The sequence below is a fragment of the Paraburkholderia sp. BL17N1 genome (genome assembly GCF_003634175.1).
Taxonomy (GTDB): Bacteria; Pseudomonadota; Gammaproteobacteria; order Burkholderiales; family Burkholderiaceae; genus Paraburkholderia.
In genome coordinates, this window is the sequence record NZ_RBIW01000002.1 from 3,340,220 (window position 1) to 3,396,784 (window position 56,565).

At 63.9% G+C, this 56,565-nt stretch carries 53 protein-coding genes and 1 pseudogene (2 of these 54 only partly in view); 24 read left to right on the top strand and 30 right to left on the bottom strand.

Annotation, left to right across the window (positions count from 1 at the left end; genetic code table 11):
• Positions 1-380, top strand: the end of a protein-coding gene (locus B0G82_RS34885) for an ABC transporter substrate-binding protein (RefSeq protein WP_121310557.1). 697 nt of this gene lie to the left of the window's left edge; only the last 380 of its 1,077 coding nucleotides appear in the window; its start codon lies off the left edge, out of view; the stop codon is at positions 378-380.
• Between the two features lie 157 nt (positions 381-537).
• Entirely contained in the window at positions 538-1,581 is a 1,044-nt protein-coding gene (locus tag B0G82_RS34890) for a rod shape-determining protein (protein WP_106278011.1), read from the top strand.
• Between the two features lie 36 nt (positions 1,582-1,617).
• Here B0G82_RS34890 and B0G82_RS34895 read toward each other — a convergent pair whose 3' ends face one another.
• From B0G82_RS34895 to atzF, 9 genes are all read right to left on the bottom strand, one after another.
• Complete coding sequence (locus tag B0G82_RS34895; RefSeq protein WP_121310558.1) at positions 1,618-2,349, bottom strand: GntR family transcriptional regulator; 732 nt, start codon at positions 2,347-2,349, stop codon at positions 1,618-1,620.
• Between the two features lie 35 nt (positions 2,350-2,384).
• Positions 2,385-2,780 (bottom strand): oxalurate catabolism protein HpxZ, encoded by a 396-nt coding sequence (gene hpxZ / locus B0G82_RS34900; protein ID WP_121310559.1) that lies wholly within the window; start codon positions 2,778-2,780, stop codon positions 2,385-2,387.
• A complete protein-coding gene (locus B0G82_RS34905; protein WP_121310560.1) occupies positions 2,771-3,466 on the bottom strand; it encodes a cysteine hydrolase in 696 nt (231 codons plus the stop codon). The genes hpxZ and B0G82_RS34905 overlap by 10 nt, the downstream gene beginning before the upstream one ends.
• A complete protein-coding gene (locus tag B0G82_RS34910) occupies positions 3,463-5,073 on the bottom strand; it encodes an ABC transporter ATP-binding protein (RefSeq protein WP_199730204.1) in 1,611 nt (536 codons plus the stop codon). Before B0G82_RS34910 ends, B0G82_RS34905 begins: the two co-directional genes overlap by 4 nt.
• A 2-nt stretch (positions 5,074-5,075) precedes the next feature.
• A complete protein-coding gene (locus B0G82_RS34915; protein ID WP_121310561.1) occupies positions 5,076-5,768 on the bottom strand; it encodes an isochorismatase family cysteine hydrolase in 693 nt (230 codons plus the stop codon).
• Positions 5,769-5,829: 61 nt separating this feature from the next.
• Positions 5,830-6,756 (bottom strand): ABC transporter permease, encoded by a 927-nt coding sequence (locus B0G82_RS34920; RefSeq protein ID WP_121310562.1) that lies wholly within the window; start codon positions 6,754-6,756, stop codon positions 5,830-5,832.
• Complete coding sequence (locus tag B0G82_RS34925; protein WP_116144896.1) at positions 6,749-7,864, bottom strand: ABC transporter permease; 1,116 nt, start codon at positions 7,862-7,864, stop codon at positions 6,749-6,751. Before B0G82_RS34925 ends, B0G82_RS34920 begins: the two co-directional genes overlap by 8 nt.
• A 40-nt stretch (positions 7,865-7,904) precedes the next feature.
• Entirely contained in the window at positions 7,905-9,002 is a 1,098-nt protein-coding gene (locus B0G82_RS34930) for a BMP family ABC transporter substrate-binding protein (RefSeq protein ID WP_012427110.1), read from the bottom strand.
• A gap of 23 nt (positions 9,003-9,025) precedes the next feature.
• On the bottom strand, positions 9,026-10,870 hold the full coding sequence (atzF, locus tag B0G82_RS34935) for an allophanate hydrolase (protein WP_121310563.1): 1,845 nt from the start codon (positions 10,868-10,870) through the stop codon (positions 9,026-9,028).
• A 417-nt stretch (positions 10,871-11,287) separates the two neighbouring features.
• Here atzF and B0G82_RS34945 point away from each other — a divergent pair, with 417 nt between their 5' ends.
• Positions 11,288-12,874 carry a gamma-glutamyltransferase family protein gene (locus B0G82_RS34945; protein WP_121310564.1) on the top strand — a complete coding sequence of 529 codons (1,587 nt, stop codon included), beginning with the start codon at positions 11,288-11,290 and terminating at the stop codon, positions 12,872-12,874.
• A gap of 39 nt (positions 12,875-12,913) precedes the next feature.
• On the opposite strand, the gene B0G82_RS34950 is transcribed toward B0G82_RS34945, so the two are convergent.
• From B0G82_RS34950 to B0G82_RS34960, 3 genes are read right to left on the bottom strand one after another with little or no spacing between them, the layout of a single operon-like run.
• A complete protein-coding gene (locus B0G82_RS34950; RefSeq protein WP_106278030.1) occupies positions 12,914-13,504 on the bottom strand; it encodes a flavin reductase family protein in 591 nt (196 codons plus the stop codon).
• Complete coding sequence (locus tag B0G82_RS34955; RefSeq protein ID WP_116144901.1) at positions 13,495-14,247, bottom strand: GntR family transcriptional regulator; 753 nt, start codon at positions 14,245-14,247, stop codon at positions 13,495-13,497. Before B0G82_RS34955 ends, B0G82_RS34950 begins: the two co-directional genes overlap by 10 nt.
• Positions 14,244-15,209, bottom strand: a complete 966-nt coding sequence (locus B0G82_RS34960) for a polysaccharide deacetylase family protein (RefSeq protein WP_121310565.1) — start codon at positions 15,207-15,209, stop codon at positions 14,244-14,246. The genes B0G82_RS34955 and B0G82_RS34960 overlap by 4 nt, the downstream gene beginning before the upstream one ends.
• Positions 15,210-15,526: 317 nt before the next feature.
• Here B0G82_RS34960 and B0G82_RS34965 point away from each other — a divergent pair, with 317 nt between their 5' ends.
• The 6 genes from B0G82_RS34965 (at position 15,527) to B0G82_RS34990 (ending at position 21,916) form a co-directional block, all read left to right on the top strand.
• Entirely contained in the window at positions 15,527-16,585 is a 1,059-nt protein-coding gene (locus tag B0G82_RS34965; RefSeq protein ID WP_121310566.1) for an ABC transporter ATP-binding protein, read from the top strand.
• A gap of 86 nt (positions 16,586-16,671) precedes the next feature.
• A complete protein-coding gene (locus tag B0G82_RS34970; RefSeq protein ID WP_121310567.1) occupies positions 16,672-17,967 on the top strand; it encodes a PotD/PotF family extracellular solute-binding protein in 1,296 nt (431 codons plus the stop codon).
• A gap of 96 nt (positions 17,968-18,063) precedes the next feature.
• On the top strand, positions 18,064-18,978 hold the full coding sequence (locus tag B0G82_RS34975) for an ABC transporter permease (RefSeq protein WP_106278039.1): 915 nt from the start codon (positions 18,064-18,066) through the stop codon (positions 18,976-18,978).
• A gap of 2 nt (positions 18,979-18,980) precedes the next feature.
• The gene (locus tag B0G82_RS34980; RefSeq protein ID WP_116144911.1) at positions 18,981-19,886 is read left to right on the top strand and encodes an ABC transporter permease; all 906 of its coding nucleotides are present in this window, start codon (positions 18,981-18,983) and stop codon (positions 19,884-19,886) included.
• Between the two features lie 140 nt (positions 19,887-20,026).
• On the top strand, positions 20,027-21,304 hold the full coding sequence (locus B0G82_RS34985) for an acyl-CoA dehydrogenase family protein (protein WP_121310568.1): 1,278 nt from the start codon (positions 20,027-20,029) through the stop codon (positions 21,302-21,304).
• A gap of 93 nt (positions 21,305-21,397) precedes the next feature.
• Positions 21,398-21,916, top strand: coding sequence for an SLATT domain-containing protein (locus B0G82_RS34990; RefSeq protein WP_106278045.1), 519 nt, complete (start codon positions 21,398-21,400; stop codon positions 21,914-21,916).
• Between the two features lie 65 nt (positions 21,917-21,981).
• Here the strand turns inward: B0G82_RS34990 and B0G82_RS34995 are convergent, their stop codons facing one another.
• Positions 21,982-22,686 (bottom strand): YceH family protein, encoded by a 705-nt coding sequence (locus B0G82_RS34995; RefSeq protein WP_121310569.1) that lies wholly within the window; start codon positions 22,684-22,686, stop codon positions 21,982-21,984.
• A gap of 207 nt (positions 22,687-22,893) precedes the next feature.
• Between B0G82_RS34995 and B0G82_RS35000 the strand changes: the two genes are divergently transcribed.
• The 3 genes and pseudogenes from B0G82_RS35000 to B0G82_RS35010 all read left to right on the top strand — a co-directional run bounded on the left by B0G82_RS35000 (position 22,894) and on the right by B0G82_RS35010 (position 24,665).
• Positions 22,894-23,466, top strand: a complete 573-nt coding sequence (locus B0G82_RS35000; RefSeq protein WP_121310570.1) for a lipocalin family protein — start codon at positions 22,894-22,896, stop codon at positions 23,464-23,466.
• Positions 23,467-23,542: 76 nt separating this feature from the next.
• Entirely contained in the window at positions 23,543-24,121 is a 579-nt protein-coding gene (locus B0G82_RS35005) for an XRE family transcriptional regulator (RefSeq protein ID WP_121310571.1), read from the top strand.
• Between the two features lie 8 nt (positions 24,122-24,129).
• Positions 24,130-24,665 (top strand): annotated as a pseudogene (locus tag B0G82_RS35010) (GNAT family N-acetyltransferase).
• A gap of 11 nt (positions 24,666-24,676) precedes the next feature.
• On the opposite strand, the gene B0G82_RS35015 reads toward B0G82_RS35010, so the two are convergent.
• Positions 24,677-25,072 carry a PaaI family thioesterase gene (locus B0G82_RS35015; RefSeq protein WP_106278392.1) on the bottom strand — a complete coding sequence of 132 codons (396 nt, stop codon included), beginning with the start codon at positions 25,070-25,072 and terminating at the stop codon, positions 24,677-24,679.
• Between the two features lie 282 nt (positions 25,073-25,354).
• Here B0G82_RS35015 and B0G82_RS35020 point away from each other — a divergent pair, with 282 nt between their 5' ends.
• Positions 25,355-26,575: an MFS transporter gene (locus tag B0G82_RS35020; RefSeq protein WP_106278055.1), complete on the top strand. Its 1,221-nt coding sequence runs from the start codon at positions 25,355-25,357 to the stop codon at positions 26,573-26,575.
• 16 nt (positions 26,576-26,591) lie between these two features.
• Here the strand turns inward: B0G82_RS35020 and B0G82_RS35025 are convergent, their stop codons facing one another.
• Positions 26,592-27,224, bottom strand: coding sequence for a LysE family translocator (locus tag B0G82_RS35025; protein ID WP_116144921.1), 633 nt, complete (start codon positions 27,222-27,224; stop codon positions 26,592-26,594).
• Between the two features lie 153 nt (positions 27,225-27,377).
• Between B0G82_RS35025 and B0G82_RS35030 the strand changes: the two genes are divergently transcribed.
• Positions 27,378-27,635 (top strand): BON domain-containing protein, encoded by a 258-nt coding sequence (locus tag B0G82_RS35030; protein WP_121310572.1) that lies wholly within the window; start codon positions 27,378-27,380, stop codon positions 27,633-27,635.
• Between the two features lie 3 nt (positions 27,636-27,638).
• Here B0G82_RS35030 and B0G82_RS35035 read toward each other — a convergent pair whose 3' ends face one another.
• Both B0G82_RS35035 and B0G82_RS35040 read right to left on the bottom strand, forming a co-directional pair.
• Complete coding sequence (locus B0G82_RS35035; RefSeq protein WP_121311045.1) at positions 27,639-28,799, bottom strand: acetate/propionate family kinase; 1,161 nt, start codon at positions 28,797-28,799, stop codon at positions 27,639-27,641.
• 13 nt (positions 28,800-28,812) lie between these two features.
• Positions 28,813-31,206: a phosphoketolase family protein gene (locus tag B0G82_RS35040; RefSeq protein WP_121310573.1), complete on the bottom strand. Its 2,394-nt coding sequence runs from the start codon at positions 31,204-31,206 to the stop codon at positions 28,813-28,815.
• 399 nt (positions 31,207-31,605) lie between these two features.
• Here B0G82_RS35040 and B0G82_RS41155 point away from each other — a divergent pair, with 399 nt between their 5' ends.
• Both B0G82_RS41155 and B0G82_RS35045 read left to right on the top strand, forming a co-directional pair.
• The gene (locus B0G82_RS41155; protein WP_012427141.1) at positions 31,606-31,731 is read left to right on the top strand and encodes a hypothetical protein; all 126 of its coding nucleotides are present in this window, start codon (positions 31,606-31,608) and stop codon (positions 31,729-31,731) included.
• A 124-nt stretch (positions 31,732-31,855) separates the two neighbouring features.
• Positions 31,856-32,392, top strand: a complete 537-nt coding sequence (locus B0G82_RS35045) for an ankyrin repeat domain-containing protein (protein ID WP_121310574.1) — start codon at positions 31,856-31,858, stop codon at positions 32,390-32,392.
• Between the two features lie 82 nt (positions 32,393-32,474).
• Here B0G82_RS35045 and B0G82_RS35050 read toward each other — a convergent pair whose 3' ends face one another.
• The 4 genes from B0G82_RS35050 to B0G82_RS35065 all read right to left on the bottom strand — a co-directional run bounded on the left by B0G82_RS35050 (position 32,475) and on the right by B0G82_RS35065 (position 36,419).
• Positions 32,475-33,167 carry an HAD family hydrolase gene (locus B0G82_RS35050; RefSeq protein WP_106278062.1) on the bottom strand — a complete coding sequence of 231 codons (693 nt, stop codon included), beginning with the start codon at positions 33,165-33,167 and terminating at the stop codon, positions 32,475-32,477.
• 15 nt (positions 33,168-33,182) lie between these two features.
• The gene (gnd, locus tag B0G82_RS35055; protein ID WP_121310575.1) at positions 33,183-34,220 is read right to left on the bottom strand and encodes a phosphogluconate dehydrogenase (NAD(+)-dependent, decarboxylating); all 1,038 of its coding nucleotides are present in this window, start codon (positions 34,218-34,220) and stop codon (positions 33,183-33,185) included.
• Between the two features lie 381 nt (positions 34,221-34,601).
• Positions 34,602-35,936: a sugar efflux transporter gene (locus tag B0G82_RS35060; protein ID WP_106278066.1), complete on the bottom strand. Its 1,335-nt coding sequence runs from the start codon at positions 35,934-35,936 to the stop codon at positions 34,602-34,604.
• 186 nt (positions 35,937-36,122) lie between these two features.
• Positions 36,123-36,419 carry a DUF2628 domain-containing protein gene (locus B0G82_RS35065; RefSeq protein WP_116121718.1) on the bottom strand — a complete coding sequence of 99 codons (297 nt, stop codon included), beginning with the start codon at positions 36,417-36,419 and terminating at the stop codon, positions 36,123-36,125.
• Positions 36,420-36,677: 258 nt separating this feature from the next.
• Between B0G82_RS35065 and B0G82_RS35070 the strand changes: the two genes are divergently transcribed.
• Complete coding sequence (locus B0G82_RS35070) at positions 36,678-36,998, top strand: thioredoxin family protein (protein WP_121310576.1); 321 nt, start codon at positions 36,678-36,680, stop codon at positions 36,996-36,998.
• Between the two features lie 57 nt (positions 36,999-37,055).
• Positions 37,056-37,475: a secondary thiamine-phosphate synthase enzyme YjbQ gene (locus tag B0G82_RS35075; RefSeq protein ID WP_121311047.1), complete on the top strand. Its 420-nt coding sequence runs from the start codon at positions 37,056-37,058 to the stop codon at positions 37,473-37,475.
• A gap of 16 nt (positions 37,476-37,491) precedes the next feature.
• Here the strand turns inward: B0G82_RS35075 and B0G82_RS35080 are convergent, their stop codons facing one another.
• The 3 genes from B0G82_RS35080 to B0G82_RS35090 all read right to left on the bottom strand — a co-directional run bounded on the left by B0G82_RS35080 (position 37,492) and on the right by B0G82_RS35090 (position 41,242).
• Positions 37,492-38,514: an alpha/beta hydrolase gene (locus B0G82_RS35080; RefSeq protein ID WP_116144937.1), complete on the bottom strand. Its 1,023-nt coding sequence runs from the start codon at positions 38,512-38,514 to the stop codon at positions 37,492-37,494.
• A gap of 135 nt (positions 38,515-38,649) precedes the next feature.
• Entirely contained in the window at positions 38,650-38,946 is a 297-nt protein-coding gene (locus B0G82_RS35085; RefSeq protein WP_121310577.1) for a hypothetical protein, read from the bottom strand.
• Between the two features lie 142 nt (positions 38,947-39,088).
• Positions 39,089-41,242, bottom strand: a complete 2,154-nt coding sequence (locus B0G82_RS35090; protein WP_199730224.1) for an ATP-binding protein — start codon at positions 41,240-41,242, stop codon at positions 39,089-39,091.
• A gap of 300 nt (positions 41,243-41,542) precedes the next feature.
• Between B0G82_RS35090 and B0G82_RS35095 the strand changes: the two genes are divergently transcribed.
• Positions 41,543-43,108, top strand: a complete 1,566-nt coding sequence (locus B0G82_RS35095) for an FAD-dependent oxidoreductase (protein ID WP_121311049.1) — start codon at positions 41,543-41,545, stop codon at positions 43,106-43,108.
• Between the two features lie 28 nt (positions 43,109-43,136).
• Positions 43,137-43,319 (top strand): hypothetical protein, encoded by a 183-nt coding sequence (locus B0G82_RS35100; RefSeq protein ID WP_116144943.1) that lies wholly within the window; start codon positions 43,137-43,139, stop codon positions 43,317-43,319.
• A gap of 155 nt (positions 43,320-43,474) precedes the next feature.
• On the opposite strand, the gene B0G82_RS35105 is transcribed toward B0G82_RS35100, so the two are convergent.
• The 3 genes from B0G82_RS35105 to glgX all read right to left on the bottom strand — a co-directional run bounded on the left by B0G82_RS35105 (position 43,475) and on the right by glgX (position 48,201).
• Positions 43,475-45,508 (bottom strand): AI-2E family transporter, encoded by a 2,034-nt coding sequence (locus B0G82_RS35105; protein ID WP_121310579.1) that lies wholly within the window; start codon positions 45,506-45,508, stop codon positions 43,475-43,477.
• A gap of 147 nt (positions 45,509-45,655) precedes the next feature.
• On the bottom strand, positions 45,656-45,835 hold the full coding sequence (locus tag B0G82_RS35110) for a DUF2934 domain-containing protein (RefSeq protein ID WP_121310580.1): 180 nt from the start codon (positions 45,833-45,835) through the stop codon (positions 45,656-45,658).
• A gap of 149 nt (positions 45,836-45,984) precedes the next feature.
• The gene (gene glgX, locus B0G82_RS35115) at positions 45,985-48,201 is read right to left on the bottom strand and encodes a glycogen debranching protein GlgX (protein ID WP_121310581.1); all 2,217 of its coding nucleotides are present in this window, start codon (positions 48,199-48,201) and stop codon (positions 45,985-45,987) included.
• A 260-nt stretch (positions 48,202-48,461) separates the two neighbouring features.
• Here glgX and B0G82_RS35120 point away from each other — a divergent pair, with 260 nt between their 5' ends.
• On the top strand, positions 48,462-48,866 hold the full coding sequence (locus tag B0G82_RS35120; protein WP_181196487.1) for a PRC-barrel domain-containing protein: 405 nt from the start codon (positions 48,462-48,464) through the stop codon (positions 48,864-48,866).
• Positions 48,867-48,938: 72 nt separating this feature from the next.
• Here the strand turns inward: B0G82_RS35120 and B0G82_RS35125 are convergent, their stop codons facing one another.
• The 3 genes from B0G82_RS35125 to B0G82_RS35135 all read right to left on the bottom strand — a co-directional run bounded on the left by B0G82_RS35125 (position 48,939) and on the right by B0G82_RS35135 (position 52,448).
• Entirely contained in the window at positions 48,939-49,400 is a 462-nt protein-coding gene (locus tag B0G82_RS35125; RefSeq protein WP_121310582.1) for a response regulator, read from the bottom strand.
• Between the two features lie 220 nt (positions 49,401-49,620).
• Positions 49,621-51,297: an ATP-dependent DNA ligase gene (locus tag B0G82_RS35130; protein ID WP_121310583.1), complete on the bottom strand. Its 1,677-nt coding sequence runs from the start codon at positions 51,295-51,297 to the stop codon at positions 49,621-49,623.
• Positions 51,294-52,448 carry a ligase-associated DNA damage response exonuclease gene (locus tag B0G82_RS35135; protein ID WP_121310584.1) on the bottom strand — a complete coding sequence of 385 codons (1,155 nt, stop codon included), beginning with the start codon at positions 52,446-52,448 and terminating at the stop codon, positions 51,294-51,296. The genes B0G82_RS35130 and B0G82_RS35135 overlap by 4 nt, the downstream gene beginning before the upstream one ends.
• 225 nt (positions 52,449-52,673) lie before the next feature.
• On the opposite strand from B0G82_RS35135, the gene B0G82_RS35140 reads away from it, so the two are divergent.
• The 3 genes from B0G82_RS35140 to B0G82_RS35150 all read left to right on the top strand — a co-directional run.
• A complete protein-coding gene (locus B0G82_RS35140) occupies positions 52,674-53,576 on the top strand; it encodes a YihY/virulence factor BrkB family protein (RefSeq protein WP_121311051.1) in 903 nt (300 codons plus the stop codon).
• Between the two features lie 136 nt (positions 53,577-53,712).
• Positions 53,713-54,516 (top strand): alpha/beta hydrolase, encoded by an 804-nt coding sequence (locus tag B0G82_RS35145; RefSeq protein ID WP_121310585.1) that lies wholly within the window; start codon positions 53,713-53,715, stop codon positions 54,514-54,516.
• Positions 54,517-54,520: 4 nt separating this feature from the next.
• Positions 54,521-56,565 carry the 5' portion of a PAS domain S-box protein gene (locus B0G82_RS35150; RefSeq protein WP_121310586.1) on the top strand. The gene runs 286 nt beyond the window's last position, so 2,045 of the gene's 2,331 nt are visible here — the first part of the coding sequence; it begins with the start codon at positions 54,521-54,523; its stop codon lies beyond the right edge, outside the window.

Below are 56,565 nucleotides of genomic sequence, written 5' to 3' on the forward strand. Positions count from 1 at the left end.
CCGACGCCCCCGGCCTGATCTACGACGCGATCACGGTCAACCCCGTCAGCCTGCAATCGCGCAAGGCCGACTGGGCCAAGGTGATCAAGGTCTGGTATCGCTGCGTGGCCTATATCAACGATCCGAAGACACAGCCGGACGCGGTCAGGATCATGTCCGCGCGGGTCGGTCTCACGCCTGCGCAGTACCTGCCCTTGCTGAAAGGCACGCACCTGCTCGACGCCGCGGCGGCGAAAAAGGCCTTTACCAAGGGTGACGGACTCGACTCCGTGTACGGTTCGAGCGTGAACGCCGACAAGTTCAACGTACGCAACGCCGTGTACAAACAGTCGCAGAACGTGAGCGCCTATATCGATCCGGAGCTTGCCAACGCGCAGTAAGCGGCCCGCAAGGCGCCGCAATCGCAACCGCTAGACAGCCCGCGGACCCGAAACTGTTATTCTTGCGTCTCTCCCGACCGTCAACTGGTCGCCTGCCGCCTTCGGGCGGCACTCCAAGCGGCGCTTTGCGCCCGACTTCCGAGAGACAGGAATTTGCATGTTCGGTTTTCTGCGCGGCTATTTTTCCAATGACCTGGCCATCGACCTCGGCACGTCGAACACCCTGATTTACATGCGTGGCAAGGGCATCGTGCTGGACGAGCCCTCGGTGGTGTCGATTCGTCAGGAAGGCGGCCCGAATGGCAAGAAAATCATTCTGGCCGTCGGCAAGGAAGCAAAACAGATGCTCGGCAAGGTGCCGGGCAATATCGAGGCGATCCGCCCGATGAAGGACGGCGTGATCGCCGACTTCAACATCACCCAGCAGATGATCAAGCGCTTCATCCAGATGGCGCACGAGTCGCGTATGTTCGCGCCGTCGCCGCGCATCATCATCTGCGTACCTTGCGGTTCGACCCAGGTTGAGCGGCGCGCGATCAAGGAAGCCGCGCACAGCGCGGGCGCCTCGCAGGTCTATCTGATCGAGGAGCCGATGGCCGCGGCCACCGGTGCGGGCTTGCCGGTGTCCGATCCGACCGGCTCGATGGTGGTCGATATCGGCGGCGGCACGACCGAAGTGGGCGTGATCTCGCTCGGCGGCATCGTCTATAAAGGCTCGGTGCGCGTGGGCGGCGACAAGTTCGACGACGCGATCGTCAACTACATTCGCCGCAACTACGGCATGCTGATCGGCGAGCAAACCGCCGAAGCGATCAAGAAGGAAATCGGCTCCGCGTTTCCGGGCTCCGAGGTCAAGGAGATGGAAGTCAAAGGCCGCAATATGTCCGAAGGCATTCCGCGGAGCTTCACGGTGTCCAGCAACGAGATTCTCGAAGCGCTGACCGATCCGCTCAACCAGATCGTCTCGGCCGTGAAGATCGCGCTGGAACAGACGCCGCCGGAACTGGGCGCCGACATCGCCGAGCGCGGCATCATGCTGGCAGGCGGCGGTGCGCTGCTGCGCGATCTCGACCGGTTGCTCGCCGAGGAAACCGGCTTGCCGGTGTTCGTCGCCGAAGCGCCGCTTACTTGCGTGGTGCGCGGCTCGGGTATGGCGCTCGAACGCATCGACAAATTCGGCGGTGCGTTTTCTTACGACTGAGCCTGGCTTGCCAGTGAAAGCTCGACAAGCTGCCGCTCAGGAAACGAACGGCAGCTTGCTATCGCGCGCCGCGGCTAGCATCGACAGCGTGATCTTGCGCACTTCCAGCTTGCTCTGCGTGATATGCGCGCGCAGCAGAATGATCGCCTCGGTCAGGCGGTTGCGTTCGATCAGGTTGAGCATGGTGGAGTGCTCGTCGTAAGTCGCGCTGGTGCGGTGCGGCTTCAGAAAATCGAGCCGCCGCACGATGCGGATGCGCTCGGTCACTTCGTTATGCACGCGCAGCATTTCCGCGTTGCCGGTGGCGGCGACGAGTTGCCGGTGAAAGTTTTCGTCCATGCCGAACATTTTCACCGGATCGCTCTCGCGCGACTCGGGCGCCACGCACCAGATCGCCTTCAATGCCTCGACGGCCGCATGCGCGACGTCACCACCCGCGCCCACCCGCTCCACCGCCGCGACTTCTAGCACAATGCGCAAATCGTAGAGCTGATCGAGTTGATCGAAGTTGATCGGCGCCACTTTCCAGCCGCGCCGGAAGCCGACTTCCAGATAGCCTTCGCGCTGCAGACGGAACAGGCCGTCGCGCATCGGCGTACGTGACACGCCGTAGTGCTGCGCGATGCCGTTTTCGGAAAAGCGGTCGCCGGGAAACAGGCGAAAGCTGAAGATATCGGTCTTGAGCTGCTGGTACACCTGCTCGGCAAGCGGATTAGCCGCAGCCGGCGCGGCAGGTGTCTCCAGCAGATTCGTCGGGTCGTCGTTCATGATGCCAGGGTCCCTTTTTTCTTATTATCGGTGTTTCATGGGCTGGCCGGCGAATGGATGAGACTCACGTGCGCGGCGACGATTTTCCAGCCTTCCTCGGGATTGAGTCTCGCCCAGGTCTGCATCTGGCGGCCGAGCAGATGCGTCGTGTCGCTGGTGAACTCGGTGCTCACGGTGGCGAAGTCCGTGCCGAAGGTCGTCACCACGGTTCGGTGCAGCTTGCGCGACTTCGCCACCGGCTCGCAGCGCTCGCGCCACGCGCGGATCGCCTCGCCGCCATGCTGAATTTCGGCGATGCCGTAGCGCACCGTTTCCGGCGTGTGCCAGAACAGCGCGTTCATGGCCGCGACATCGTTATCGACCAGCGCGCGCTCGTACTCGATGAACGCCGCATGCACCTGTGCAACGATTTCGGGCTGATTTACTTCCATGCTCGGGTCGTCCCGTCAATTTCGATCAACGAAGAAAAAGGCGCGGTCCAGCCGACAATGCCGCCTTGCGAGCGCACCATGTCGAGCGTCGCCTGTTTGAAGGCGGGGAAATAGCTCGCGGTGGCGTCTTCGATCAGCAGGCTGTCGTAGCCGCGGTCGTTGGCTTCGCGCATCGACGTTTGCACGCACACTTCGGTGGTCACGCCGGCGAACACCAGATGCGTGACACCGCGTATGGCGAGCTCCTCGCCGAGGCGGGTCGCATGGAACGCGCCTTTGCCGGGTTTGTCGATCACCAGTTCGCCGGCCAGCGGCGCGAGCGGTTCGATGATCGCATTGCCGGGCTCGCCGCGAATCAGGATGCGGCCCATCGGCCCGGCGTCGCCGATGCGCGCATTCGGCGCGCCGCGCAGACGTTTGGCCGGCGGACAGTCGGACAGATCCGGAGCGTGCGATTCACGCGTATGCACGACGAACCATCCCTGCTTGCGTGCGAAGGCCAGCAACGCGGCCACGGTCGGCACGATGTCCGCGAGCAGCGAGACGTCGTTGCCGAGCGATTCGCCGAAGCCGCCCGGCTCGATGAAGTCGCGCTGCATGTCGATCACGATCAGCGCGGTTTTCGCGGAGTCGAAGCTGAACGGGCCGGGTTGGGCGTCGATGGTCAGCGTGTTAGTCGATGTCATCCGATGGCTTCCCTAAGTTTTTCGGCGGGCACGGCGGGTTGCGTGGGCGTGTCGCCGTGGCCGGCCATATGCTGGCCGAGCACGGTGCGATCCGCGCGTGCCGCCGGGGTTTCGTACACCAGCTCGCCCTCGGCGATCACCATGATGCGGTCCGCGAGTTCGAGCAGTTCGTCGAGGTCTTCGCTGACCAGCAGCACGGCCGCGCCCGCGTCGCGCGCGGCCATCAGACGCGCATGGATATCGGCCACGGATGCGAAGTCGAGACCGAACACGGGATTCGCGACGATCAGCACATCCACCGGTTGCCCGAGTTCGCGCGCCAGCACGGCACGCTGCACATTGCCGCCCGACAGCGTGCCGATCGCGCGCTCGGGTACGGGCGGCCGCACATTGAATTCGCCGATCAACTGCGTAGCGCGCTCGCGCATGGCACGGCGATCGAGCCACCAGCCGCCGCGCCGCAACGGCTCGCGGTCGAAGTCGCGCAGCGCGAGATTCTGCGCCACGCTCATGGCGCCGACGCAGGCGTTTTTCAGCGGCTCTTCGGGGATCGCGAAGACGCGCCGTTGCGTCATCTGCTCGCGGGTCGCCTGGTACGGCTTGCCGGCGACCTGCATGTCGCCGGTCTTCACGCGACGCTGGCCGACTAGCGCCTCCACGAGTTCCTTCTGACCGTTACCGGAGACGCCCGCGAGCCCAAGAATTTCTCCCGCGCGCACGGACAGCGTCGCGTGCTTCACTGCCGTGTGGCCTCGATCGTCTTCCACGGATACGTCGCGTAGTGCAAGGCGCACCTGGGCCGATTCATCGAGCGGTTTGCGCCGGACGCGCTCCTCCGTCACTGCGGCCATGACCGGCGCGTCGCTCGCTGCCACCGTGCCCATCATCCATGCGGCGAGTTCATCGCGGCTCGTATTCGCCACCGCGCTGGTGCCGACCTGGCGCCCCTTGCGCAACACGGTGACGTCGTCCGCGTAGGCCATCACTTCGCGGAACTTGTGCGTGATCATCAGCACGGTCAGTTCACCGCGCGTGGTCAGGTCGCGCATCAGGCCGAGCACTTCGTCGGCTTCCTGCGGCGTCAGCACGGACGTTGGTTCGTCGAGTATCAGGAAGCGCTGTTGCAAGTAGAGTTGCTTGAGGATTTCGAGCTTCTGCTTTTCACCCGCGGCAAGCGCCGCGACCGGCGCATCGAGCGGCAGGCGGAACGGCATGCGCTGCATGAATGCCACTAGCGCGGCACGTTCCGCTTTCCAGTCGATTTTCCACGGCATCTGTCCGCGCGCGAGCAGCAGATTTTCTTCGACAGACAAACCCGACGCCAGCGTGAAATGCTGATAGACCATGCCAATACCGAGCGCTTGCGCGTCGCGCGGCGAATGGATGTGCGCCTCGCGGCCGTCGGCGGCGATCTGTCCGTCGTCGAGCACGCCGTAGCCGACCAGTCCCTTCACGAGCGTGCTCTTGCCCGCGCCGTTTTCGCCGAGCAATGCGTGGATCGTGCCGGCCTTCACCTTGATCGAGACATCGTCCAGCGCGCGAAACGCGCCGAACGATTTGCACGCATGCATGACTTCGACACCGAGAGCTTGCCGTACGGTCGACATGATCATCCACCTAGCGTTAGCAGCAAAGCGCCGGAGTCCGACACCGTGCCGAACACGCCGCCTTGCATCGTGATCATGTGCAAGGCGGCGTCGTGATTGCTTTTGTCGGTTGCGCCGCAGCAGTCGGCGAGCACCGTGCATTCGAAGCCGCGGTCGTTGGCTTCGCGCATGGTCGTGTGCACGCAGACATCGGTCGTGATGCCGGTCAGAATCAGATTCTCGATGCCGCGCGTGCGCAGGATCAGTTCGAGATCGGTCGCGCAGAACGAGCCTTTGCCGGGCTTGTCGATCACGATCTCGCCCGCGAGCGGCTTCAGTTCGTCGATGATGTCCCAGCCCGGTTCACCACGCACGAGGATCTTGCCGCACGGACCATCGTCGCCGATGCCCACGCCGTTGGTGCCTGCGCGGCGGCTGCGCCAGCGCTTGTTGGCGGGCAGATCGGAGAGGTCGGGACGGTGGCCTTCACGCGTGTGAATGATCGTGAAGCCCTGCTCGCGCATGGTCTTCAGCACGCGTTTGATCGGCTCGATCGGCGCGCGCGTGAGCGAGAGGTCGTAGCCCATCTTGTCGACATAGCCGCCGTGGCCGCAGAAGTCCGTCTGCATGTCGATGATCACGAGCGCGGTGTTCTCAGGGCGCAGATTGCCGTCGTACGGCCACGGGTAGGGTCTCGCTTCGATGAATCGGGTCATGGTCTGGGTGTCCTGGTTTGGGTTCCTGAATATCGGCAAGGTCCGCGAATGGGAGCGCGTGTCAGCGCGTCAGGCTCAGCTCGCCAGGCGCGCCCGCCAGCGTGCGGTCCGGACGGCAATTGATGATCATGATCACGAGCGTGAGCACATATGGCGCGGCGTTATAGAGGTAATAGCCACTCGTCACGCCGATCGCCTGCAACGCCGGACCGAGCGCGCCCGCCGCGCCGAACAGCAAGGCGGCCCACAGACACCGCAATGGCTGCCAGCGCGCGAAGATCACCAGCGCAACCGCCATCAGCCCTTGGCCGCTGGAGAGCCCCTCATTCCAGCTGCCGGGATACACCAGCGACAGATAGGCACCGCCGACGCCCGCAAAAACACCGCCCACCGCGGTCGCCGCGATACGCACACGCGTGAGCGGATAGCCCATCGCCCGCGCCGTTTCCGCGTGATCGCCGACGAGCCGCAGCACCATGCCCCAGCGCGTATTGCGCAAGCCCCATTGCAGAACGAAGGCGAGCGCCACGCCGATCACGAACAGCAGATTCAGATGCAGCGCGTTATGCAATTGCGGCGACGAACTCCACGCGCCGAGGTCGATGAACGGCAGCATCGGCGCTTGTGGTTCGATAAACGGTTTGCCGAGATAGAACGCAAGCCCGGTGCCGAGCAGCATCAACGCGATACCGAAGGCGATATCCGATACGCGCGGCAACGAACACACGAGACCGTGCAGACAGCCGAGCAGCAAACCGACCAAACCCGCCGCAAGCACGCCGATCCACGGCGAGCCGCTCAGAAACGCGCCGGCGTAACCGCTCATCGCGCCGGACACGAGAATGCCTTCCAGGCCGAGATTCACGCGGCCGCCCTTCTCGGTCAGACACTCGCCGAGACTGACGAACAGATAAGGCGTGCTGACGCGGATCGCTCCCGCGAACAGCGACAGCAACAGAATGACGATGGGCGAGTGCATATCAGGCATGGGTCTGCTCCAGTTGCACGGGAAGACCGGTTTGCGCAATGGCCTGCAACTTCACACGCCATGCGGCGATGCGCCCGCCAAGCGCTTCCCACGCGAGCAGGTTGGCGAACAGCAGGCCTTGCAGAACGAGCGTGGTGGCGTCGGGCAGATCGAGGCGCCGTTGCAGCAAACTGCCGCTCGCCTCGATGCCGCCGATCATCAGCGCGCACGCGATGATCGCGAGCGGATTCTGGCGCGCCGCGAAGGCGACGAGAATGCCCGCGTAGCCGTAGCCCGCGAGCAGCGACGCGTTCGCGCTGCCCTGCACCGCAGCGACTTCGAACATGCCGCCGAGGCCCGCCGCAGCGCCGCCGAGCACGCACGCCGTCAGCGCGAGCACATTGACCGGCAAGCCGACCAGACGCGCGGCGCGATTGCTGCCGCCCACCACGCGCATCGCAAAGCCTTTGGTGCTGAACTTCACGAACACCCACGCCGCGATGCATGCGACGACGCCCCAGAACAGCCCCCAATGCGTCTCGAGTCCAGGAATCGAGCCGATCATCATCGCGTCGGGCACCGGCAGCGTTGATGGTTTGTTGAGACTCGCGGGATCGCGCAGCGGCCCTTCCACGAGATGCTTGAATACCGCGATCGCGATATACGACATCAATAGACTGCTGATGGTCTCGTTGACGCCGCGCCATTGCCGCAACGCGCCGACCGCGCCGATCCAGACGCCGCCGGCGAGCATGCCCGCGAGCGCCATCAGCGGTGTGGCGATCAGCCAGGGCGTGTTATGCGGCAGCATCTGCGGAACGATGGCGGCGCACATGCCGCCGAGTGCGAGTGCGCCCTCGCCGCCGATCACGATCAAGCCGACTTGTGCGGGCAAGGCGACGCACAACGCGGTCAGCATCAACGGCGCGGCGCGCAGCAAGGTGCTCTGCCACGCGAACGAGGAACCGAATGCGCCCTGAAAAATCAGCGCGATCGCGTCGGGCGCCGGCTGACCTTGCACCAGCAGGAACAGCGAGAACAGCAGCAAGGTGCCGAGCACCGCCAGCACGGTCGGCAGCGCGGGCAGGAGCGAGAGCATCACTCTCGCGGCAGAGGCATTGGGGCGCATCACGGCTCCTTGATTGAAGCAAACATCGCCGTCACCGGAATCAGATCTGGCCGACGACGCCCGCGACCAGATAGTTCATGCTCTCCAGCGTGTAGTCGGTCTGACTGTGACTCGCGCCCGAGGCGATCGCCGTGCCGCCCTTGTTGTCCTTCATCGGACCTTTGAAGATCACGAAATTGCCGGCCACCATGCTGCTTCTGATCGAGTCGGCGTTCTGCTTCGCCGCGGCCGTCACTTTCGCGCCATACGGCGACATCTTCACGAAGCCTTCTTTCAGGCCGCCGCGCAATACGTTGGGCTGTGGCGTGCCGGCTTGCGCGCCCGTCACCAGTTGCTTGTACGGCGTCGCCCAGTCCCATTCCGCACCGGTCAGATATCCCTTGGGTGCAAGTGCGGCCTGGCTCGCGTGATAACCGCAACTCATCGCGCCGCGTTTTTCCGCTGTCTCCACCACGACCTTCGGACCGTCGACGTGACAGGTCAGCACGTCGCAGCCCTGATCGACGAGACTGTTGGTGGCTTCGGCTTCCTTGACCGGCATCGACCAGTCGCCCGTGAAAATCACCTGCGTGGTGATCGACGGATCGACCGACTGCGCGCCGAGCGTGAACGAATTGATATTGCGCAGCACCTGCGGAATCGGCTTGGCCGCGACGAAGCCGAGCTTCTTGCTCTTCGTCATATGGCCGGCGACCACGCCGTTCAGGTACTGGCACTCGTCGATATAGCCGAAGTAGCTGGTGATGTTCGAGGGGTTGCCCTGCTTCCACAAACCGCCGCAGTGAGCGAATCGCACCTTCGGATACTTCGCCGCCATCTTCAGCACGTGCGGGTCGAAGTAGCCGAACGACGTCGCGAAGATGAGCGTCGCGCCGTCCTGTTCGATCATCGCTTCCATGGTCTTCTGCACGGCGATGGTCTCGGGCACGTTCTCTTCTTCCACCACCTTCACGTCCGGCATTTTCTTGATCACCGCGGCCGCTTGTGCCTGCGCCTGGTTGTAGCCGTAGTCGCCGCGCGCGCCGACGTAGATCACGCCGACGGTGGTCTTCGGCGCGGCGAACACCGACTGGATGGGCAGAATATTGCCGAGCGTCAACAGGCTGGCGCTCTTGATGAAATGGCGGCGGCTGGTCATGGTGTCCAATTCCTGATCGAAGGTTAAAGAGCGTTGGCCTGAGGGTTGGCTTGCGGCTTTGGCTTGAGGCTGGCCAGATACGCAAGCCACCCGCCGAACGAGGTGATATCGAGTGCGCCGCTGTCGTCGCTCACGGCGGACGGCTCGCAGATGAAGCCCTTCACGCTGTGCCCGTCGGCGAGTTGCAACGTGCCGATGCCGAGCGGCGCGGGCACGTCGACGACAAATTGGCCGAAGGTACGCAGCGGCACTTCCCAGAGTTCGACGGCGATCGGCCGGCCTTGCTGTTCCGTTGAACGCACGAGGCCGGGCTTCGGCGGCTGGGTGTTGGCGAGCGCATAGAGCTTGTAGCCTGGTGCGGTGTGCGTCGCTTTCACGAAACGCGCGCCGGCTTGCTGGAGTTGCCAGTTCAACGGCTGGCCGCGCAGATGCGCGCCGACCACCGCGAGGGTGAGGGTGGGCTCCTGAAACGGTAACGGCTGGATGAGCGCGGTTGTTGTTGCGGCCTCCGCGGTTTCGGCGCGATTCGCGAACAACGCCTGAATCCGTGCGCCCAATTCGGCGAGGCGCCGGTCCGCGCCGCTCGGCGCGATCAGCGTCACGCCGGCCGGCAAGCCGTCGCTGCGCCGTTGACACGGCACGGCCAGCGCGCATAGATCCAGCAGGTTGACGAAGTTGGTGTAGTAGCCAAGCTGACTGTTCAATTCGACGGGATTGGCCTGCACGTCGGCGATTAGCGGATGCGTCGGCGTGGTGGGGACGATCAGGACGTCGATCGTTTCGAACAGTGCTTCGGCGTGACGCTTCAGGTTCGCTAGCGCGTACTGACCGCTAAAGGCATCGGCGGCGCTGAACTGCTCGGCCTTGCCGATCACTTTGGCCACGACTGCGTCGATCGCCTGGTGATGGGTTTTGAAGAACGTGCCGAGTGCCGCGCGCCGTTCCGCGACCCACGGGCCGTCGTAGAGCAAGGCGGAGACGGCTTTGAGCGGCTCGAAGTCGATTGCTTGCGTGGGCAGATGCAGATGCGTCGTGAGCGCGTCGAGCGCTTGTGAAAACGCCTGGCTCGCTATTGCGTCGCCATAGAACTCCAACCGCTCCGGCACGCCGATCCGTGGAGCCGAACGCAACAAGCCGAGAGCCGGCACCTTGCGCGAGTAGCCGTCGAGCGAATCGAAACAGGCGATCTCGGTGAGCACGCGCCAGGCATCGTCGACGTCGTGTGCGAACACGGAGATCGTATCGAGGCTTCGGCACGCGGGCACCACGCCACGTTTGCTGACCAGCCCCAGCGAAGGTTTCAGACCGGCCAGCCCATTGAATCCGGCCGGCACGCGGCCGGAACCCGCAGTGTCGGTGCCGAGCGAAAACGCCACACAACCGGTAGCCACCGCGACCGCCGAGCCGGAACTCGATCCGCCCGACACGCGCAGCGGCGACTCGCCGTGCCGCACGGCGCCATACGGCGAACGCGTGCCGACGAGGCCGGTGGCGAACTGATCGAGATTGGTCTTGCCGATCAGGATGGCGCCGGCATCGACGAGCCGCTGCACGGCGAACGCCGACGTGTCCGCCGTGTAGGCGAAAGAGTCGCAAGCGGCCGTGGTCGGCAAGCCGGCGACGTCGATGTTGTCCTTGACCGCGAACGGCACGCCGAACAGCGGCATGTGCTCGAACACCGCGCTGCCTTGGGCGTCGTATAACGCTTCGAGTGCCTTCGCGCGAGCCTGCAAATCGGCTGCCGGCACGCGCAGAATCCAGACTTCCGGGCGGTCGATTTCGTCGATTCGCGCCAGCGCCGATGATACGGCTTCAGTCGGCGTCAGGCTCCCCGCAGCGTATGCCGCGAGCAGACCCTTGACCGTCATGGGTGAAGAAATAGGCACCTGTTTTTCCTTGAGTTCAATCTTGAATACAAGTTTGGACTCAAATTAGCAGGAGCTATGCCAAGTGTTGATTCAGCCTCGACAAATCGCTTCGAAGCCATGCTGGGCGGGGTTCTTCCGTCCGTGCTGATGCGCGCGAAGCGTCGCGGAAAACGCCCCGCCCCGCGCTGCCCGTGGTGCAGCGCTCACCAACTCGGGGCTCACGCGCCCTGGATTCGCGCCGACGCGCGCTTCGGCAACGCGGGCTGCGATGCCGGGGCAACCACGAACGCTCGCGCCATCTCATGCGCTGTCGCTCATCGGCGCGCGCGGCAGCGACCGCGCGTTGCTTCGCCTCGCGCGCGATCTACGATCTATACTCGCGACACGTTTTCGCGAACCCTCAGTAGCGGAGCATCGATGCACGATCCACAACCCGCCGTCGCGCGAGGCGGCATGGTCACCAGTCCACATGCGTTAGCCAGCGAGGCCGGCCGCGACGTCCTGCGCGCGGGCGGCAATGCCATCGAAGCCGCCATCGCGATCGGCGCCGCGCTGTGCGTGACGTACCCGCATTTCACCGGCCTTGGCGGCGACGCCTTCTGGGTCATCGGCGACCGGCAAGGGACGTTGCGCACGCTATCGGGCATCGGCCAGGCCGCGGCGCAACTGCCCGCGTTCGACGGTGCGATTCCCTTGCGCGGCCCGGCTTCTGCAATTACCACCGCCGCGACAGTCGATACATGGCATCAGGCTTACGAAATCAGCCAAAGCGTTTGGGGCGGCGAGCGGTCGTGGTCGTCGCTGTTCGACCGTGCACTCGAACTTGCCGCCGACGGCTTTCCCGTCACACCGTCGCAGCATTTCTGGCAAACCCTGCGCGCCGGCGAATTGCAGGCGTTGCCCGGCTTCGCGGCGACCTTCGCGCCGCGCGGCCACATTCCCGCGATCGACGCGCGCTTCACTCAACCGGCGTTAGCAAAGAGCCTCGACCGTATTGCGCGTTTCGGCGCGCGTGAGTTCTATGAAGGCGACTTGGCTGAGCGGATCGCCAGTGGTCTCCGGCAAGCCGGTTCGCCACTCAGTGCGAGCGACCTGGCCCGCACGCATGCGCGCAACGAAGCACCGCTGCGGGTCGCCTATCGCGGCGGCGAACTGGTGAGTTTGCGGCCGCCCACGCAAGGCGTCACGACCTTGCAGATCATGGGCACGCTAGAACGTTTCGATCTTGCCGCAATTCCAGAAGGCAGCGCCGACTACTATCACCTGCTCGTGGAAGCGGTGAAATGCGCGTTCATGGATCGTGACCGCTTCGTCTGCGATCCGGAGTTCAACCTCGTGCCGGTCGACGAGATGCTTTCACCCGCCACGCTCGACGCCCACGCCCGCTCGATCCATCCGCATAAAGCGCGCGCATGGCCGCATGTTTTCCGTCCGGGCGATACGGTGTTCATCGGCGCGACGGATCGCGAAGGCCGCAGCGTGAGCGTGCTGCAAACGGTCTACTTCGACTGGGGCAGCGGCGTGGTGGCGGGCGATACCGGCATTCTGTGGCACAACCGCGGCGCGTCGTTCAGCACGAACCCGGCACATCACAATGCCGTGCAGCCGGGCAAGCGGCCTTTCCATACGCTCAATCCCGGCATGTATGTGAAGGACGGCCGGCCGCAACTGCTGTTCGGCACGCAAGGCGCGGACGGTCAGCCGCAAACGCTGGCGGCGATTCTCACGCGGCTGATCGACTACGGCATGGACCCGCTGACCGCCCTCGCCCGTCCGCGGTTTCTGCTCGGCAAGACGTTCTCCGACACGCGCGACGCGCTGAAACTCGAAGCGGACGCCGGCGCCGACGTATTCGCGACGCTCGCCGCACGCGGACATGAAGTGAGCGCGATTGCGGCGCAAAGTCCGTTGGCGGGGCATCCGGGCGTGATCCGCATCGAGGCGGACGGCTCGGCCGCCGGTGCGCACGATCCTCGCAGCGACGGCCGGGCGCTCGCCGTGTAATGCGACGTGACGCGCGGTTACGTGATGGACGCCGGGACCTCACCCGAGGGTGAAGCGGTCCCGCGTCGTCACATAGTCGCTCGCGCCGAAGCGGCCCACCGGGAAATAATGCTGCAGCCGGACACGCCACGTTTGCGTATCGATCAACTCGTCCCGCGCGTGCAGCCGATGCACACGTCCAATGAAAATCTGCCGGCTCGTCGTCTCCAGCGTCTCCCATGTCGTGCACTCGAACGCGACGGGCGCTTCGGCGATGCGCGGCGGCTTGACGTGCGAACTCGGCACCGGCGTCAAACCCACTTCGGCGAGTTCGCTCACGTTCGGCGGCAGTCTTTCGCCGCAGCGGTGCATTTTTTCCGCGATGGCTTCGTCCGCGAGATGCACCACGAACTCGCCGGTGCGCACGATGTTCACCGCCGTATCCTTGAGCGTGCCGTCGGCCACGCGGTTGACGCTGATCATCACGATCGGCGGCTCCTCGCCGAGCATGTTGAACATCGAGAACGGCGCCGCGTTGATCGTGCCGTCGGCGCCGAGCGTGGTGACGAGCGCGATCGGGCGCGGCACGATCAGGCTCGCCATCAGCTTGTAACGCTGGTATTCGGTGATCGCTTCGAAATCTATTTCCATGTCGGCGCCTGGTCGGGAGTGACGGATGCGGTGATGCCGAGCAACTGGCCGAGGCTCTTTTCGCCGCGCATCCGCGAGGTTTCGATCCGTTCTTCGAGGTCGCGCAAATGCGCTTCCATATGCGCCATCGCGCCTGCCGCATCGCGCGCCTCGATGCAGTCGACGATCGCCGCGTGCTCCGCGTGTTCGCACGGCGCATGCCCTGGCGGCTCATACACGCCGACAATCAACGAGCAGCGCGAGACCAGTTCCTTCAGATAGTTTTGCAGGATCGAATTACCGGCCAGCGCGGCGATACGCATATGAAAGCCGCTGGCGAGCGTCGCCCAGGAAGGCTGATCGAAGCGATGCATCGCCTCATGTTCGCTCGCGAGCTGTTGACGCAATGCCTTGATGTCCTTGGCGTTCGCGCGCTGCACGGCCAGCTCGACCAGCATGCGCTCGACGGAGCGGCGCGCTTCGAAGATCTCGCGCGTTTCCTCGGGCGTGGGTTCGGCAATCACCGCGCCCTTGTTCGGCCGCAAGACGACAATGCCGTCATACGCGAGCTTTTCCAGCACGCGCCGCACCACCGCCCGGCCCACGCCGAACAGTTGGCACAACTCGGGCTCCGGCAGCTTCGTACCCGGCGTCAGACGATGATTCAGCACGCCGTCGAAGATCGACTGGTAGATACGTGTGTCGAGATCGGCGTCGTCTTTCAGAGGCTTTTTCGCGGTGGCCGCGCCGGCTTTCGCGTTCATGCGATGACCGGGCGCACCACGCCGTCCCGTTCCAGCACGTCCATATGATCCGCAATGGCGCCCGGCGTGGTGATCCACACGTCGCCGCGGGCGCGCGCCGCGGCGATATGTTCAAGCGCGCGGCGCAGATGCCGCAGGCGATACGGCTGCCCCACCAGATACGGATGCAACGCGATGCCCATCACGAGCGACTGCGGCTGCGCGCCGCGATTGGCCTGTTCGAGCATCTCGTCGAACTGATCGATGACCATATCGGCGAACGCGCGGCCATCCATATGGCGGCCTACCATCATCGGCAGATCGTTGAGTTCCTGCGGATAGGGAATCGACCAGAGCGGCGCACCGCGTGTGGCCATCCGCACGGGACGGTCGTCGTGACACCAGTTCAGCGTGTAGCGGTAGCCAGTCTCCGCGAGCAGATCGGGCGTGAGATGCGACTCGGAAATCCACGGCGACAGCCAGCCTTGCGGCGCGCTGCCGGACACTTCAGCGATCCGTTCGCGGCAATGCAGAAGCAGCTCGCGTTCTCCGGCTTCGTCGAGGTCGCTCTGGCGGTGCGCGTTCGTATGGCCGTGGCCAATCAGTTCGTCACCGCGCGCCACGCAGGCCGCGATCAACTCCGGGCAATGATCGTAGAGCGCGGTGTTGATGAGCGTGCCCGCGGGTAGCTCGAGTTGATCGAACAGTTCGATGCAGCGCCACGCGCCGACGCGATTGCCGTACTCGCGCCAGCTATGGTTCAGCACATCCGGTTGCGGCGAGATCGGACCGAGCGCGGCGCCCAGCCCTTCGCCAAAGGCAAAGTGTTCGATGTTGAAACCCAGATAGACCGCGAGCCCGCTGCCGCCGGGCCAGCGGTACGCGTCGCTGTCGGTGATCGGGCGATACGCGAAGCGGCCATGCGTGGCAAGCAATTGACGCGCGCGACTCGCTGCGGCGGCCATGTTCCGTATGTCGTTCATTTGAAGAAGCCGTGGGTGAGAAAAAGCGCCGCGCCGCGTGAGCGCATGAACCGGAATGGCCGGTTCATGCCCCGCGACGGACCCGGCACGCACCGCGATCGCGCAAAAGAATCGTTGGAATCGCTAACGATCGACGCTGCGGATCGTTTGCAATATGTGAGCCAACTCGTAGACGTTAAGCACACCGGCGCGTCGGCAATCAATCAGCTACCGCAATGCGAACGATGGCACATGTCTTGCGTTTGCCTGGTCTCGTTCAGGCGCCGCGTTGCTTTCCGCGTCCCTCGCTTCATCGTCGCTCACGAGGACACCCCTTCATGATTCAGCCTGCTTCAACGGTGCTCGAAACCAAAGCCGCCGATATCGAACTGGTGCACGTGTCGAAGCAATACGGCGACTCGCTTGCCGTCGACGCGATCGATCTGCGCATCGACGGTGGCCAGTACTGCTGTCTGCTCGGGCCGTCGGGATGCGGCAAGACCTCGACCTTGCGCATGATCGCCGGTCATGAATCGGTCACCGACGGTGACATTCTGATCGCCGGCCGCAACGTCACGCGCGCCGAACCCGCTGCGCGCGGCACAGCCATGGTGTTCCAGAACTACGCGCTGTTTCCGCATCTAAGCGCGCTCGACAACGTGGCGTTCAGCCTGAAGATGCGCGGCGTCGCCAAGGACGCGCGACGCAAACGCGCCGCCGAATTGCTCGAACTGGTCGCCATGTCGGCGTACGCGGAACGCAAACCGGCTCAGTTATCCGGCGGCCAGCAGCAACGGGTCGCGCTTGCCCGCGCGTTGCTGAATCAGCCGGGCTGCCTGTTGCTCGACGAACCGCTCTCCGCGCTGGACCCGTTCCTGCGTGTGCAGATGCGCGCCGAGCTCAAGCGCTGGCAGAAAGAACTCGGCATTACCTTCGTGCACGTCACGCATTCGCAGGAAGAAGCGATGGCGCTGGCCGATCTCGTGGTGGTGATGAGCCATGGACGTATCGAGCAAAGCGGCACGCCGCATGAAGTGTTCAACCGTCCGCGCACCGAATTCGTGGCGCGCTTTCTCGGCGGTCACAACGTCTTCAATACCAATGGCCGCGCGTTTACCGTGCGCGCCGATCATCTGCGTGTTGTGCCACATGGCATTACGCCGGTGCAGAACGCGAGCGGCGACAACGGCATGACGCGCATCGGCGGCGTGCCCTGCACCGTGCGTGAAGCTGAATATCAAGGCACGCATCTGCGCGTGACGCTCGACCCGCTCGACGGTTCGCCCGAACTCGTCTCGCTCGTCAGCGACGGCGATTACGACCCGGCGCGGCTCGGCCCCGAGGCGCGTGTGGTGGTCTGGTGGGAAGAGCGGGACGCGCATCCGCTTGCGGCGTGAGTATCGAACCGCATCGTCCAGACGTGGCTGCAACTTCGAACAAGCGGTAACCAAGCGTCAATCGAACGTCAACTGAGGAGAAAGCAATGAGTGAAGCGAACGAAAGCCCGGCAGCGGCCGCAACCGATGTGAAGGAAAAAGGCCTGTCGCGCCGCACGTTCATCAAGGGCGCGGTGGCGGCGGCCGGCATTGCCGGTTTTCCGTACGTGCACGCGCAGGAAAAAATCACGTTGCGCTACCTCGGCACGGCGGTCAATCAGAGCGCCGACATCGCGAAGAAGTTCAAGGAAGACACCGGCATCGAAATTCAATACGTGCCGGTGACCACTGACGACGTCGCCAAGCGCATCATCACCCAGCCTAACTCATTCGACATTGTCGACACCGAATACTTCGCGCTCAAGAAGCTGATTCCGGCCGGCACGCTGGCCGGCATGGACGCGAAGCGTATCAAGCTGGCCGACAAGATCACGCCGGTGCTCACGCGCGGCGAAGTGAACGGCAAGAAGATCGGCGATCAAGGCACCGCGCCGAAGAAGGTGATGTTCCTCACCGGCCCGCGCTCGACGGAATTCTCCGCCACGCCGACCGAATGGATGACGCTGATTCCCACCACCTACAACGCGGATACGCTCGGCATTCGGCCCGACCTGATCAAGCGGCCCATCGACAGTTGGGCGGAACTGCTGAATCCGCAGTTCAAGGGCAAGGCGGCGCTGCTGAACATTCCCGCGATCGGCATCATGGATTCGGCCATGGCGATCGAGGCGATGGGTCACGTGAAATACGGCGACAAAGGCAACATGACCAAGGCCGAGATCGACCAGACCATCAAGATTCTGATCGAAGCAAAACGCGCCGGCCAGTTTCGCGCGTTCTGGAAGGACTTCAACGAGAGCGTGAACCTGATGGCGTCGGGCGAAGTGGTGATCCAGTCGATGTGGTCGCCGGCGGTCACGAAAGTCCGCACCATGGGCGTCGCCTGCAAGTTTCAGCCGCTCAAGGAAGGCTATCGTTCGTGGGCGTCGGGCTTCGGTTTCCCGCGTTCGCTGCAAGGTAAGAAGCTCGACGCCGCCTATGAGTTCGTCAACTGGTTCCAGGACGGCTGGGCCGGTGCATATCTGATGCGTCAGGGCTATTACTCGGGCGTGCTGGAAACCGCGAAAGCGCACATGCAGCCGTATGAGTGGGACTACTGGATCGAAGGCAAACCGGCCGCGCAGGACATCAAGGCGCCGGACGGCCAGTTGCTCGAAAAAGCCGGCACCGTGCGCGACGGCGGCTCGTACAACCAGCGCATGGGCGCGATTGCCTGCTGGAACGCGGTGATGGACGAGAACATCTATATGGTCCAGAAGTGGAACGAGTTCATCGCGGCCTGATCGCGGCCGTGGTTCGCCATGGCAGCCGGCACGCGACACGCCGGCTGTCACCACCTGTCCGAATGAACGCATAGTCCATTCCTTAGAAATACGCCCATGGCAACGATCGACCTTCCCTCGCACGCGCAGGACGAGCCCGTCAAACATCGCCGCGCGCCGGCGTGGTTGCAGGCGACGCCGCTCTCGCTGACCTTCCTGCTGTTTTTCATCGTGCCGCTGGTCATCACGCTGATCGTCAGTTTCTGGGACTTCAACGAATATCAGATCATTCCCGCATTCACGCTGAAAAACTACGCGGCGATCTTCAACGGCTGTTCGTCGCTCACGGACGTTTGCGTCACCTTCAAGACCTACTGGTCGACGCTCAAGTTCTGCGCGATCGTGTGGACAGTAACCCTGCTGCTGGGTTTTTCGATCGCTTACTTTCTCGCGTTCCATGTGCGCACCACGAGCATGCAGACCGTGCTGTTTCTCGTCTGCACGATTCCGTTCTGGACCTCGAACGTGATCCGCATGATTTCGTGGATGCCGCTGCTCGGGCGCAACGGTCTCGTCAATCAGGCGCTGCTCGGCGCGCATCTGATCGACCAGCCGCTGGAATGGCTGCTGTATTCGAACTTTTCGGTGGTGCTCGCTTTCGTTCACCTCTACACGTTCTTCATGATCGTGCCGATCTTCAACGCGATGATGCGCATCGACCGCTCGCTCCTCGAAGCCGCGCGCGACGCCGGCGCGAGCGGCTGGCAAGTGGTGCGAGACGTGGTCCTGCCGCTGTCGAAAACCGGCATCGTGATCGGCTCGATCTTCGTCATCACGATCGTGATGGGCGATTTCCTGACCGTCGGCGTAATGGGCGGCCAGCAGATCGCGTCGGTGGGCAAGATCATTCAGGTGCAAACCGGCTACCTGCAATTTCCCGCCGCGGCGGCCAACGCGATCATGCTGCTCGCCGTGGTGCTGATGATCGTGTGGGGTTTGACGCGGGTGGTCGACATCCGCAAGGAGTTGTGAAGATGCAGGCCATTCGCGTCAAACATCGTGAGCGCCGTCCGGCGAGTTTCTATTGGCTCGCGCTGCTGTTCGGCCTGTTCGTGTTGTTTCTTTATGGTCCTGTGATCACGATTTTCATTCTGTCGTTTCAAGGCCCCGAAGGCGGCCTCACGTTTCCAATGCGCGGTGTGTCGCTGCACTGGTTCGCCATGTTGCGCGATGGTGTGGGCGATGTCGATATCTGGGGTGCGTTCGGACGTTCCGTGCGGCTAGCGTTGGCAGTCACGGTGCTGACGGTGCTCTTTTCCGTCGCAGCGGGTCTCGCGTTTCGCAGAAAATTTCGCGGCGATACCGCGGTGTTCTATGTCTCCGTGGCCAGTCTCATCATGCCGTCCATTATCGTTTCGCTCGGCATCGGCTTGACGTTCCGCCTGCTGGATAACGGCGTGAAGTACTTCGCCACCGCGTGGGGCTATCAGTCTTTCGCCGACAGCTATACCACCTCGATGGGCCTGTTCACCTCGGCGCTCGGCGCGCATCTGACGTGGACGCTGCCGTTCGGTCTGCTCGTCATGTTCGCGGTGTTCAACCGCTTCAATCCCGCATACGAAGAAGCCTCGCGCGATCTGGGCGCCACCCCATGGCAAAGCTTCCGGCATGTGGTGCTGCCGATCATCGGTCCGTCGGTGGTGGGCGTCGCGATGTTCGGCTTCACGCTCTCCTGGGACGAAATTGCCCGCACCTCGCAGGCGATCGGCGACCAGAACACCTTGCCGCTCGAGCTTCAGGGTCTCACCACATCGGTGACCACGCCGGTGATCTACGCGCTGGGCACCATGACGACGCTGTTGTCGCTGACCGTGATGGGCGTGTGCCTGCTTGCCGTGCGCATACTCGCGCGCAGGCGCGTAGCGGCCGGACTGAAATAAGCCGCGCGCCTATCGCGGCGCGCGCCACTACCATTTCACTCCTGCTGCTAAGAATCGGCCAAATACTTCGTTGCTAGCGCCCTGCCGCGTCCCTTAACGTTCTCTGATTGCGCCTTGCGCGCACCCGTTTCGGAGAACCCATGTCCGCAGTTCAAGCAACGAATCCCGATCACAGCATCGCCGACGCCGCGCAACTCTTCGGCGACCACCCGCTGACCCGGCGCTTCGCGCCGGTTTTCGCGCGTATCGCCGAGGGCGCGATCGAGCGCGAGCAGCATCGCGAACTCGCTTACGCGCCCGTCGAGTGGCTGCGCGAAGCCGGCTACACCAGGCTGCGCGTGCCCAAACAATACGGCGGCGAAGGCATCTCGCTCGCGCAGTTCTTCGCACTGGTTACGCGACTTGGCGAAGCGGATTCGAATCTGCCGCAAATCCTGCGCGTGCATGGCGGCTTTATCGAATCCCTGCTGGAACAAGGCGACGACTCGCTGCGTGACCGTTGGCTCACACGTGTCGCGCAAGGTCAGATTGTCGGCGGCGCGGTGTCGGAGCGCACCGGTGTCACCAACAACAGCGTGCGTCTCACGCAAACCGGTGGCGCCTGGCATCTCGATGACGAGAAGTACTACACCACCGGCACGCTCTACGCGGATTGGGTCGACGTGACCGCGCATGACGGCCAGAGCGACGTGCGCGTGCTCGTCAAAGCCGACACGCCGGGCCTCGAACGTATCGACGATTGGGACGGTTTCGGGCAACGGCTCACGGGCAGCGGCACGGCGCGCTTCACTCGCGTGGCGGTTTCGCCCCACAATCTCTATCGCCGTTATAACGCCTCCGAGCCGCGTCGCAACAGTCTGCTGACGGCTTACTACCAGGCGCTGCATGTCGCGAACCTCGCGGGCATCAGCCGCGCGGCGTTGCGCGACGCGGTCGCGTTCACCCAAGGCAAAACGCGCACGTTCGGTGTGCCGGGCGAATCGAGTCCACGCCACAATCCGCTCGTGCATCGCGTGGTCGGGCGGCTGGCGAGTCTGGCTTACTCGACGCAGAGCATCAGCGCGTCGCTCGCGCGTGCCATCGACGAGGTTTCGGTCGCGCGACAGGAGGGCCGCACCAACGAACAGACTTACATCAACCTCGATATCCAGACCTTCCAGGCGCAACAGATCGTCATCGAGCAGACGTTGCAGGCGGCGACGCTGCTGTTCGAAGTGGGCGGCGCATCGGCGACCAGCGAGACGCGCCGTTTCGATCGCTACTGGCGCAATGCCCGCGTGCTGGCGTCGCACAATCCCGCGATCATTCGCGAGGCCGCAATCGGTGATTTTTACCTGAACGGCAACGCACACAACGAGCGCTTCGGCGTGGCGCGAGAAGCGGTGCCGGCAACCGAAGCGGCCACGGCAACAGCATAGGACCGCTGTCGCGCGGGCCGCCGGCTTCGTGTGGCACAGTATCGTCAGGCGCATGCGCTAAGCTTGCGCAACCGAACAGCCCTGACGAGCGACATGAAGAACCTGCCTGCCTACGAGCCGCCGGTCGACGAGAACCAGCTTTTGCTGAAATGGATCCGGCGCGCGCGCGAATCCCAGATGAGCCACTACGACATGGCCGACCTGCTGTCGGCGCGCGACCGCAAGGTGGGCTGGCTCGTGACCGCCTTGACCGCTTTCGTGGGCACGGCGGTGTTCGCATCGCTGAATCTGTCGGCGGTTTCGCCGGGACTCAGGATTTTCGTCGGCCTCGTGAGCGTGACGGCCGCGGTCTCGGCCGCGTTGCAGACGTTCCTGCGCTACGCCGAGCGCGCCGAAAAGCATCGCGCGGCCGGCGCGCGCTATGGCGCGGTGCGCCGCAGGCTCGAAGCAATTTTCGCGGGCGATGCCGATGCGCGTGACGGCCATTACCTCACGGCAATTCGCGATGAACTCGACCGGCTGGCCGAAGATTCGCCCAACGTGCCGCCGCGCGTTTTCTACCGGACGCAGCGGACGCTGTCCACGGATGCGCAGCGTAAGCGCGGCGACTAATGCCGTGACTTCAACGGGTCGCGGAGACCAGCGGCGTCATCGGCCGTTCGCGCTCTTCCGCGGCGTCATTCGCCCGCGGTGAGATCCCCCGCATCGATGCCCAACTCCGCCGCCATGCGCCGGACCACGATCTGCAGGCGGCTCACTTCATCCGCAAGCCGCTTCTGTTCGGCCTTGAGCGCCTCGAACGCGGACAGCGGCACCGAGTCGTCTTCATCGCCCGGCTGCGCCAACTCGCTCGCGCTCACTTCACCGCATAGCAGATGCGTCCAGCGGTTCTCGCGCTCGCCCGGCGTGCGCGCGAGTTTGACGACCCGTGGCGGGTCGTTGGCCGCCAGTTCGTCGAGAAACGCTACGACCGACGAGATATCCGCGAAGCCATGCAGACGCGCGCTGTTCAGGCGCAATTCAGCCGCGGTTTGCGGGCCGCGCAGCAGCAAGGTGGTCAGCAGCGCCGCCGACTGGCTCGGCAGCCCCAGCACGCGATTCATGTTGTGCTCGAAGCGCGGCACGCGGCTGCTGCTGCCTTCCATCACGAGGCTGAGCCGCTTCAGGCCGTCGACGGCGGTCAGCACCTCGGCTTCGGTGGCGTTCATGACAGGCGCGCGGCCGGTTTTCTGGTTGCAACCCAACGTCAGCGCGTTGAGCGAAAGCGGATAGCTGTCCGGCACCGTGTGCTGCTTTTCGACGAGCACGCCAAGCACGCGTCCTTCGAGCAGGGTCAACTCGCGGATCGAGGGACGGGAAGAAGCGTCGGGAGTGGAATTCATAAGTGATGTCGCGGCAAAAGCCGCCGGGTCTCGTGGATGAGGTGCCTTACCGTTGCGCAGCCGGACGGCGTTTTCTGGTTTGTGGGCACTATGATAAACGGCCCAGGGCGCGCAAGTGTGCGAATCTCGGCGGCATCGTGGCGCGCGCGGCGTCGCCTGGCATGTCGCGTGCTGCCACAGGAAGTCCTTCATTCATGGAGTCAGTCAATGGCCCTACGCCGACAATCGGTACTGCGCGCGAGCGCCCTTTCACTTGCGCTTGGCGCAGTGTGCCTGCTCGGCGCCTGCGCATTCAGCCCTGCCGGCAAGAGCGGCAACGCGCACGTGCCGCAGCCCGCCAAGCCGGTCGATCTGAACCGCTACCTCGGCCGATGGTACGAACTGGCGCGCTACGAAAACGGCTTCGAGCGCGATTGCGAAGCCGTCACCGCCGACTACGCCACGCGCGACGACGGCCTCATCGACGTCACCAACAGTTGTCATAAGGGCGGCGTGAACGGAGCGCTCGACGTGTCGAAGGGCCGCGCGAAAGTGGTCGCAGGTTCGGAGGATGCCAGGTTGAAGGTGTCGTTCTTCGGACCGTTCTTCGTCGGCAACTACTGGGTGCTGGATCACGCGGACGACTATAGCTGGTCGATCGTCGGCGAGCCGAGCGGCCGTTATCTGTGGATTCTTACGCGTGAGGCCATTCCTGCTGCCAGCGTGAAGGACGCGCTGATCGAGCGGGTTCGCGCGCTCGGCTACGACACGTCGATGCTGCGCATGACCCGGCACGAGTAAGCCGGCGCGCTGCCACGGTCAAGACGCCGCTTTTTTCCAATTGACGAGTTTCCATATTCGAGATAATTTCCCGAATATGGAAACCACACTCTCACCCTCGGACGACAACGCCATCGACCGCCGCATCGCCCAACGGCTGCGGGCCTTGCGCGCCGAGCGCAACTGGTCGCTCGACGATCTCGCCAAACTCAGCGGCGTCAGCCGCGCGACCTTGTCACGCCTCGAAAACGCCGCAGTCAGCCCGACCGCCAGCGTGCTCGGCAAGCTCTGCGTGGCCTACGGCCTGCCGATGTCGCGCCTCATGCACATGGTCGAGGAAGACTTTGCGCCGCTCGTGCCGCGCGCCGCCCAGCCGCTCTGGACCGACGCCAGCGTCGGCTTCCGGCGGCGCTCCGTCTCGCCGCCCGCGCAAGCGCTGAGCGGCGAGGCGCTCGAATGCGAACTCGACGCGGGCGCGCGCATCACTTACGACGCGTCGCCGCGGCCCGGGCTCGAACATCATCTGATTTTGCTCGACGGGCAACTGCAAATCACCGTCGACGGCCAGCGCCACGACCTGCAACCGGGCGACTGCCTGCGCTATCAACTGTTCGGCGCCAGCGCATTCGTGACGCCCGCGCACAGCGGCGCCCGCTACCTTCTGTTCATCGTGTGAGCCGGAGCATGAGCCAGACCACCATCAGCACCATCAGCACCTTCACCGCCGACGACCTCCTGCGTCACCTTCCCGAACTCGGCGCACTGCTGCGTGCGTGCGTGCATGACGGCGCCAGCGTCGGCTTCGTCATGCCGTGCGATGTCGAGGAAAGTGAAGGGTTCTGGCGCGGCAAAGTACTGCCTTCGATGCGTGCCGGCGGCCTGGTGCTGTTGGTGGCGCGTCAAGGCGAAACGATTGCCGGCACCGTGCAACTCGATTACGACACGATGCCGAACCAGCGGCATCGCGCCGAGGTGCGCAAGCTGCTGGTTCATCCTGGATTTCGCCGCCAGGGCATCGCGCGGGCGCTGATGACGGAGCTCGAACGCCATGCGTCTGCACTGCAACGCAACCTGCTCACGCTCGACACCCGCACCGGCGACCACGCGGAGCCGCTTTATACCGAACTGGGTTATCGAACCGCGGGCGTGATCCCAGGATACGCGCGCGGCACGCACACCCATGAGTTCGTGCGACCACCATCATGTTCAAGGCGCTATGAGCGGTTGCCTCTCAAGCCGGCCGTGAATACTTGAAGGTGCCCTGGGCGCTGGCGATCAGCAGCTTACCGTCCACCCAGGCCTCGCCGCGAGAGAAGAAAATCGAGCGCCCAGCGCGCTCCAGAAACCCCTTTGCGGTGACGGACTCGCCGAGTCCCTTGTCGAGATAGTTGGTGGTCAGCGAGAGCGTGAAAGCATGCCGCGCCGGTGCGCCGCTTTCCGCAAAGATTCCCGCATAGCCCGCCGCCGCATCGAGCAGCGTCGCGATCGCGCCGCCTTGCAGCACGCCCTGACGATTGAGCTTGCTCGCATCGATCGGCATGAGCAGTTCGGCGTAGCCGTCGCGCCATTGCGTGAGACGAACGCCGAGCGATTCGAGAAACGGGTTGTCGATGGGAAAATCGGACATGGGTGGGCCTTTGTGTTCCAGATAAGAAATGCGCCGCGCGGATGGCGCGCGGCCGATCATCGGTGCAGTCAGCATACCCGGTCCATGGCGACCCACCATTCAGGATGGAATCAGAACCCCGCCGGCCGACGTTACCGGCTTGCTCTTCTTGCGTCGCTCGAAAACCCTCGGATCGGCCGCGCCCTGCCCGCTTCGTCGATCCAGTTGCCCGCTCTCGGGCACAATCGGTTCTTCGCCGCTCGCTGCGGCCCGACGTCATTGCCCGCTTCCCATCCTGCCTCGATGAGTTCAGCCACTCCCGCCGACGGTGCGCCGCACTGGCAGCGCAATCTCTATGTCTGCCTGTTCGGCTCGTTCACGACCATCGTGGCAATGACCCTGCTGCTGCCATTCCTCCCGCTCTATGTGCAGCAGCTCGGTGTCGATTCGGCGGCGGCCGCCGTGCAATGGTCCGGCGTCGCGTTTGGCGCGACCTTCCTCGCCGCCGCGCTGGTGTCGCCGCTGTGGGGCCGCATGGCCGACCGCTATGGACGCAAGCTGATCCTGATACGCGCGAGCCTCGGCATGGCCATCGTGATGTCCTTGTTGGGGCTCGCGCAGAATGTCTGGCAACTGGTGGGGCTGCGGTTTCTGGCGGGGCTGGTCGGCGGCTATGCGTCGGGCGCGACCGTAATGATCGCCACGCAGACGCCGCGCTCGCGCACCGGCTGGGCGCTCGGCACGCTGGCCTCGGGCGTGATGGCGGGCAGCCTGGTCGGCCCGCTGGTGGGCGGCGCGCTGCCGCCGCTGATCGGCATCCGCAACACGTTTTTCATTGCCGGCGCGATGATCTTCTGCGCGTTCATCGCGACCACGCTGCTCGTCAAGGAGCAACCGGTGGAACGGACGCGCGGCGGCACGCAGCACGCGGACGCGGCAACCGGCTGGGCCAGCGTGCCCGATCTGCGGCCCGTGCTGGCGATGCTGTTCACCTCCGGCTTGCTGATGTTCGCCAACATGTCGATCGAGCCGATCATCACCGTGTATGTCAGCCAGCTGGTGCACGACGCACGGCATGTCACGCTGGTGTCGGGCTTCGTGATGTCGGCCTCGGCGCTGGGCAGCGTGCTGGCGGCTTCACGGGTCGGCCGTCTGGCCGACCGCATTGGCGCGCCCAAGGTGATCGTGGCGTGTCTCGCCGTGTGCGCGGCCTTGCTGGTGCCGCAGGCGTTCGTCACGAGCGGCTGGCAACTGGTGGCGCTGCGTTTTTTGATGGGTCTCGCGCTGGCCGGCCTGCTGCCGTCCATCACTAGCGTGATCCGCCACAACGTGCCCGACCGCTCGGCCGGCTACATACTCGGCTATGCGACCTCGGCGAATTACGCTGGACAGGTGGCGGGGCCGCTCGCGGGCGGCTTTGCCGGCGCGCATCTCGGCATGCCTTCGGTGTTTCTCATCACCAGCGCGTTGATGCTCTGCGGGGCGCTGTTCAACGGCTGGGTGTTCAGGGCGCGCAACGAATAGCGCGCCTCGACACAACTCAGCGGCGCGAATCGAGCGCGATGCGTACCGCGAGTCCGGCGAGCACGGTGCCCATCAGCCAGCGCTGCACCTGCAGCCACACCGGCCGGCCGCCGAGAAACACGGCGATCGAACCCGCCATGCTGGCGATCAGCGCGTTGATCGTCACGCTGACGACGATCTGCACGCACCCAAGCGCGATGGACTGCGCAAGCACACTGCCGTGCCCCGGCGAAATGAACTGCGGCAGCAGCGACAGGTACATCACCGCGATCTTCGGATTGGCGAGATTGGTGACGAGGCCCATGGTGAAAAGCTTGCGGCGGCTGTCGTGCGGCAGATCGCGGACCTGGAAGGGCGAACGGCCGCCCGGTTTGACCGCCTGCCACGCCAGATACAGCAGATACAGCGCGCCGCCGAAGCGCAACGCGTCGTACGCGTACGGCACCGTCAACAGTAGCGCGGTGATGCCGAACGCGGCACAGAACATGTAGAACACGAAGCCGAGCGCGACGCCGCCGAGCGAGATGAGACCCGCGCGCCGCCCCTGGCAGAGCGATCGCGAGATCAGATAGATCATGTTCGGACCCGGCGTGAGCACCATGCCGAGCGAAACCAGACCGAAAGCGAGCAGCGTTGTGAAGGCGGGCACGGCGTTCTCCTCTGTGAGCGGAAGTTGGGCAGTGGCGTCGAATATAGCCGATCCAGGCATTCGCCGTGTCTCGACATGGCTGCCGTTGCCGGCTACAAAATCCCGTAGTTCTGCTAGTGTTCTCCCCATACGTATCACCGCAGCGGAGAAACCATGCCTCATGCCCGAGCAAAAAGAACGGCAGACAGCGCACGCCTGAGCGACGCACAAATCGCCGCAGAGGCGACCCGCCGTCTCGCCTGGGACGCCGCAGTCCCCGAACACGCCGTAAAAGTCCATGTCTCGCGCGGCCGCGTCACGCTGCGCGGCGAACTGCAGCGCGATCAGCAACGCACCGCCGCGCTAGAAGACGTGACGCGCCTGTTCGGTGTAACCGGCGTATCGGATCACACCGTCGTCAAGGCCGAATGAAGGTCAGCCCTTCGTTGCCTGGTGCAATAGCGCGCGGCAATGCCGCGCGATCTGCTTTTCCTCTTCCGTGTGAATCGCTCTCACCTTGCTGGCCGGATCGCTTTCTGTCAGCCCCATGAAAGCCAACCCGTTGCACACGCGCTTACGGATCTCCTGACTGTGTTCGCCGATACCGCCGGTGAACACCAGCAAATCGATTCCACCCAGCAGCGCCGCATAGCCGCCAATCGTCTTGCGCACGGCGGTCGCGAACGCATCGAGCGCCAGCGACGCATTCGCGTCGCCCGCCGCTGCGCGTTTTTCCAGCGCCTGCATATCGCTCTCGCCGTCCGCGTAACCGGCGAGACCGCTCTGGCGGTTCAGCAGCGTCTCCAATGCGTCCGCGTCCAGCTTCTCCACGCGCATCAGATACAGCAGCACGCCCGGATCCAGATCGCCGCTGCGCGTGCCCATCGGCACGCCGCCGGTCGGCGTCAAACCCATCGACGTATCGATCGATTGACCGTCGCGCAACGCGCACACGCTCGAACCGTTGCCGAGATGCGCGAACACTGCGCGCGCCGGCAAGTCGGCGCCGAGCCGCGTCACCAGCGATTCATACGAGAGCCCGTGAAAGCCGTAGCGCATCACGCCGGCCTCCGCGTAACGGCGCGGCAACGCAAGCTGCGCCGCGCGCGGTGGGAGCGTTGCGTGAAACGCCGTGTCGAAGCAGGCGAAATGCGGCGCGTCGTCGAAAATTTTCTCGGCCTCATCGATCAACGCGAGCGCCGGTGGTATATGCAGCGGCGCGAAGTGCACGGCGTCGTGCAATTGACGGCGCACGTCCGCGGTAACGCGCTGATGCGCGCGCAAATGCGGTCCGCCGTGCACCACCCGATGCCCCACCGCCGCAGGTCGCGCATGATGCTGTTCCTTGAGCACCTGCGCGAGCCTTTGCAACGCGTCGATCTGCGATTCGAGCACGCGCTCCTGCTCAACCAGCACGCGGCCATCGGGCGCCTTGATCCGCAGACTGCCGTCGTCGCGCCCGATGCCCTCGGCACTGCCTTCCAGCAGCAGTGATTCGTCACCGCCCGCGTGCCTGAACAGCCCGAACTTCAGCGACGACGAACCGCTGTTCAACACCAGAATCGTTTGATCGTCAGCGCTGTTTTCAGTGTGCATGGTCATGCCTCGCTCAGCCTTTCCACGTCCAGTTGCGGATTTCTTCCTTATCGATGCCCTCGGCATGCGCATATGCCAGGTGCTCGATGATCTGGCCACGCAGCCATTCCTTCGCATGGTCGCCGACACCGCGCAGCTTCGGTACGCGGTCGATCACGTCGATCGCCAGCGAAAAACGATCGACCTGATTGATGATCGCCAGTTCGAGCGGCGTGTTGATGTTGCCTTTCTCGTGATAGCCGTGCACATGCAGGTTGTCGTGGTTCGTGCGGTTATAGGTCAGCTTGTGCACCAGCGAAGCATACGAGTGGAAGTTGAAGATCACCGGCTTGGTCGCCGTGAACAGCGAATCGAAATCGCGGCTGGACAGGCCGTGCGGATGCGCATGCTCGGGCATCAGACGAAACAGGTCGACAACATTGACGAAGCGGATCTTCAGATCGGCGAACTGCTCCTTCAGAATCTGCACGGCGGCGAGCGCCTCCATGGTCGGGATGTCGCCAGCGCAGGCCATTACCACGTCGGGTTCGACGCCCTGATCCGTCGACGCCCAGTCCCAGATGCCGATACCCTTCGTGCAATGCGTGACGGCGGCGTCCATGTCGAGATACTGCAGATGCGGCTGCTTGTCGGCGACGATCACATTGACATAATCGCGCGAACGCAGGCAATGATCCGCGACGCTCAACAGGCAGTTCGCGTCCGGCGGCATATAAATGCGCACCACGTCCGGGCTTTTATTCGTGACGACATCCAGAAAGCCGGGGTCCTGGTGCGTGAAGCCATTGTGATCCTGACGCCACACGAGCGATGTGATCAGCAGGTTGATCGAGGGCACCGGCTGACGCCAGCCGAGGTCGCGTTTGGCTTTCTCCAGCCACTTGGCGTGCTGGTTGAACATCGAATCGATCACGTGGACGAACGCTTCGTACGTGGCGAACAGGCCATGGCGCCCGGTCAGCACATAGCCTTCGAACCAGCCTTCGAGCGTATGTTCGCTGAGCATTTCCATCACGCGGCCGTCTACCGCGAGTTCGCCGCCGTCGGCGTCGCTCGGCACGGTTTGCGCGAGCCAGGTTTTTTCCGACGCCTCGTAGATCGCGGTCAGCTTGTTGCTCGAAGTCTCATCCGGGCCGAACACGCGGAAGTTCGTCATGTTGTTGCGCATCACGTCGCGCAGGAACTTGCCGAGCACCTCGGTCGGCGACGTATACGAGCCGCCTGGCTTTTTCACCGCCACCGCGTAATCGCGAAACGGCGGCATGTCGAGCGTCTTGCAGAGCAGACCGCCGTTTGCATGCGGATTGGCGCTGATGCGGCGCGCGCCTTCAGGCGCGAGATCGCGCAGTTCTTTCACGAGCCGCCCTGCATCGTCGAACAGCGTTTCGGGCTCGTAGCCGCGCAGCCAGTTCTCGACCAGCTTCAGGCTCTTGCTATTGGTCACCGGGTCGAGCACGGGCACCTGATGCGCGCGCCACGAGCCTTCCACCTTGTGTCCGTCGACTTCCTTCGGACCGGTCCAGCCTTTGGGCGAACGCAGCACGATCATCGGCCAGCGCGGCCGCGACGCGTCGTTACTCTCGCGCGCATGTTGCTGGATCGCGCGGATTTCGCCGACGCATTGTTCCAGGGTTGCGGCCATCTGCTGATGCATGACGGCGGGATCGTCGCCTTCGACGAAATAAGGTTTATGGCCATAGCCGGTCAGCAAGGCTTCAAGTTCCTCGCGCGGGATGCGCGCGAGAATGGTCGGGTTGGCGATCTTGTAGCCGTTCAGATGCAGTACCGGCAACACCGCGCCGTCGCGGATCGGGTTGAGAAATTTGTTCGAATGCCAAGAAGTAGCGAGCGGGCCGGTTTCCGCTTCGCCGTCGCCGATCATCACGGCGACGATCAGGTCGGGATTGTCGAACGCCGCGCCGTAGCCGTGCGAAAGGCTATAGCCGAGTTCGCCGCCTTCGTGAATCGAGCCGGGCGTCTCCGGCGTGCAATGCGAACCGATGCCGCCGGGAAACGAGAACTGCCGGAAGAAGCGCTGCATGCCGGCCTCGTCTTCACTGCGGTCGGGATAGATTTCCGAGTAGTGGCCTTCCAGATAACAATTGGCCAGCGTGGCCGGTGCGCCATGACCGGGACCGGCTACGTAGATCATGTTCAGATCGAGCTTTTTGATCAGCCGGTTCAGATGCACGAGCAGGAAGCTCTGCCCTGGGTCGGAACCCCAATGGCCCAGCAAACGGTTCTTGATGTGTTCGGGTTTCAGCGGCTCGCGCAGCAGCGGATTGTCGCGCAGATAGATCATGCCGGCAGAGAGATAGTTGCAGGCCCGCCAGTAGCGATCCATGTTGCGCAACGTGTCGGCGTCCAGGCTTTGCGGCGGTGTGGGTTGGGGGGTTGCTTCAGCCATGGTGTCACTCCTCGAAAAGGACTGTCAGGCAGGTTGGCGAATGCGGCAACGGCGGTTCGTGAGAGGGAGGCGCGAAAAAAATCAGCGGCGGCGCTCGTCCTGTCATGCGAACGACACAAGAGAAGCGTACGGGCAGCAACCCGTGTTGGCGGCGGGCTTGAGCGCCCTTGTTCAGCGAGCCCCAGTGTGACAGGAAGCGCGCCGCATGGTTCGACTCGATCGTCGAACCTTGATCCAACTGCGACTTCGCGACGGTGGCAAGCGTCGACCTCATGCCGCATGCGCTAGAATTCAAGCGCATATTAAGTGAATGCCGTTAAGCTTCCGGTGCCGCATGCGCGACGGCGGACCGCATCTGGCGCATCCCGCCTTGCTCGCCTCTTACCTGAACACTCGATCATGCCGACACCCAGCCGCCTCAAAGCGCCGTTGATCCTCGTTCTCACATGCGTGTTCCTGTTCGCGGGCGTCGCCATCCTGATCGGCGTGTTCGGCTTGCTGGTCAAGCTGTTCGGCCACGCCTGAGCGCCGCCGCGTGGGCGTCGCCGGCGCAAAATGTGTATCCTGAGCGATCTTCCCGGCGCCTTCACACAGAGTCTCCTGACTTCCCCAGACCCGAGGCGCCCGGCTTCATTGCAAGGAGTTTCATTTGACGGACCACGTTGATACTTCCCCGCCCCCCGGCCAGCCGATCGACCCGGAGTTGCTCGAACTGGCGCATCAGGTTTTCGACCTCGCGCGCAAGGGCGACGCCGCCATGCTCGCGGCGGTGATCGAAAAAGGCGTGCCGCCGAATCTGCGCAACGACAAAGGCGACAGCCTCGTCATGCTCGCCAGCTACCACGGTCACGCGGACGCCGTGCGCACGCTGCTCGAACGCGGCGCCGATCCGAATCTGCGTAACGACAACGGACAGACGCCGATTGCGGGCGCGGCCTTCAAGGGCTTCGACAAGGTGATCGAAAGCTTGCTCGCGCATGGCGCGGATGTGGAAGGCGCGTCGCCGGACGGACGCACCGCGTTGATGATCGCGGCGATGTTCAATCGCACGGCGATCATGGAGTTGCTGATTGCGCATGGCGCGGACCCGAAGGCCCGCGATGCAAACGGCGTGACGGCAATGGATGCGGCCGGCCGCATGGGCGCCGGCGATGCGCAAGCGCGGCTGAAGGAACTCGGCTCATAAAGCGAACCGTCATTGGCGCGCGGCGCTCTCGCGTCTCCCTATGCATGACCTTCACATGGAGACGCGCGAGCGCCACGAACCGCTAGCCTTTCTCCGCCAACAAAGATTCCAAGTCGATCTCCGCCAACTCGCCGATCCTCTCCACCGTCACGTCCGCCGGGGGATTACTGGCGATCTCTTTCGGATCGAGCGCATAGTGCCCCTGGCGGGGAAACACCGTCGTCAGCTTCGCGCCCCAGGCCTTTTTCATGGCCGTGAGAATGCGCAGCTTGTCGTCCACCATCACATAGTGGCGCGCGGGATAACACTCCATCACCTGATCCAGCATCAACTCTTTGTGGATGTAGATCAGCACGCGTCCTTCGACCTCGTCCCATAGCCCCGAGCGGGCGATCTTGCGCGGCTGGAACACCACGTCGCCGTCGGAGAGGATCACCGTGGGGCCGCGCTTGCCCACATGATCGAGCGCATCCAGCGCGCCTGGATACAGGCGGTTCGCAAACGGATACTCGATCAGGAACGACGACATCAACAGCAGCCGCGTGTCCCGCGGACGCTCCGAGCGATAACGCTGCAACGCGCCCAGGTAGTCGGCATAGCCGAGCTCGGCGCGCAGGTTCTCGAAGATTTCCCAGTACCGTGCGCTGTTTTCCGCGCCGAACTCGCGCATCATGTGCGCGCGCAGATCCGCGAGCACATGGTCGTTGTCCAGCAAGGTGTTGTCGCAGTCGAACAGAAAGACGACGTCGTGCGGCGTAGAGGTGGTGGCTGGCATCGCGGCTCCGTGGAATCAGGTTTTCGGCTTGTCGGACGGCGCGGCCGCTTTCTCGGCGTGGCCACCGAAATCAGCGCGCATGGCCGAGAGCACCCGGTTCGCGAAATCCGCCTCGCCGCGCGAGCTGAAGCGCGCAAACAACGCCGCGCTCAGCACCGGCGTAGGCACGCCCTCGTCGATGGCGGCCGCCACGGTCCAGCGCCCCTCGCCCGAATCGGATACGCGTCCCGCGTAGTTCTTCAGATCGGCGTCGCTCACGAGCGAGCCGGCGATCAGATCGAGCAGCCAGGAGCTGATCACGCTGCCGCGCCGCCAGACCTCGGTGACGTCGGCGAGATTCAGATCGTACTGATACAACTCGGGGCGGCGCAGCGGCGAGGTTTCGGCGTCGGCCTCGCGCGCGTGCTTGCCGGCGTCGGCGTGATGCAGAATGTTCAAGCCCTCGGCATACGCGGCCATCATGCCGTACTCGATACCGTTGTGAACCATCTTGACGAAGTGCCCCGCGCCCTGCGGCCCGCAATGCAGGAAGCCCTGCTCCGCGGTGCTCGAACCGGCGACACGGCCCGGCGTGACCGGCTCTGAGCCGGCACCCGGCGCGAGCGTCGCGAAAATCGGTTCGAGCCGCTTCACGATTTCCGGCTCGCCGCCGATCATCAGACAGTAGCCGCGCTCGCGGCCCGCCACGCCGCCACTCGTGCCGACGTCCACATAGTGAAGCTTGCGCTCGGCCAGTTCGGTGCCGCGGCGGATGTCGTCGTGGTAATAGGAGTTGCCGCCGTCGATCACAATGTCGCCCGGCTCCAGCAAGGGCACGAGTTTCTCCAGCGTCATGTCGACCACGGCGGCCGGCACCATCAGCCACACGGCACGCGGCTTGTCGAGTTGCGCGACGAGGTCTTCCAGCGATGCCGCGCCCGCCACGCCGTCCTGTTTCAGCTTCTCGACCGCCGCCGGCTGCACGTCGTAGGCGATACACTGCTGACCGCCCTTCGTCAGGCGCCGCACCATGTCGGCGCCCATGCGTCCCAATCCAATCATGCCTAGCTGCATATCTCGCTCCGGAAAGTGCCTCGTTGCGCTGCTGGATGTGCTTCGACGATTTGCTTCGTTCTACTGCCGCTCCGCTACGTTTTCGCTGAGCGCTTCAGTCGCGGCGCCGGGGGTCGCGCGTGGCTACGCTCACTGTAATGGTGTTTTTTCGCGCGCGCCGGACACACGGTAGCAGCCCTGAAGCGCTCTTGCAGCGAAGCGCGCAGCGCCCGCATGCATCGAAAGACGATACGCCCTTTTGCAGAGGTTTTGCGCGGCGTAAAGTTCCTGGCGGTTGCGGTTGCGGTTGCGGTTGCACTGGATTGTCAGGCGTGGCGCGCACCGGCTTCGATTCGGCCGATTGCCTTCTTACAGTTCGTTTTGCCGTTGCCGCCCGCGCGTCTAGGGCTGCCGTTGCCGCTGTCTGGCCTGGAGCTTGCCATATTGCGAACGCGCAAAACGCCTGGTGGCTTTCCACATCAACGGATAGCGATCGCCCGGCACGGCGAACAGCACCAGCGCGCACAGCGCCAGCAAGCCGCAGAACAGAAACGTGCCGCGATAGCTGAACGCCTGCACCAGCAAACCCGACAACACGCCCGACAGAATCGAGCCGACGCGCGCCGCGTTGAAGAACAGCGCAGTGGCGCGGCCGGGTGCGTGCGGCATCAGATCCTGCACGTAGGTCATGCCGAGGCACGAGGTCACGGCGACCACGAAGGCGTTGAGCATCTGCATCGGAATCAGCACGTGGACGCTTCCCGCCAGCGACATGCCGACGAAATACACCGCGTGCACGGCGGCGCAGGCGGCCAGCCAGTTGGGCTTGTGCAGCGCCGACGACTTCGCGCCGAGCGCGAGCATCATCGGAATCTCCATCAAGGCGCCGAGGCCGAGCATGACCGACACGTCCAGATGCGTGCCGTTCAGCCCGTGCACGATGTAGAGCGGCAGCACGATCATGGTCGCGTTCGCGGCAAGGCCGAGCAAGGTGAGCGCGGCGACCGCGCGGCCGATGTCGTTGGCCGAGGCGACGCCCGGCAAATCCTCGTGGGCGTCTTCACCGGGCGTGGTGAGCGGCGGCACGGTGATCGAAGCCGACGGCTCCGACGCGGTGTCCTCCACTGTGTGATCGCCGAGATGGCCTTGCGGCTCCCGCATGCGCCAGACGATCGTCGCGCAGGCGCCGAAACTGGCCGCGGCGAACAGGAAAAGTCCGTAAAAGCTGCTGGCGGCGAGCACCAGCGCGCCCACCGACGGCCCGAACACCCACGCCGCCGACAGAATGGTCCGCAAGGTCGCGCTGGCAAAGACCCGCTCCGCTGGGTCCGCCACCGGCAAGGCGGCGCGGCTGAACGAGAACACCATCGAAATGGCCGAGCCGCCCGCGCCGATAAAGACGATCCCGACCACCAGCAGCAGCCGGTAATCGCGCACCACGCATAAACACAGATAGCCGAGCGCTGCGGCGATCAGTGCCGCCAGCAGCAAGGGCCGGTGCCGTCCGCTCGCGTCGCTCCAGCGGCCCGCGAAGGTGCTGGCGAGCACCCCGCTCGCCGCGATCAGCGTCATGAACACGCCGAGCCTGAACGGCGTCATGCCGGCGCGTTCGACGCCGAACAGTGAGAGATATGGAGCGGTGAACGACATCGCCACGCCGAGCATGAGCGTCGCGGCGGCGAGCGGCTTGAAGCCGGGAATGCGCAGCAGATCGAAAAAACGTGAGGTCTTTAACACGAGGGGCGGTGGGTCAGGGAGAGCGAGCCTGCGACGCGCAATGCACGCCGCACACTTCGTGGCCGGAACGACCGGGGCATTATCGGCCTAGCTCGCGGGCGCGTAAACCCGTGCCACCGCGTCCCAAAATTGCACGCCGCACACTTTCCGCACGGCTGACGGCGTGGGGCATTCCCCGAGCGGGCGCTACAGCACGACGTAACCGCGTTTCTCCAAGGTCCAGCGGTGCCATTGATTGCCATACATACCGCACGCGATACCGAACAGGACCGACAGCACGAGTCCGATCAGGTCGGCGGTTTCGCCCCATAGACCCGAGCAGAAAAGCAGCAGGTTGATGGCCAGCATGACGAAAGCGGCAAACCACATCTTCTTCGACAACGCCCATACGAAGCCCAGCAGACACGCGCCCCAGCTGAAGCCGGTGGCCACCGCGACGGTTTCTTCCTTGCCGGGGCACCGCAGATAAATCTTTTCGCCCATTTCTTCCCTTTCCAGCCTCGATGATTCGCCGCACGACGGCGACACCCGGACGAATATCTAACACGCCATGCCGGCAAGACTATGAGTTTGCGTGAAATTCACAGCGACGCGCACCCAGCCGCCGCGCCGTGCATTCGGGCAAGGCCGCGCTCACTGACGATTCCAGGCATAGCTGCTAATCTTGCCAAATCCGCCCGCAGGGGACGCCACGACGGCGCAAACCCTTGCCCGTAAAGGTTAAACCGCTCCGGAGCACGCATGGCAACCCAGACAGCCTATTCTTCCCACGCCCCCTCGCGAGCCCAACTCGACGCCCTGCCGGGTGCCACCCTGGTCGAATTCGGCACGGACTGGTGCGGCTACTGCCAGGGCGCGCAGGCGTCGATCGCCCAGGCCCTCGAACCGCACGACGGCCTCAGGCATCTGAAGATCGAGGACGGCCCGGGCCGGCCGCTCGGCCGCTCGTTCAAGGTCAAACTCTGGCCGACGCTGATCCTGATGCGCGACGGCGCGGAAGTCGCGCGCGTAGTACGCCCGGCCAACGCCGCGGCAATCGCCGACGTTCTGACGTCGCTCTGAGTTCGCACGGTGCATGCCGCGTTCGATGCGCGGCGCCATCCCAACCCGACACGGATCATGCGACAAGCCATCCATCACCTGAGCGTCAAGGCCCGCAGTCGCGGCCTGGTCGAATTCACCGACGAAGCGCGCCGCTTCGTCGCCGCACAGGCGATCGACACCGGCCTGCTGACGCTGTTTTGCCGGCATACGTCCGCCTCATTGCTGATTCAGGAGAATGCCGACCCGTCCGTGCAGCGCGATCTGGAGCGCTACTTCGCGAGCCTCGCGCCCGAAGACGCCGAGCGCTACGAACACGGCGCCGAAGGCCCGGACGACATGCCGGCTCATTTACGCACCGCGCTCACGCAAGTGCAACTGTCGGTGCCGGTCGAACACGGGCAGATGGTGCTCGGCACATGGCAAGGCTTGTATCTGTTCGAGCATCGCCGTCACACGCAGCACCGTGACATCGTGCTGCATCTGATCGGCGAATGACGACCCGCTCACCGCTTTACAGCGGCGCTCTGCCGAATGCCTGACGCTGCGCGAGCGATACAAAGGCCTGCGCGTCGCGCGCCGCCTGCACCACCGCCGCCATGCCGAAGAACTCGTGCGTCGCGCCCCGATAATTGCGATGCTCGACCGGCACGCCCGCGCTGTGCAGTTTCTGCGCGAGCTTCTCACCGTCCGAGCGCAGCGGATCGATGCCCGCCGTCACGATCGCGGCCGGCGGCAAGCGTGACAGATCCACGCTCACTACGTCGATCAACGGACTGGTGAGATCGCTTTCGCTGTTGATCACGTTATGCATGAACCACAGCATCATCGGCTTGTTCAGGGGTTTGGCGTTGCGGTTCTCTTCATAAGAGATCGACACGATATTGTTGCTCGCCACCGGATAGATGAGCGCCTGGTGCATCGGCATGCGGACACCGCTGTTGCGCGCGCGGATCGACACGTTGATGGCCAGATTGGCGCCGGCGCTCTCGCCCATGATCGCGATCTTGCCGGGGTCGCCACCGAGGTTCGCCGCGTTCCCGATCAGCCAGTGCCACGCGGCAAACGCGTCGTCATGCGCGGCGGGCAAACGGTGTTCGGGCGCCTGCCGGTAATGCGCGGACACCACGATGGCCCGGCTGAGCGCCGCCATCGAACGCGGCGTGACGTCGTAGGTATCGAGGTCGGCGATCACCCAGCCGCCGCCGTGAAAATACAGAATGAGCGGGAACGGCCCTTCGCCTTGCGGCGTGTAGACCCGCGCCGGATTGCTGCCGGCCGCGCCGGGAATCATGATGTCCTGGGTGCGCACCGCCTCCAGTTCGAGCGCCGGCCGCGCGCTGAACGCGGGGTCCTGCAGCAGCTTTTTAACGGCGTCGGCGGGCGTTGGCTGGCGCCTTGCCTCCTCCACCGTGCATTCTTCGATGGGCTTCGGGTTCAGACTCGCCAACGCGTCGAGCACCGCCTTCATGTCGGGGTCGGCATGCCCCGTTGGATCCATGCCGACCATGCCTTTGATCGTATCGCCGAGTGTCATGTCCATGCTCCTGCAAAAATGAAGGGGCACGGACTCATCGGAGGCTTTCAGGACCGGCGCTCGACAACCGTGCATGCGGTCGATTTCAGCAAGCGCTATACCTATGGACGAAGTGCAATTCGGGCTGTGGCTGCGCTACTGCCCCTTTGTATCGCTGCTCGCGTCTGCGCCCGGCATATTGGTCGAATCGGTTGCCGGCTTCGTCTTCGACGACTTCATGTGATGCTTTTTAGTCGACTTCGAATGCGCCATCGCGCCCGATGCCTGCATGTCGCCGCCTTCACGCGTCGCGCCTGCGTTGGTGCCCGCGCTCGGGTCGTTGCCTGCCGGACCGCCTCCGCCGCCTCCGCTGCCCTGGGCCATCGCGATCGAGGAAGCGGCGAGCAAGGCCGAGACAAGGATTGCGCTGCGAGTCTTGTTGACGAGGTTCATGACTTTCTCCTGTGCGAAAAGAAGCGGGTTGCGCTAGCCGGTTCGACCAGATGCGCATACCTCGTCTTTCACTCAGCAAGGGGTGTGCCGCGAGTCATGGAGCACTTCGAACATCCCATTCCGGGTGCCGCCGATAGCGGGCCTATGGTTCACACGCCACCAGCGCGTGCAATTCGTCGATGTTGAACGGCTTGGCGAGTATTGCGACGCCGAGCCGCCGTGCACGTTCTAGTTCGTCGGCGTAGCCGGTCATCAGCGCGATCTTCTGCGACGGCCACGCGCTGCGCACCTTCTCGGCGAGGTCGATGCCGTTGAGCTTGCCCGGCATCTGGATGTCGGACAGCACGAGTTCGAAGCGTGCGCCGCCTGTGAGGACATCGAGCGCCTGGTCGGCGGTAGGTTCATGGCGCACTTCGCAACCGAAGGTCTCCAAGACCGCCGCCACGCCTGCCGCGACATCTTCGTTGTCTTCGACCAGCAGCACGACGCCGCTCGGCGCCGGCACCGGCGCCGGGACGGTCCCGGTTTGCGTTGTTGCCGCCTTCTGGCGTTCGCGATAGCGCGGCAAATACAGCCGCACCGTCGTGCCGCTGCCCGGCACACTGTCGATCTTCGCCGTACCGCCCGCCTGTTCGCACATGGAAAGCACCTGTGCGAGGCCGAGGCCCGTGCCCGAACCGTGCAGCCTGGTGGTGAAAAGCGGCTCGAAGGCGCGCCGCGCGACGGCTTCGGGCATGCCCTCGCCGTCGTCGGAACAGGCAATCAGCACGTATTCGCCGTCGGGCAGCAAGGTATCGCTGCCGACCAGCCGGTTGTTCTGGCAACGAATCACGAAGCGTCCGCCGCGCGGCATCGCATCGCGCGCGTTGACGGCCAGATTCATGATCGCGAATTCGAGATCGGTCGGATCGGCCAGCACCTGCCAGACGTGATCGACCATGTTCAAGGCCAGTTCCACCTTATCGCCGAGCGCGGCGTCGATCAGTGGCACGGCGGCGGGCAGCCACGTGGCGAGGTCGAGCGGCCGCTGTTTGAGCGGCTGCTTGCGCGCCACGCTCAAAAGGCGCCGAGTGAGCGATTCGGCGGTGGCGGTGGCGCGCTCCACCGCAAGCACTTCTTTCTCGACGTTGTTGAAGCGCTTGAGCCGCGCGAGTTCCGTGTTGGCGGAAACCACCATCAGCAGATTGTTGAAATCGTGCGCGACGTTGGCGACGAGGTTGCCGAGCGCGCCCATGCGCTGAAGTTGCCGGCTTGCGGCTTCGGCGGACAGACGCATCGCCACTTCGCCCTGCCAGCGTTCCCACGCGCGGCGCTCGCCTTCAAGCTGACGCAGCGAGTAGATCACCAGCAGCCAGATGGCGAGGCAAGGCAGTGCAGTCAATGCCGCGATCATGATGAAGTGCCGCCGCCATGCTTCGCCGATCGACGAAGTGGCATAGGCGCTCATCACATAGAGCGGATAGTCGCCGACACGGCGAAACGCCAGCAGACGCTCCACGCCATCCACGCTGGAATGCAGACGAACACGACCGGACAGTTGTTTGTCTCGCAACGCCTGCGTGAATTTGCTCTGCGGACTAGGTTTCGCGCCCGCCGGCCACGGCGGATAGCGCACCAGCAGGTTGCCGTCCTGGCGATACAGGCCGAGCGCCAGCGACGCATCGCCATTGGTCAGTTCACGATAGAAGCGCGAGAAGTATTCGTTGCGCAACGCCACCGAGACCACGCCGAGAAACCGGCCGTTGGCGTCGGAGCGGCCGGTCGCGGTGGTGAACACATTGGTCTGCGAGAGCGGGCCGAACATCGGCAGCGAAAAATACGGCTGCGGGCGCATCGCTTTCGCGCTGGTGAAGTCTTCGCGCTGGGCAATCGACAGGGCGGGCGCGGGAAACGTGCGGCTCGACACCAGCAGGTCGCCCTTCGCGCCGAGCAGATAGATAGACGAGACCTGCGGAAAATCGCCGCCGATTCCACGCAGACGGTCGTGCAGCGTCGCTTCGCGCGCGCGGATTTGCGCGTCGTCGTCGTTGCCGAGCAGTTCGACGATGCGCGAGGACATCTGCTGGTTCAGGTCCAGCACTTTGGCGGCCTGTTCCTCCGCGACGCGCGCGAGGCGGTCGATCATGTCGTTCGAATCGGCGATCCGGCGCTGGTAATCGAAGTAGCCGTAGCCCGCAAGGCAGATCAGCGGAAACACAATCGAAACGGCGAGGACGATCAGCAGCATGCGCCGCGTTGCCGCGAAATTGCGCGACGGCATGGGGAAATCGACTGCTGCACGTTCCGCACGTTGCACGGTCACGATCTCCATAAGGTTCAACACAGGTCAGGGACGCCATGGCACGGCACGCTCGCCGCATGTTCGTGCGCTATTTCCTTTTCCCCGAATTTACCGCACTTCGGCGGTTCTCCATAGTGCGGCGGCCGAGCAAGGGCGCGCTTGAACCGGCGCGTCCGGCCAGGCATATGGATTGCTCCTGCGTAAGAGTTCGGCGAACTGCAAGGCGTGCCGCATCGCGGCGTGATCCTGCGCGTTGCACGGCTTGCACTGTTCTACGCTGTGTTTTCTTATTCCATCGTCCGCGAGGAATCGGCCATGCCTACGACACCTCTATGCGTCGCTCAGCTCTCGCAATTGCGAACCGACCGCGCTGAACGTGTCGTGGTGAACGACGAAAAGATTCTGCTGGTGCGCGACGGCGATACCGTGCACGCCTATTCCGCCGATTGCCCGCACGCCGGCGGCCCACTCGAAGAAGGCGCGCTCTGCGACGGCCGGATCATCTGTCCGTGGCACAAGGGGACGTTCGACGTCGCCACCGGCAATGTGCTCGAACCGCCCGCGCTGGTCGCGCTCGATCGCTATCCCGTGGTGGTCGCGGGCGACGACGTGATGGTCACGCCGGAAAGAATCCCGCAGCCGGTGCGCAATGCCAGCGACAAGCAACCGCATTACGTGGTGATCGGCGCGGGCGCGGCAGGCGCCGCCGCTTGCGCGGCTCTGCGCGAGTGTGGCTTTGGTGGCCGCATCACGCTCGTAGGCTATGAAGCGCATGCGCCCTACGACCGCACTTCGTTAAGCAAATTCGTGCCGTCCGGTGCAATGGCGCCCACGGATGTACCGCCGCTTCTGGCGCCGGACTGGCTCGAGCGGCACGACGTCGAACGGATCGTCCAGAAGGTTGCGCGGCTCGATGTGCCCGCCCGCACGATACATTTCGAAAGCGGCGCCCCCCTGACTTACGACACGGCCTTGCTTGCGACCGGCAGCGTGCCGAAGCTTCCCCACATTCCCGGTGTGGAGCTCGGCGGCGTACACGTGCTGCGCAGTCTCGACGATGCCGCCGCGCTCGTCGACGCCGTCGGCGACGATGCCGCCCAGACCCAGGTCGTCATTCTGGGCAGCAGCTTCATCGGACTCGAAACGGCTTCCGCGCTGCGCAAACGCGGCACGCCGGTGACCGTCATATCGCCCGAGAAAGTACCGTTCGCCAGGCAGTTTGGCGAGCGCGCGGGCGCGATGTTCCGCGCGCTTCACGAGCGCAACGGCGTGGTGTTTCATCTCGAAGCAAAGGTCGCTTCGCTCGAAGGCGAAGAAGGCAACGTGCATCAGGTGATGCTCGAAAACGGCGAGCATGTCGCCGCCGACATCGTGCTGTTGGGCACGGGCGTTACGCCGGCCACAGGTCTTGTCGAAGGCTTGCCCCTGCAGAAAGACGGCGGCGTGCTCGTCAACGCGGGCATGCAGGCCGCGTGCGGTCTCTACGCGGCAGGCGATATCGCCGTGTTTCCTTTGCATGAAGATCAGGAACCGGTGCGTATCGAACATTGGCGCGTCGCGCAGCAGCACGCGCGCATCGCCGCGCAAAACATGTGCGGCGCGCGTCATCGCTATGTCGGCGTGCCGTATTTCTGGACCTATCACTTCGGCAAGAACTTCGAGTATCTCGGCCATGCGAGCGAGTGGGACGAGATCGTGACCGATGGCGACCTCGATCGTCAGCAATTCGTCTCGCTGTATGTGAAGAACGACAAGGTGGTCGCCGTGCTCGCCTGCGAACGCGAAGCGCAGACCGCGCGGCTGATCGATGCGATGAGAGGCGGCGTGTCGCGCGCGGAAGCGTTGGCGATTGTCGGCGGCGCTTCATGTGTCACGAAATGAATAACCGGTAACCTGAAGGAGAAACGCGATGACAGAACACAAGGAAAAGCACCCGCACTCGAACAAGAGCGAGAAGCAGATTGACAAGCAGGTCGAAGACAGCTTCCCCGCGAGCGATCCGCCTTCCACCGGCGGCACGACGAAGATCGTTCCCGACAAGGACGCCGCTACGAAAGACAAATCGGACGCAAAGAAGCCGGCTGCACACTAGGCCGCGCCAAGCCGCGCCAAGCCGCGCCAAGCGGAGATGAACCGCCCAGCCGGAGTGCCGGCGGGCGGGTTTTCTAATGAGGTATCGCACCGTTCAGACGCCCTGCAATAGCATTGCCGCGCAAACAGAACCACCGTCAATGGCATCGTGGCAAGTCAACCATTGACCGCGACGGATAGTTCTTCCTCGATCCGGCTTCTCGCCGTCTCGACACGCCTGCAAGCCGTGAGAATTTCCTGCAGCGAGCTTGCATAACACTCCGCTCCGATTGCGCTTTGCAGGTCCGCGCTCCACTTCTCCGTATCTTCCGCCGTCCACAATCCGACCACGATCGACACGTTCGGCAAGCGTGCGCGAATGCGCCTGACCAGATAGCGCAAGTGCGACGGAATGCCGTCGATCTGCAAGTAGAGAATGCAGACGATGCCGACATCGTCCGCGTCGAGCTGATCGATCGACGCGCGCGATGCGGCCTCATGCGGCAACGCACGCGAGGTGAACCCATGCTTGCCCAGCAACTGCAGCAGGATCGTTGTCGCCAATGCGTCGAGCGGGCCGCGTCCGGGAATGCACAGCACGCGGCTGCTCGCGGCGAGCGAAGACGGGGTCGTCGCGCCTACCTCGCCCGAATTGCCTGGCGTAACGGGCCGTGGATTCGCTGCTTCAGCTTGTGCATCATTGGAGGCGCCGGAAGCTGAAGGCGCCAGCGGCCCCATCGCGTTCCAGGTTTCGCCCGCGGCGGAGGTTGCCGGCTCGTTGTCGTCATAACCGTCGAGGCCGTCCACGAGGTCATTCGTCGTCGCCTCGATGCGTGCAAGCTGCGTCGCCGTGACGCTGCCGCGCATGACATCGTTGGCCGCGAGTTGCAGGCCCTTGATCGCGACCTCGTCGTAGTACGCCGACAGGGAGCGCTCGCGCAGCAGCAGTTCCGCTTGTTCGATCGCTTCGTCCGGGTCGCCGGCCAGCGCACGCTGATAAAAGTTTTCGACCGGCGTCAACGCCGGCTGGTCGCCTAACAGCACGTCGAGAAATTCCAGGCGCCGCACATGCCGGCCGAGCACCAGCAGGCAAAGCGTCAACGGCGTCGACAGAATCAAGCCTATCGGCCCCCAGATCCAGCTCCAGAAAATCGCGGCCACCACGACCGAAAACGGCGAAAGGCCGGTGCTGCGTCCATACAGCAGCGGCTCGACGATTTGACCCACCAGCACTTCCACGCTGACGAACAGCGCCATCGACCAGATCGCCATCGTCCAGCCTGGACTCACGGCGGCGGCGAGCGCGGTGGCCAGCGTCGCCGAAATCCAGATGCCGACGTACGGCACGAGCCGCAGCAGCGCCGCGAGAATGCCCCACAGAATCGGACTCGGCACACCGATCATGAACAGCCCCGTGCCGATGATCACGCCGACGCCCGCATTCAGGCCGAGTTGCGAAACGAAGTAGCGGCTCAAACGCCGCGCGGCTTCGTCCATTACTGTGGTCGTGCGGTGCAGGTCGCGCGAGCCGAACAGACGGATTGCGCGGTCGCGCAAATCGTCGCGTTGCAGCAGGATCAGCACCATCACCACAAAAACGATAAAGGCCGTTTCGAGCGGACTGATTGCCGGCGACAACACGCGTCTCGCGAGTTCAAACGGCGTCGGCACCGGCTCACGCACTTCGACCGGCACGGCGGCGGGTTCGCCGGATGTCGAATGCGCAGTGCCGCGCGACACCGGGCCAAGCCGCGGCGCGATCTGCGGCGGCTCGACCGTCGCGCGTTGCAGCGCCTGGCCGGCGGCGCTTGCAAACCCGTTCAGTTTGCCGATGGTCAGGCTGTGCACCGTTTCCATCTTCTGCTCGATGGTCGCTTGGTAACGTGGCAGGCCGGCCGCCAGATCGGTCAGTTGCGTGGCGATCACCGCACCGAGCAGGCCGATCACCGACACCGAGATCACCACGGCGGCGAACACGGACGCCACATGTCCGAGCCGCAAACGCATCAACGCGTTGGCGAGCGGCGCGACCAGAAAGCTGAGCAGAATCGCAAGCGTGATCGGAATTAGCACGGCACTCGCGAAATACAGGCAGGCGACCACGGTGATGCCCACCGCGAGTGAGATCAGGCTGTCGAGGCCAAAGGCCGTGGCGGGCGCGCGAATGTGAATGGCCGGCCTCACGCCGCGCGGTTCAGGGATGTCCTTCATGTGCGCCAGTCTGTCCGGTTCTGCTCAGTTCGCATTCCTTCAGGCGAGACCGACGAGGCGCGTTGCGCACGTCGATGCTGCCGACGTGCCGACGCCATGTCGCGCCTCGCTTATGCGTTCAATCTTTGTCCCGTCGCGATAGCTCATTTACTTCGAAGGCTCGCCAGAGACCGGCCCACTTTCCACCGGCGGTGCTTCCTTCTCGATGTCGGCGCGTGCCTGGTCCCAATACTCGTCAGGCGTGCCTTTCGGTTCTTCAGCCTGCTCCCACAGGTAATAAGCGCGTGTGCGAATCTGTTCCTCTTGAGAGGTTTGTTCCTGTTCCATTTGATCACCTCGGTTGACCTGACGTGGGCCGATATCGGCTGCGCTGCACGCAACCCGCCGCTCAGCAGCGGCATGCGCGCAGTCCCTTGCAATCGAGCAAGCGCTATACCCGGCGGCGCGAGCTCGACAGCATTTCAGGCCTTAGTGCGTCAAGCTCCGGCGGCGGGTTCGCTTTCGTCAGTGGTGAGCTGCTCTTCGAGGCGGTCGAATACACGCTGCGTCGCGCGGTTCGGTGCGTCGAGCGCGAACAGCAGGAGTGAGCGTCCCGTCACCTGATACGCGTCGCCGGTGCTGAACAGCGGCAATTCGGAACGCACCGGCATGTTGGTATCGAGCAGGCAGGTCCACTGATCGCCGTCGGGAATGTCGGGCAGCGTAAAGTTGACGACATCGTGGTGGGCGTTCAGCACCAGCAGCAAGGTCGCGTCCGAAGCCGGACGGCGAATGCCGCTCGCCTGCGCGCGGCCGTCGATCACGAGGCCGAAGCAGCGCATCGACGGATCGTCCCATTGTTCCTGCGAGAGATCCGTGCCGTCGGGCGAGAGCCAACGCGCGTCGGTCACGTCCAGCGCCTCGTTATATTCACCGATGATAAAGCGGCCGCGCCGCAAAACCGGCAGACGGTGGCGCAACGTGGTCAGATTCTTGACAAACTCGATGAGCGCGCGGCCGTCGTCGTCGATGGCGTCCCAATTCACCCAACTGATCTCGTTGTCCTGACAATAGGCGTTGTTGTTGCCCTGCTGCGTACGGCCGAATTCATCGCCCGCGAGTATCATCGGCGTGCCTTGCGAAAGCAGCAACGTGGCCAGCAGATTGCGTTTCTGGCGCTCGCGCTGTTGACGAATGTCCGGGTCGTCGGTCGGACCTTCCACGCCCATGTTCCAGGACTTGTTGTCGGAGTGGCCGTCCTTGTTGTCCTCGCCGTTGGCTTCGTTGTGTTTGTCGTTGTACGAGACCAGATCGTTCAGCGTGAAGCCGTCGTGCGCGGCAATGAAGTTCACGCTGGCCCACGGGCGGCGGCCGCGATGATTGAACCTGTCGCCCGAACCGGTGAGACGCGTGGCGAGATCGGGCACCTTGCCTTCGTCACCCTTCCAGTATTCGCGCACCGTGTCGCGAAAACGGTCGTTCCATTCGGCCCAGCCGGGCGGAAAGCCGCCGACCTGATAGCCGCCTGGGCCGCAGTCCCACGGCTCGGCAATCAGCCGCACGCTCGAGAGCACCGGGTCCTGCCGGCAGCTGTCGAGGAAGCCGCCGCCTTCGTCGAAGCCGTGCTGTTCACGGCCAAGAATCGTGGCGAGATCGAAACGGAAACCGTCCACCTTCATTTCCGTCACCCAGTAGCGCAGGCTGTCGGTCACCATCTGCAGCACGCGCGGGTGCGACAGATTCAGCGTGTTGCCGGTCCCGGTATCGTTGATGTAATAGCGCGGCTCGTCGGGCATCAGGCGGTAGTACGATGCGTTGTCGATGCCCTTGAACGAGATCGTCGGGCCACGCTCGTTGCCTTCCGCGGTGTGGTTGTAGACCACGTCGAGAATGACTTCGAGATTGTTGTTGTGAAAGCGGTCCACCATCTCCTTGAACTCGCCCACCGAATCAATCGACGACGCGAAGAAACGTGGGTCGGCCGCGAAGAAACCTATTGTGTTGTAACCCCAGTAGTTGGTGAGGCCCTTCTCCAGTAGATAACTGTCGTTAACAAAGGTCTGCACCGGCATCAGTTCGACCGACGTCACACCGAGGTTCCTGATGTAATCGAGCACGACCTGCTGCCCGAGTCCGGCGAATGTCCCACGCAGATTTTCCGGTACTTCTGGATGCCGTTTGGTAAATCCCCGCACATGGGCTTCGTAAAAAATTACGCGCTCCCACGGCAACGCGTTCCGTTCAGGATGACTCCACGAAAAGTTGGCGTCGACCACCTTGCACTTGGGCACGAAAGGCGCGCTGTCGCGCTCGTCGAAAGACAGGTCGCCCTGTTCGGAATCCAGCGTATAGCCGAAGATTTCCGGCGCCCATTTGAGTTCGCCGATATGCGCCTTTGCATAGGGGTCGAGCAACAGCTTGTTCGGATTGAAACGATGGCCCTTCTCCGGTTCATAAGGGCCGTGCACGCGATAGCCGTAAACCGCTCCCGGTTTGAGGTTCGGCACGAACACGTGCCACACCTCGTCGGTGTATTCCGGCAGTTCGATGCGTTCGATTTCGTTTTCGCCGGTTTCATCAAACAGACATAGTTCGACCTTGGTGGCGTGCGCGGAGAACAGCGCGAAGTTGACACCGCTTCCGTTCCATGTCGCGCCAAGCGGAAAAGGCGTGCCTTCCGAGATGCGCGTCGAGTAATTGGTCTGGGATGACATAGGGGTTCCTGTGGAAGCTAGAGGCGCGGGCGCGCGTATTTAGTGCAAGCGTGATTCAGTCGATGCAGGCGTCTCCGGCGACATGAATGCGCGATCGGAGCTTCGAACAGCAGCCCGCTGATCTAGCAAATTCCAGACCTGAAAGGTTTGACGTGGCTGCGTGCGCGGCGCGGCACAACTCTTGCAGCAGCAGGGTGAAAGCTGATTCAGTGAAGCGGCGGCATGAGAAGCGCCGCATATGCCATCAGGGAGAAATCATCATGCAACGAATACAGATCAAACCGCTGGCCGCCACCGCCCTGCTTCTCGCCACGCTGGCGTCGTACGGCAACGCGTACGCTCAGGGCGCGCCTCAGGCCATCACCGAAAGACGTACGGACGTGGTGCAACTCGCCAGCGGCTACCGCGCGTCGAAGCTGAGTGGTGCTGATGTTTACAACAAGACGAAGGACACGATCGGCACGCTGGACGATCTGATCGTCTCGCCGAGCGGCGATCGCAGCACCTACGCCATTCTGTCGGTAGGCGGATTCCTGGGCATGGGCAAACATCTGGTCGCCGTGCCGTTTAACGACTTACAGATTAACAACCGCCGGGTCGTATTGCCAGAAGCCACCAAGAAATCGCTCGAGGCGCTACCTGAATTCAAGTACGCGCCGGATTGAGAGAGGGTTTTGATTTCGATGACCGGTCTGCAAGGTCTCGATCATGCAGACCGGTGTCAAACCATGGGCCCTCTACGAGGGGCCCGCCGCGTGCAGCGCCGCCGCCGATTCGAGCACCCGCAGCAGGCGCTCAGGCGTCAACGGTTTCGCGCAATGCGCATCGAAACCTGCGGCTTTGGCGCGCGCGCGGTCGTCACGTGAGGCAGAAGCGGTACAGGCCACCAGCAACATATGCGAAGTCGAAGGATTAGCGCGCAGACGCCGAGCCAGTTCGAGACCATCCAGGCCCGGCATCCTGATGTCCAGCACCACTGCAAAGGGTTGCCAGTCGCAGGCCATCTCGCAGACGGCGAACGGATCCTCGAGCGCCCGGCACTCGAAGCCGTCCGCCGCTAGCAACATCTGCAATGCATCTGCCGCTTCCCGGTAATCGTCCACCACGAGGACGCGCCGGTGCGATGCCATCGCGTACTGGATAGGCCGCCACACTACGACGTCTTCGTTATCGTCCATCCGGTCGTCGAACGTCACCATTCTCTCCTTGGCTTTTTCCCTTGTGCCACTCGCGGGCACTTCGAAACCTGCGCGCAAGATTCGCTCCTGACACGCGGACAAAACGCATCGTTCGCCACACGATGGTTTTCCGGTTGCGTCGCGTTCGCAGCGTACGCCCTTACCTCATCACCTTAGCTCAGGCAATAAAATGCCGCTGACTAAAAGCCCAGCACCGTTTTAGGGATTTGTACTCAGCGGGTTATCCCGCACGGTCGTCGATGAAGCCCTTCAGCATGGCGAGCGTATCGGCGTCGTCGATGTGCTTATCAGTACGCCAACGCAACATGCGTGGAAAGCGCACTGCCACGCCGGACTTATGACGCGGACTCGCCTGAATGCCTTCGAAGCCGATTTCAAAAACGAGCGTGGGGGTGACGCTGCGCACGGGGCCGAACTTTTCGATCGTGGTCTTGCGCACGATCGCGTCGACCTGACGCATTTCTTCGTCGGTTAGACCGGAATAAGCCTTCGCGAAGGGCACCAACGTGCGCACGCCGTTCGCTTCGTCCCATACCGCGAAAGTGAAATCCGTGTAGAGACTCGCGCGACGGCCGTGGCCGCGTTGCGCATAGAGCAGCACGGCATCGACTGCATACGGATCGATCTTCCATTTCCACCATGTACCGGAGGCTTTGGTGCGGCCCACGCCGTACATCGATTCGCGCTGCTTGACCATGAGCCCTTCCACGCCACGCGAACGGCTCTCGTCGCGCAATGCGGCAAGCGCCTGCCAGTCCGCTGCACGAACCAGCGGCGACACGCGCAGCAGATCGTGCGCGAGTGTGCCTTCGATTGAAACAGCCAACGCCTCCAGTTGCGCGCGCCGCTCGACGAGCGGCGTCATGCGCAGGTCCCGGCCGTTCGCTTCGAGCAAATCGTACGCCAGCAGCGTCGCCGGCGAATCGGCGAGGATTTTTTTTGTCAGCGTTTTGCGGGCGATGCGCGGTTGCAACCGCGCAAACGGTAATGGCGCGATGGCGCCGGGTTCCCACGCGAGAATCTCGCCGTCGACCACGAAACCGTCCGGCAAGGCATCGCCCAACGCCGCCACTTCGGGGAAGCGATCCGTGATCAGATCCTCGCCGCGTGACCATAACCAGACACGTCCACCGCGTTTGACGAGTTGCGCGCGAATGCCGTCCCACTTCCACTCGATCTGCCATTGCGAGGGATCGCCGAGCGTTGCCGGATCGGCTTGCAATGGATGCGCGAGAAAGAACGGATACGGCAGGCCGAGGTCGCTCTCCTGCTGGTGCTCGCCAGGCTGCATCTCGTCGCCAGTCGCTTCGGGCGCGATCAAACGCAGATAGCGCGCGGCATCGGGCTTCTGTTGCGAGTCGGTCCAACCGACCATGCGTTGCGCGATCCGCTTATGATCGACGCCCGCGACTTCCGCTAGCGCCCTCACCACCAGTTGCCGCGCAACGCCCACCCGAAACCCGCCGCCGATCAGTTTGGTCAGCAGAAACCGGCCGCCCCAATCGAGTTCGTCCCAGTAGCTGATCAAACGCGTGCGCAACTCTTCCGGCGCCACACCGCGCAAGGTCAGCACACGTTGCTCGATCCATTGTGTGAGGCCCAGTTCGGAACTGCGTTGCGCGGGCGGCAGGATATGGGCGATGGTTTCGGCCAGATCGCCCACTGCGTGATAGGACTCTTCGAACAACCACGCCGGCAAACCCGCGCGTTCGCGGGCGATCTCGGTAAGCAGACGCGTCGGCACCGATTGGCGCGGTTTGCCACCGGCAAGAAAATACGACGCCCACGCCGCATCTTCCGGTTCGGCCACGGCGAAGTAGCTGGTGAGCGCTTCGAGTTTGTCGTGCGTGGACGTGGTCGCGTCGAGCGCGGTGTAGAGAGCGGCGAAGCGTTTCATGCGCGGCTCGACGGGTTGGCCGTGTGGCCCTGGTCATCAGCCGGCACAGTCTGCTCTACTGCTGTCTGATCGAACTCGAGCGGCACGCTACGCGCCGCCGCGGTTTCATCCGCACCCGCGGCATCCGCTTCGACCGTATCGTCGCCATATTGCGTTTCAAACGCACCGGCCTCGAGGCCTTGCTCGCGCAACCAGCGCACCATCGGCTCGACCGAGCCATGCGTGACGATCACGCGTTCGGCGCCCGTCGTCTGAATGGCTGTTTGCAGGCTCGGCCAATCGGCATGATCCGACAGCACGAAGCCGCGGTCGACACCGCGCCTGCGGCGCGCGCCACGCAGACGCATCCAGCCGGATGCAAATGCATCGCTATAGTCGCCGAAGCGCTTGAGCCATGCGCTGCCTTGCGCGGACGGCGGCGCCACGATCAGTGCCTGACGGAACGCCGCCTTGTCCTTGACCGGTATCTCGCTGACAGGCCGCACAGGCGGCAAATGCACGCCGGCGTCCCGATACGCGCGATTGAGCGGCTCCACGGCGCCGTGACAGAAAATCGGCCCAATGCCGGCATCGACACTGGCGAGCACGCGCTGCGCCTTGCCGAACGAATAGCAGAACAGCACGGACGCGCGTCCTTCGGCAGCGTTATGACGCCACCACGAATCGACGCCGTCGAATACGGCTTGCGGCGCGTCCCACCGGTAGATCGGCAGACCGAAGGTCGACTCGGTAATGAAGGTGTCGCAGCGCACCGGTTCGAAGGCATCGCAGGTCGGGTCGGGGTCGAGTTTGTAGTCGCCTGACGCTACCCACACGCGGCCACGATGTTCGATCCGCACTTGCGCCGAGCCGAGTACATGCCCTGCGGGATGGAGCGACACCGTCGTGCCGTTAAGATCGAGGCGCTCGCCATACCCCAGGGTTTGCAGCGATATGCCGGGCAAACGCGACAGCAGCACGTTCGCCCCGGCTTTCGAAGCGAGGTAATGCCGATGCCCGAAACGCGCGTGGTCGGAATGCGCGTGCGTGATCACCGCCCGGTCGACGGGACGCCACGGGTCGATATAGAAGTCGCCAGGCGGACAATACAATCCCTCTGGCCGTGCCACCACGAGGTCCGCGAGGTCTGCTTCGTCAGAGGCTATAGTCAATGGGGTTTCCAGTGGAAAAGCGGGCACGTTGCAGCAGGTCGATGCAAGCTCGAAACATCGGCCAAGCAAACTGCATTCCCGGCGTGTGCTATTGAACCGAAGCGCCGAAGAGAAGCGGCAATGTCAGCGTGGCTGCATTCTTGCTTGAGTATGCAGGAGCAACAAGGTACGCGCATCGGCAAAGCCCGCATTCCGGCAGGTCAGCCACGCGCGTTGCGAGGTCCCATGCAAACCATCATCGATGAGCACGCGCTATATGTGGCGAAACATCCCGGCGCATTCGTGCTGCAAACGCTGAAGGCATTTCGCGCCAACCAGGGCTTGCTGCTCGCGGGCGCGGTCGCGTATTACGCGTTGTTGTCGATCGTACCGCTCATGATCCTGATCGTGATCGCCCTGTCGCGCTTCGTGCCCCAGCATGTGTTGCTCGCGGCGCTCGCGCATCTGTTGCAATGGCTGGTGCCGGGCCAGTCGAACGCCTTGGTGCGCGAGTTGGCCAATTTTCTGTCGCATCGCGCGGTGATCGGCTGGGTCTTGCTGCTGACGATGATCTTCTTCAGTTCGCTGGCCTTCACCGTGCTCGAGAACGCGATGTCGTTGATTTTCGTCCATCGTGTGGTGGTCCGGCGGCGGCACTTCCTGCTCTCGGCGATGCTGCCGTATTGCTACATTCTGTGTCTCGGCGTCGGCATCCTGATCGTCACCTTCGTGTCGAGCGGACTCGAAGCGATCGGCGCCGAAGGCATCGATCTGTTCGGCCTGCATGTCTCGTTGCAGGGACTCTCGCGCGTCGTGCTGTATCTGCTTGGCCTCGCGGGCGAGGTCTTCGTGCTGACCTCGATCTATATGGTGATGCCGGTCGGTCGCCCTTCGCTCAAGCATGCGCTGTTCGGCGGCGTGGTTGCCGCCGTGCTGTGGGAGATTACGCGGCACGTGCTGGTCTGGTACTTCGCCACCCTCTCGCAGGTGAGCGTGGTCTACGGATCGCTGACCATGGCCATCGTCATCCTGTTCAGCCTTGAATGGCTCGCGACCTTGCTGCTGCTCGGGGCGCAGGTGATTTCGCAATACGAACGCTTCGGGATCGAGCCGCTTCAGGCGCCGCAGCCCGACATCAAGACCGGGTGAGTGCTCGCCGCGAGGCGTGCTGCGGCCAGGCAACGAGGCCGTGGGGCAAGACTGCGGTAACATTCCGCTGAATACCGGCCGAGGCGCACGCCTGGCATAACCGCCTCTTCCAGCCGGCAGGCTTCAGGATCCCACCATGAGCATCACCCAGCGCAACAACATACAGATTTCCGGCAACGGCAAGCGAACCATGGTGCTGGCGCACGGTTTCGGTTGCGATCAGAGCATGTGGCGCTACCTCGCACCGTCGTTTCAGGACGAATACCGGACCGTGGTGTTCGATCATGTCGGCAGCGGCTCGTCGGATCTGAGCGCCTACGACATCGACAAGTACGACTCGCTGTACGGCTACGCCAGCGACCTGATCGAGATCATCCGTGAAGTTGCCGACGGCCCGGTGGTGTTCGTCGGCCACTCGGTCAGCGCGATGATCGGCCTGATCGCGAGCCTCAAGGCGCCGCAACTCTTCTCCGCGCTGATCATGGTGGGCCCGTCGCCCTGTTACGTGAACGACGGCGACTACGTCGGCGGCTTCTCGCGCGAAGACATCGAAGATCTGCTGCGTACGCTCGAAAGCAATTACCTCGGCTGGTCGAGCGCAATGGCGCCGGCCATCATGGGCGCGCCGGAGCAGCCGGAACTCAGTGTCGAACTGACCAACAGTTTCTGCCGCACCGATCCCGAGATCGCCCGGCAATTCGCGCGCGTCACGTTTCTCTCCGACCAGCGCGCAATACTCTCGCGCGCCACCACGCCCACGCTGATTCTGCAAAGTAGCGACGACATCATCGCGCCGTGCGTGGTCGGCGAGTACCTGCACCGCACGATTCCCGGCAGCACGCTGCATCTCATCGAGAACGTCGGCCATTGTCCGCACCTCAGCGCGCCGAGCGCGAGCGCGGCCGCGATGAATTCCTTCCTCGCGCCGATGAGCCTGTAGCACGATGCACAGCACGGACCGCCCGCTGCCCTCGGCCGACGCGTTGTTCGAGCACGCCGCCTGCGGCCTGCTTGTCACCGATGCCAATGGCCGTATTGTGCGCGTGAACGCGACCTTCTGCGGCTGGCTCGGCTATGACAGCGCGGAGCTCGCGGGGGCGAGGCAAATCCAGGATCTGCTGAGCGCCGGCGGCAAGGTGTTCTATCAGACGCATTGGGCGCCGCTTCTGCAAATGCAGGGTTCGGTGGCCGAGGTCAAACTGAACATGCTGCATCGCGACGGCCACACGGTGCCGATGCTGCTCAACGCGGTGCGCCGCCGTCATGGCGAGGTGACTTACCTCGAAGTGGCGGTGCTGATCGTCGCGGACCGTCACAAGTACGAGCAGGAGTTGCTGCTCGCGCGGCGCAATGCCGAGGCGTCCGTGGCCGCGCATCAGCTCGCGCAGCGCGAGTTGCAGGAGAGCCGCGATGTGCTGAGCCTCGCCATGCGCGGCGCGCGCATGGGCGCGTGGTCGCACGAGCCGAAGTCGGGCAAGCTCTGGTGGAGCCGCGAACTCGAAGCGCTCGCGGGCTATGCCGAAGGCCGCTTTGCCAACATGCCCGGCGGCTTTTTCGAACTGATTCATCCGGGCGATCTGATCGCGCTGAACGAGGCAGTGGACCACGCGGTGGAAACCGGTGACGACTATGTCGCCGAATTCCGTTTTCTGCACGCAAGCGGCGACTGGTGCTGGATGGAAGGCCGCGGGCGCGCCACTTACGACCGCCAGGGCGAGCCGCTGACAATCTACGGCCTCGGCATCGACATTACCGAACGCAAGGAAGCGCAGACGGTCCTGCTCCGCCAGGCGGCAATCTTCGAACACCTGAGCGACGCGATCGTGATCACCGATCTGCGCGGCAATATCACGGACTTCAACGTGGGCGGCGAACGCATGCTGGGTTATCGCATGCGCGAGATTCTCGGCAAGCCGGTCGCGCTCCTGCTGCCGCCGGCCCAGGCGCTGAGCATTCGCCGCGAAGCGCTCGCGGCACTGGCCGCCGAAGGCACATGGCGCGGCGAATTGCCGTTCGTGCGGCGCGACGGTTCGCGCGGCGTGTGCGAAACCGTCATCAAGCCGCTCGCCAACGCGCGGGGCGATATCTACGGCGCGGTCAGCATCAATCGCGACATCACCGGGCGCCGGCACGCGGAGCAGCAACTCACGCGGCTGAACCGCGAACTCTCGAATGCCGATCGCCGTAAGGACGAATTTCTCGCCACGCTCGCACACGAACTGCGTAATCCGCTCGCGCCGATGCGCAACGTGCTTGAAATTCTGCGCCTGAAAGAGTTCGCCGATCCGCAATTGAACTGGTCGCGCGACGTGTTCGACCGGCAACTCCAGCACATGACGCATCTGGTCGACGATCTGCTGGAAGTCTCGCGCATCACTCAGGGCAAGCTCGAGTTGCGCAAGCAGCGTCTCGAACTGGCACGCGCGATGCAATCGGCCATGGAAGCGGCGCGGCCGACCGTGCAAGCCTCGTCCCATCATCTGAGCGTGACGCTGCCACGCGAGCCGCTCTATCTGATCGCCGATCCCACGCGGCTGTCGCAGATGATCCTGAATCTGCTGAACAACGCCGCCAAGTACACACCGCCCGGCGGGACCATCTCGCTCACGGCGGAACGCGAAGGCGACGAAGCCGTGATCGTCGTGCGCGATTCCGGCATCGGCATTCCAGCCGAGCATCTGGACAACGTGTTCGAAATGTTCTCGCAACTCTCGCCGGCGTTGGACCGCTCGCAAGGCGGACTCGGCATCGGCCTCGCGCTGGTGCGCGGCCTCGCGGAACTGCACGGCGGCACGGTCGCGGCCTTTAGCGACGGTCCCGGCAAAGGCAGCGAATTCGTGATCCGGCTGCCAGTGACGGCAACCGCGGCGCTGCCGTCCGACAGCGCGCCGCCCGAAGCACCGCATGCGGGCGGCCTGCGCGTCGTGATCGTCGACGACAACGCGGACGCCGCCGAAAGCCTCGCGATGGTGCTCGAACTGGAAGGCCA

Coding starts and splice junctions, on each gene's coding strand:
- B0G82_RS34890 (WP_106278011.1), top strand. CDS start 538: ATGTTCGGTTTTCTGCGCGGCTATTTTTCCAATGACCTGGCCATCGAC.
- B0G82_RS34895 (WP_121310558.1), bottom strand. CDS start 2,349: ATGAACGACGACCCGACGAATCTGCTGGAGACACCTGCCGCGCCGGCT.
- hpxZ (WP_121310559.1), bottom strand. CDS start 2,780: ATGGAAGTAAATCAGCCCGAAATCGTTGCACAGGTGCATGCGGCGTTC.
- B0G82_RS34905 (WP_121310560.1), bottom strand. CDS start 3,466: ATGACATCGACTAACACGCTGACCATCGACGCCCAACCCGGCCCGTTC.
- B0G82_RS34910 (WP_199730204.1), bottom strand. CDS start 5,073: ATGTCGACCGTACGGCAAGCTCTCGGTGTCGAAGTCATGCATGCGTGC.
- B0G82_RS34915 (WP_121310561.1), bottom strand. CDS start 5,768: ATGACCCGATTCATCGAAGCGAGACCCTACCCGTGGCCGTACGACGGC.
- B0G82_RS34920 (WP_121310562.1), bottom strand. CDS start 6,756: ATGCCTGATATGCACTCGCCCATCGTCATTCTGTTGCTGTCGCTGTTC.
- B0G82_RS34925 (WP_116144896.1), bottom strand. CDS start 7,864: ATGCGCCCCAATGCCTCTGCCGCGAGAGTGATGCTCTCGCTCCTGCCC.
- B0G82_RS34930 (WP_012427110.1), bottom strand. CDS start 9,002: ATGACCAGCCGCCGCCATTTCATCAAGAGCGCCAGCCTGTTGACGCTC.
- atzF (WP_121310563.1), bottom strand. CDS start 10,870: ATGACGGTCAAGGGTCTGCTCGCGGCATACGCTGCGGGGAGCCTGACG.
- B0G82_RS34945 (WP_121310564.1), top strand. CDS start 11,288: ATGCACGATCCACAACCCGCCGTCGCGCGAGGCGGCATGGTCACCAGT.
- B0G82_RS34950 (WP_106278030.1), bottom strand. CDS start 13,504: ATGGAAATAGATTTCGAAGCGATCACCGAATACCAGCGTTACAAGCTG.
- B0G82_RS34955 (WP_116144901.1), bottom strand. CDS start 14,247: ATGAACGCGAAAGCCGGCGCGGCCACCGCGAAAAAGCCTCTGAAAGAC.
- B0G82_RS34960 (WP_121310565.1), bottom strand. CDS start 15,209: ATGAACGACATACGGAACATGGCCGCCGCAGCGAGTCGCGCGCGTCAA.
- B0G82_RS34965 (WP_121310566.1), top strand. CDS start 15,527: ATGATTCAGCCTGCTTCAACGGTGCTCGAAACCAAAGCCGCCGATATC.
- B0G82_RS34970 (WP_121310567.1), top strand. CDS start 16,672: ATGAGTGAAGCGAACGAAAGCCCGGCAGCGGCCGCAACCGATGTGAAG.
- B0G82_RS34975 (WP_106278039.1), top strand. CDS start 18,064: ATGGCAACGATCGACCTTCCCTCGCACGCGCAGGACGAGCCCGTCAAA.
- B0G82_RS34980 (WP_116144911.1), top strand. CDS start 18,981: ATGCAGGCCATTCGCGTCAAACATCGTGAGCGCCGTCCGGCGAGTTTC.
- B0G82_RS34985 (WP_121310568.1), top strand. CDS start 20,027: ATGTCCGCAGTTCAAGCAACGAATCCCGATCACAGCATCGCCGACGCC.
- B0G82_RS34990 (WP_106278045.1), top strand. CDS start 21,398: ATGAAGAACCTGCCTGCCTACGAGCCGCCGGTCGACGAGAACCAGCTT.
- B0G82_RS34995 (WP_121310569.1), bottom strand. CDS start 22,686: ATGAATTCCACTCCCGACGCTTCTTCCCGTCCCTCGATCCGCGAGTTG.
- B0G82_RS35000 (WP_121310570.1), top strand. CDS start 22,894: ATGGCCCTACGCCGACAATCGGTACTGCGCGCGAGCGCCCTTTCACTT.
- B0G82_RS35005 (WP_121310571.1), top strand. CDS start 23,543: ATGGAAACCACACTCTCACCCTCGGACGACAACGCCATCGACCGCCGC.
- B0G82_RS35015 (WP_106278392.1), bottom strand. CDS start 25,072: ATGTCCGATTTTCCCATCGACAACCCGTTTCTCGAATCGCTCGGCGTT.
- B0G82_RS35020 (WP_106278055.1), top strand. CDS start 25,355: ATGAGTTCAGCCACTCCCGCCGACGGTGCGCCGCACTGGCAGCGCAAT.
- B0G82_RS35030 (WP_121310572.1), top strand. CDS start 27,378: ATGCCTCATGCCCGAGCAAAAAGAACGGCAGACAGCGCACGCCTGAGC.
- B0G82_RS35035 (WP_121311045.1), bottom strand. CDS start 28,799: ATGCACACTGAAAACAGCGCTGACGATCAAACGATTCTGGTGTTGAAC.
- B0G82_RS35040 (WP_121310573.1), bottom strand. CDS start 31,206: ATGGCTGAAGCAACCCCCCAACCCACACCGCCGCAAAGCCTGGACGCC.
- B0G82_RS41155 (WP_012427141.1), top strand. CDS start 31,606: ATGCCGACACCCAGCCGCCTCAAAGCGCCGTTGATCCTCGTTCTCACA.
- B0G82_RS35050 (WP_106278062.1), bottom strand. CDS start 33,167: ATGCCAGCCACCACCTCTACGCCGCACGACGTCGTCTTTCTGTTCGAC.
- gnd (WP_121310575.1), bottom strand. CDS start 34,220: ATGCAGCTAGGCATGATTGGATTGGGACGCATGGGCGCCGACATGGTG.
- B0G82_RS35065 (WP_116121718.1), bottom strand. CDS start 36,419: ATGGGCGAAAAGATTTATCTGCGGTGCCCCGGCAAGGAAGAAACCGTC.
- B0G82_RS35070 (WP_121310576.1), top strand. CDS start 36,678: ATGGCAACCCAGACAGCCTATTCTTCCCACGCCCCCTCGCGAGCCCAA.
- B0G82_RS35075 (WP_121311047.1), top strand. CDS start 37,056: ATGCGACAAGCCATCCATCACCTGAGCGTCAAGGCCCGCAGTCGCGGC.
- B0G82_RS35080 (WP_116144937.1), bottom strand. CDS start 38,514: ATGACACTCGGCGATACGATCAAAGGCATGGTCGGCATGGATCCAACG.
- B0G82_RS35085 (WP_121310577.1), bottom strand. CDS start 38,946: ATGAACCTCGTCAACAAGACTCGCAGCGCAATCCTTGTCTCGGCCTTG.
- B0G82_RS35095 (WP_121311049.1), top strand. CDS start 41,543: ATGCCTACGACACCTCTATGCGTCGCTCAGCTCTCGCAATTGCGAACC.
- B0G82_RS35100 (WP_116144943.1), top strand. CDS start 43,137: ATGACAGAACACAAGGAAAAGCACCCGCACTCGAACAAGAGCGAGAAG.
- B0G82_RS35105 (WP_121310579.1), bottom strand. CDS start 45,508: ATGAAGGACATCCCTGAACCGCGCGGCGTGAGGCCGGCCATTCACATT.
- B0G82_RS35110 (WP_121310580.1), bottom strand. CDS start 45,835: ATGGAACAGGAACAAACCTCTCAAGAGGAACAGATTCGCACACGCGCT.
- glgX (WP_121310581.1), bottom strand. CDS start 48,201: ATGTCATCCCAGACCAATTACTCGACGCGCATCTCGGAAGGCACGCCT.
- B0G82_RS35120 (WP_181196487.1), top strand. CDS start 48,462: ATGCAACGAATACAGATCAAACCGCTGGCCGCCACCGCCCTGCTTCTC.
- B0G82_RS35125 (WP_121310582.1), bottom strand. CDS start 49,400: ATGGTGACGTTCGACGACCGGATGGACGATAACGAAGACGTCGTAGTG.
- B0G82_RS35130 (WP_121310583.1), bottom strand. CDS start 51,297: ATGAAACGCTTCGCCGCTCTCTACACCGCGCTCGACGCGACCACGTCC.
- B0G82_RS35140 (WP_121311051.1), top strand. CDS start 52,674: ATGCAAACCATCATCGATGAGCACGCGCTATATGTGGCGAAACATCCC.
- B0G82_RS35145 (WP_121310585.1), top strand. CDS start 53,713: ATGAGCATCACCCAGCGCAACAACATACAGATTTCCGGCAACGGCAAG.